Origin of the sequence: Jeotgalibacillus terrae, from assembly GCF_016908195.1 — a bacterium.
GTDB classification, from domain to species: domain Bacteria; phylum Bacillota; class Bacilli; order Bacillales; family Jeotgalibacillaceae; genus Jeotgalibacillus; species Jeotgalibacillus terrae.
Window position 1 is genome coordinate 57672 of record NZ_JAFBDK010000004.1, and the last position, 57671, is coordinate 115342.

General features: G+C 41.0%; 54 protein-coding genes and 1 other annotated feature (2 of these 55 cut by a window edge). Of the genes, 43 read left to right on the forward strand and 11 right to left on the reverse strand.

The genetic code is table 11. The features are described 5' to 3' along the window. The 4 genes from JOD21_RS04730 to ptsP all read left to right on the forward strand — a co-directional run. On the forward strand, nucleotides 1–827 hold the 3' portion of the coding sequence (locus JOD21_RS04730) for a DUF58 domain-containing protein (RefSeq protein ID WP_204728525.1). The gene continues 337 nt to the left of window position 1, outside the view; 827 of the gene's 1164 nt are visible here — the last part of the coding sequence; its start codon lies beyond the left edge, outside the window; its stop codon occupies nucleotides 825–827. Beyond that, nucleotides 800–1972, forward strand: coding sequence for a hypothetical protein (locus JOD21_RS04735; RefSeq protein WP_204728526.1), 1173 nt, complete (start codon nucleotides 800–802; stop codon nucleotides 1970–1972). Before JOD21_RS04730 ends, JOD21_RS04735 begins: the two co-directional genes overlap by 28 nt. Before the next feature lie 192 nt (nucleotides 1973–2164). After that, nucleotides 2165–2428 (forward strand): phosphocarrier protein HPr, encoded by a 264-nt coding sequence (locus tag JOD21_RS04740; RefSeq protein ID WP_039808554.1) that lies wholly within the window; start codon nucleotides 2165–2167, stop codon nucleotides 2426–2428. Between the two features lie 2 nt (nucleotides 2429–2430). Beyond that, nucleotides 2431–4149: a phosphoenolpyruvate--protein phosphotransferase gene (ptsP, locus tag JOD21_RS04745; protein ID WP_204728527.1), complete on the forward strand. Its 1719-nt coding sequence runs from the start codon at nucleotides 2431–2433 to the stop codon at nucleotides 4147–4149. 125 nt (nucleotides 4150–4274) lie between these two features. On the opposite strand, the gene JOD21_RS04750 is transcribed toward ptsP, so the two are convergent. Then, a complete protein-coding gene (locus JOD21_RS04750) occupies nucleotides 4275–4931 on the reverse strand; it encodes a GNAT family N-acetyltransferase (RefSeq protein ID WP_204728528.1) in 657 nt (218 codons plus the stop codon). An 82-nt stretch (nucleotides 4932–5013) separates the two neighbouring features. On the opposite strand from JOD21_RS04750, the gene JOD21_RS04755 reads away from it, so the two are divergent. Continuing rightward, nucleotides 5014–5886: an NAD(P)-dependent oxidoreductase gene (locus JOD21_RS04755; protein WP_380269093.1), complete on the forward strand. Its 873-nt coding sequence runs from the start codon at nucleotides 5014–5016 to the stop codon at nucleotides 5884–5886. 38 nt (nucleotides 5887–5924) lie between these two features. Here JOD21_RS04755 and JOD21_RS04760 read toward each other — a convergent pair whose 3' ends face one another. Further along, nucleotides 5925–7070: an aminotransferase class I/II-fold pyridoxal phosphate-dependent enzyme gene (locus tag JOD21_RS04760; RefSeq protein WP_204728530.1), complete on the reverse strand. Its 1146-nt coding sequence runs from the start codon at nucleotides 7068–7070 to the stop codon at nucleotides 5925–5927. Nucleotides 7071–7215: 145 nt separating this feature from the next. On the opposite strand from JOD21_RS04760, the gene corA reads away from it, so the two are divergent. The 4 genes from corA to JOD21_RS04780 all read left to right on the forward strand — a co-directional run bounded on the left by corA (nucleotide 7216) and on the right by JOD21_RS04780 (nucleotide 11341). Further along, entirely contained in the window at nucleotides 7216–8217 is a 1002-nt protein-coding gene (corA, locus tag JOD21_RS04765; RefSeq protein WP_204728531.1) for a magnesium/cobalt transporter CorA, read from the forward strand. A 227-nt stretch (nucleotides 8218–8444) separates the two neighbouring features. Beyond that, entirely contained in the window at nucleotides 8445–9749 is a 1305-nt protein-coding gene (locus tag JOD21_RS04770; RefSeq protein ID WP_380269059.1) for an MFS transporter, read from the forward strand. A 110-nt stretch (nucleotides 9750–9859) separates the two neighbouring features. Continuing rightward, the gene (locus JOD21_RS04775) at nucleotides 9860–10309 is read left to right on the forward strand and encodes a TlpA family protein disulfide reductase (protein WP_204728533.1); all 450 of its coding nucleotides are present in this window, start codon (nucleotides 9860–9862) and stop codon (nucleotides 10307–10309) included. A 126-nt stretch (nucleotides 10310–10435) separates the two neighbouring features. Then, nucleotides 10436–11341, forward strand: a complete 906-nt coding sequence (locus tag JOD21_RS04780) for a chemotaxis protein (protein WP_204728534.1) — start codon at nucleotides 10436–10438, stop codon at nucleotides 11339–11341. A 100-nt stretch (nucleotides 11342–11441) separates the two neighbouring features. Here the strand turns inward: JOD21_RS04780 and JOD21_RS04785 are convergent, their stop codons facing one another. Continuing rightward, on the reverse strand, nucleotides 11442–11882 hold the full coding sequence (locus tag JOD21_RS04785; RefSeq protein WP_204728535.1) for a YkyB family protein: 441 nt from the start codon (nucleotides 11880–11882) through the stop codon (nucleotides 11442–11444). Between the two features lie 80 nt (nucleotides 11883–11962). Between JOD21_RS04785 and ppx the strand changes: the two genes are divergently transcribed. The 6 genes from ppx (at nucleotide 11963) to JOD21_RS04815 (ending at nucleotide 19509) form a co-directional block, all read left to right on the forward strand. Then, the gene (gene ppx / locus JOD21_RS04790) at nucleotides 11963–13504 is read left to right on the forward strand and encodes an exopolyphosphatase (RefSeq protein ID WP_204728536.1); all 1542 of its coding nucleotides are present in this window, start codon (nucleotides 11963–11965) and stop codon (nucleotides 13502–13504) included. An 11-nt stretch (nucleotides 13505–13515) separates the two neighbouring features. Further along, on the forward strand, nucleotides 13516–15597 hold the full coding sequence (locus JOD21_RS04795) for an RNA degradosome polyphosphate kinase (protein ID WP_204728537.1): 2082 nt from the start codon (nucleotides 13516–13518) through the stop codon (nucleotides 15595–15597). A gap of 113 nt (nucleotides 15598–15710) precedes the next feature. Then, a complete protein-coding gene (locus JOD21_RS04800; RefSeq protein WP_204728538.1) occupies nucleotides 15711–17795 on the forward strand; it encodes a sensor domain-containing protein in 2085 nt (694 codons plus the stop codon). Between the two features lie 85 nt (nucleotides 17796–17880). After that, entirely contained in the window at nucleotides 17881–18105 is a 225-nt protein-coding gene (locus tag JOD21_RS04805) for a hypothetical protein (RefSeq protein WP_204728539.1), read from the forward strand. Nucleotides 18106–18259: 154 nt separating this feature from the next. Further along, nucleotides 18260–19018, forward strand: a complete 759-nt coding sequence (gene fadH, locus JOD21_RS04810; protein ID WP_204728540.1) for a 2,4-dienoyl-CoA reductase — start codon at nucleotides 18260–18262, stop codon at nucleotides 19016–19018. A 278-nt stretch (nucleotides 19019–19296) separates the two neighbouring features. Beyond that, entirely contained in the window at nucleotides 19297–19509 is a 213-nt protein-coding gene (locus tag JOD21_RS04815) for a hypothetical protein (RefSeq protein ID WP_204728541.1), read from the forward strand. A 58-nt stretch (nucleotides 19510–19567) separates the two neighbouring features. On the opposite strand, the gene JOD21_RS04820 is transcribed toward JOD21_RS04815, so the two are convergent. Further along, nucleotides 19568–19813: a glutaredoxin domain-containing protein gene (locus JOD21_RS04820; RefSeq protein WP_204728542.1), complete on the reverse strand. Its 246-nt coding sequence runs from the start codon at nucleotides 19811–19813 to the stop codon at nucleotides 19568–19570. A gap of 265 nt (nucleotides 19814–20078) precedes the next feature. Here JOD21_RS04820 and JOD21_RS04825 point away from each other — a divergent pair, with 265 nt between their 5' ends. The 6 genes from JOD21_RS04825 to JOD21_RS04850 all read left to right on the forward strand — a co-directional run bounded on the left by JOD21_RS04825 (nucleotide 20079) and on the right by JOD21_RS04850 (nucleotide 25296). Then, entirely contained in the window at nucleotides 20079–20333 is a 255-nt protein-coding gene (locus JOD21_RS04825) for a YkuJ family protein (RefSeq protein ID WP_041122244.1), read from the forward strand. Between the two features lie 125 nt (nucleotides 20334–20458). Then, nucleotides 20459–20908 (forward strand): cyclic-di-AMP-binding protein CbpB, encoded by a 450-nt coding sequence (gene cbpB, locus JOD21_RS04830; RefSeq protein ID WP_204728543.1) that lies wholly within the window; start codon nucleotides 20459–20461, stop codon nucleotides 20906–20908. 18 nt (nucleotides 20909–20926) lie between these two features. Next, a complete protein-coding gene (locus JOD21_RS04835) occupies nucleotides 20927–22420 on the forward strand; it encodes an MDR family MFS transporter (protein WP_204728544.1) in 1494 nt (497 codons plus the stop codon). An 8-nt stretch (nucleotides 22421–22428) separates the two neighbouring features. Next, the gene (locus JOD21_RS04840) at nucleotides 22429–23295 is read left to right on the forward strand and encodes a LysR family transcriptional regulator (protein ID WP_204728545.1); all 867 of its coding nucleotides are present in this window, start codon (nucleotides 22429–22431) and stop codon (nucleotides 23293–23295) included. 97 nt (nucleotides 23296–23392) lie between these two features. After that, complete coding sequence (gene dapD, locus JOD21_RS04845) at nucleotides 23393–24106, forward strand: 2,3,4,5-tetrahydropyridine-2,6-dicarboxylate N-acetyltransferase (protein ID WP_204728546.1); 714 nt, start codon at nucleotides 23393–23395, stop codon at nucleotides 24104–24106. Nucleotides 24107–24180: 74 nt separating this feature from the next. After that, nucleotides 24181–25296, forward strand: coding sequence for an N-acetyldiaminopimelate deacetylase (locus JOD21_RS04850; RefSeq protein WP_204728547.1), 1116 nt, complete (start codon nucleotides 24181–24183; stop codon nucleotides 25294–25296). Between the two features lie 243 nt (nucleotides 25297–25539). On the opposite strand, the gene JOD21_RS04855 is transcribed toward JOD21_RS04850, so the two are convergent. Continuing rightward, complete coding sequence (locus tag JOD21_RS04855; protein ID WP_380269091.1) at nucleotides 25540–26394, reverse strand: mechanosensitive ion channel family protein; 855 nt, start codon at nucleotides 26392–26394, stop codon at nucleotides 25540–25542. A 237-nt stretch (nucleotides 26395–26631) separates the two neighbouring features. Here JOD21_RS04855 and JOD21_RS04860 point away from each other — a divergent pair, with 237 nt between their 5' ends. The 6 genes from JOD21_RS04860 to JOD21_RS04885 all read left to right on the forward strand — a co-directional run bounded on the left by JOD21_RS04860 (nucleotide 26632) and on the right by JOD21_RS04885 (nucleotide 34455). Further along, nucleotides 26632–27174, forward strand: coding sequence for a peroxiredoxin (locus JOD21_RS04860; RefSeq protein ID WP_204728548.1), 543 nt, complete (start codon nucleotides 26632–26634; stop codon nucleotides 27172–27174). Nucleotides 27175–27353: 179 nt separating this feature from the next. Next, nucleotides 27354–29108, forward strand: coding sequence for an ABC transporter ATP-binding protein (locus JOD21_RS04865; protein ID WP_204728549.1), 1755 nt, complete (start codon nucleotides 27354–27356; stop codon nucleotides 29106–29108). A 4-nt stretch (nucleotides 29109–29112) separates the two neighbouring features. Then, entirely contained in the window at nucleotides 29113–30936 is a 1824-nt protein-coding gene (locus JOD21_RS04870) for an ABC transporter ATP-binding protein (RefSeq protein WP_204728550.1), read from the forward strand. 337 nt (nucleotides 30937–31273) lie between these two features. Continuing rightward, entirely contained in the window at nucleotides 31274–32614 is a 1341-nt protein-coding gene (locus JOD21_RS04875; RefSeq protein WP_204728551.1) for a cytochrome ubiquinol oxidase subunit I, read from the forward strand. Between the two features lie 104 nt (nucleotides 32615–32718). Further along, nucleotides 32719–33732 carry a cytochrome d ubiquinol oxidase subunit II gene (locus JOD21_RS04880; RefSeq protein ID WP_204728552.1) on the forward strand — a complete coding sequence of 338 codons (1014 nt, stop codon included), beginning with the start codon at nucleotides 32719–32721 and terminating at the stop codon, nucleotides 33730–33732. Between the two features lie 63 nt (nucleotides 33733–33795). Beyond that, nucleotides 33796–34455, forward strand: coding sequence for an NAD-binding protein (locus tag JOD21_RS04885; RefSeq protein ID WP_204728553.1), 660 nt, complete (start codon nucleotides 33796–33798; stop codon nucleotides 34453–34455). Nucleotides 34456–34485: 30 nt separating this feature from the next. Here the strand turns inward: JOD21_RS04885 and rnjA are convergent, their stop codons facing one another. The 3 genes from rnjA to def form a co-directional block, all read right to left on the reverse strand. Beyond that, nucleotides 34486–36153 (reverse strand): ribonuclease J1, encoded by a 1668-nt coding sequence (gene rnjA / locus JOD21_RS04890; protein WP_204728554.1) that lies wholly within the window; start codon nucleotides 36151–36153, stop codon nucleotides 34486–34488. A 3-nt stretch (nucleotides 36154–36156) separates the two neighbouring features. Then, nucleotides 36157–36366 carry a DNA-dependent RNA polymerase subunit epsilon gene (locus tag JOD21_RS04895; RefSeq protein ID WP_041122256.1) on the reverse strand — a complete coding sequence of 70 codons (210 nt, stop codon included), beginning with the start codon at nucleotides 36364–36366 and terminating at the stop codon, nucleotides 36157–36159. Between the two features lie 333 nt (nucleotides 36367–36699). Continuing rightward, nucleotides 36700–37254: a peptide deformylase gene (gene def / locus JOD21_RS04900; RefSeq protein ID WP_204728555.1), complete on the reverse strand. Its 555-nt coding sequence runs from the start codon at nucleotides 37252–37254 to the stop codon at nucleotides 36700–36702. A 218-nt stretch (nucleotides 37255–37472) separates the two neighbouring features. Here def and JOD21_RS04905 point away from each other — a divergent pair, with 218 nt between their 5' ends. The 6 genes from JOD21_RS04905 to JOD21_RS04930 all read left to right on the forward strand — a co-directional run bounded on the left by JOD21_RS04905 (nucleotide 37473) and on the right by JOD21_RS04930 (nucleotide 44454). Further along, nucleotides 37473–38123, forward strand: a complete 651-nt coding sequence (locus tag JOD21_RS04905) for a YkyA family protein (protein ID WP_204728556.1) — start codon at nucleotides 37473–37475, stop codon at nucleotides 38121–38123. 419 nt (nucleotides 38124–38542) lie between these two features. After that, nucleotides 38543–39655 (forward strand): pyruvate dehydrogenase (acetyl-transferring) E1 component subunit alpha, encoded by a 1113-nt coding sequence (pdhA, locus tag JOD21_RS04910; RefSeq protein WP_204728557.1) that lies wholly within the window; start codon nucleotides 38543–38545, stop codon nucleotides 39653–39655. 3 nt (nucleotides 39656–39658) lie between these two features. Continuing rightward, complete coding sequence (locus JOD21_RS04915) at nucleotides 39659–40636, forward strand: alpha-ketoacid dehydrogenase subunit beta (RefSeq protein ID WP_041122259.1); 978 nt, start codon at nucleotides 39659–39661, stop codon at nucleotides 40634–40636. Between the two features lie 84 nt (nucleotides 40637–40720). Beyond that, the gene (locus JOD21_RS04920) at nucleotides 40721–42061 is read left to right on the forward strand and encodes a dihydrolipoamide acetyltransferase family protein (RefSeq protein ID WP_204728558.1); all 1341 of its coding nucleotides are present in this window, start codon (nucleotides 40721–40723) and stop codon (nucleotides 42059–42061) included. Nucleotides 42062–42065: 4 nt separating this feature from the next. Continuing rightward, nucleotides 42066–43475 (forward strand): dihydrolipoyl dehydrogenase, encoded by a 1410-nt coding sequence (gene lpdA, locus JOD21_RS04925; RefSeq protein ID WP_204728559.1) that lies wholly within the window; start codon nucleotides 42066–42068, stop codon nucleotides 43473–43475. 121 nt (nucleotides 43476–43596) lie between these two features. Continuing rightward, complete coding sequence (locus JOD21_RS04930; RefSeq protein ID WP_204728560.1) at nucleotides 43597–44454, forward strand: polysaccharide deacetylase family protein; 858 nt, start codon at nucleotides 43597–43599, stop codon at nucleotides 44452–44454. A 311-nt stretch (nucleotides 44455–44765) separates the two neighbouring features. On the opposite strand, the gene JOD21_RS04935 is transcribed toward JOD21_RS04930, so the two are convergent. Beyond that, the gene (locus JOD21_RS04935) at nucleotides 44766–46286 is read right to left on the reverse strand and encodes an aminotransferase class I/II-fold pyridoxal phosphate-dependent enzyme (protein WP_275579567.1); all 1521 of its coding nucleotides are present in this window, start codon (nucleotides 46284–46286) and stop codon (nucleotides 44766–44768) included. A 116-nt stretch (nucleotides 46287–46402) separates the two neighbouring features. Between JOD21_RS04935 and JOD21_RS04940 the strand changes: the two genes are divergently transcribed. Continuing rightward, nucleotides 46403–46678 carry a UPF0223 family protein gene (locus tag JOD21_RS04940; RefSeq protein ID WP_204728561.1) on the forward strand — a complete coding sequence of 92 codons (276 nt, stop codon included), beginning with the start codon at nucleotides 46403–46405 and terminating at the stop codon, nucleotides 46676–46678. Between the two features lie 32 nt (nucleotides 46679–46710). On the opposite strand, the gene JOD21_RS04945 is transcribed toward JOD21_RS04940, so the two are convergent. Next, nucleotides 46711–47349: a YktB family protein gene (locus JOD21_RS04945; protein ID WP_204728562.1), complete on the reverse strand. Its 639-nt coding sequence runs from the start codon at nucleotides 47347–47349 to the stop codon at nucleotides 46711–46713. A gap of 183 nt (nucleotides 47350–47532) precedes the next feature. Between JOD21_RS04945 and JOD21_RS04950 the strand changes: the two genes are divergently transcribed. Further along, entirely contained in the window at nucleotides 47533–47733 is a 201-nt protein-coding gene (locus JOD21_RS04950; protein ID WP_041122265.1) for a hypothetical protein, read from the forward strand. Between the two features lie 143 nt (nucleotides 47734–47876). Next, entirely contained in the window at nucleotides 47877–48668 is a 792-nt protein-coding gene (locus tag JOD21_RS04955) for an inositol monophosphatase family protein (protein ID WP_204728563.1), read from the forward strand. 65 nt (nucleotides 48669–48733) lie between these two features. Here JOD21_RS04955 and JOD21_RS04960 read toward each other — a convergent pair whose 3' ends face one another. Next, nucleotides 48734–48916, reverse strand: a complete 183-nt coding sequence (locus JOD21_RS04960; protein WP_204728564.1) for a DUF5325 family protein — start codon at nucleotides 48914–48916, stop codon at nucleotides 48734–48736. A gap of 111 nt (nucleotides 48917–49027) precedes the next feature. Between JOD21_RS04960 and typA the strand changes: the two genes are divergently transcribed. The 7 genes from typA to JOD21_RS04995 all read left to right on the forward strand — a co-directional run. After that, entirely contained in the window at nucleotides 49028–50872 is a 1845-nt protein-coding gene (gene typA, locus JOD21_RS04965; RefSeq protein ID WP_204728565.1) for a translational GTPase TypA, read from the forward strand. Between the two features lie 22 nt (nucleotides 50873–50894). After that, entirely contained in the window at nucleotides 50895–51206 is a 312-nt protein-coding gene (locus tag JOD21_RS04970) for a YlaH-like family protein (RefSeq protein WP_204728566.1), read from the forward strand. Between the two features lie 475 nt (nucleotides 51207–51681). Then, complete coding sequence (ilvE, locus tag JOD21_RS04975; RefSeq protein WP_204728567.1) at nucleotides 51682–52581, forward strand: branched-chain-amino-acid transaminase; 900 nt, start codon at nucleotides 51682–51684, stop codon at nucleotides 52579–52581. Between the two features lie 41 nt (nucleotides 52582–52622). Next, nucleotides 52623–52853, forward strand: a binding site (T-box leader). A gap of 81 nt (nucleotides 52854–52934) precedes the next feature. Further along, nucleotides 52935–54671 (forward strand): acetolactate synthase large subunit, encoded by a 1737-nt coding sequence (gene ilvB, locus JOD21_RS04980; protein ID WP_204728568.1) that lies wholly within the window; start codon nucleotides 52935–52937, stop codon nucleotides 54669–54671. Next, nucleotides 54671–55183, forward strand: a complete 513-nt coding sequence (gene ilvN / locus JOD21_RS04985) for an acetolactate synthase small subunit (protein WP_041122272.1) — start codon at nucleotides 54671–54673, stop codon at nucleotides 55181–55183. The genes ilvB and ilvN overlap by 1 nt, the downstream gene beginning before the upstream one ends. A 102-nt stretch (nucleotides 55184–55285) precedes the next feature. Continuing rightward, nucleotides 55286–56314 carry a ketol-acid reductoisomerase gene (gene ilvC / locus JOD21_RS04990; protein WP_204728569.1) on the forward strand — a complete coding sequence of 343 codons (1029 nt, stop codon included), beginning with the start codon at nucleotides 55286–55288 and terminating at the stop codon, nucleotides 56312–56314. Then, nucleotides 56301–57671, forward strand: the 5' portion of a protein-coding gene (locus JOD21_RS04995) for a 2-isopropylmalate synthase (protein WP_204728570.1). It continues 171 nt past the right edge of the window; 1371 of the gene's 1542 nt are visible here — the first part of the coding sequence; it begins with the start codon at nucleotides 56301–56303; its stop codon lies beyond the right edge, outside the window. Before ilvC ends, JOD21_RS04995 begins: the two co-directional genes overlap by 14 nt.

Below are 57671 nucleotides of genomic sequence, written 5' to 3' on the forward strand. Positions count from 1 at the left end.
GACAGACGATTCAGTGGACTGGACAATTATCGATGGAGAAGTATGAAGAGGTAAGAGTGTCTATTCCAATCAAAGCGGTTAAACGCGGTAAATTCAAAATGGTCTCCTGTCAGCTGCATATACCGCATTTATTCGGTTATGGCTATAAGCTGATGCAATACAAGGGACATTTCATGCAGGAAAAAAGAATTTATCCTGAAACTGAACATGTTAAATTCTCATCTTATACTCCAGCGGTTCGTCCGGGGGAAAGTATGGCAAGTTTCTCTTTATATGAAGACCTTACAATGCGGGCAGGTACAAGAGAATACAGAGCAGGGGATACGATGCAACGGATCAATTGGGCTGCCTACGCAAAAACCGGTCAGCTGCAGACAAACATTTATGAACCTGTAATTGAAGAGAAGTATATGATTATACTGAATGTGACTTATAAACACGCTAAAAATATTCATTTTGAAAAGTTGATTAAACAGGCGGCTTTTATGATTACAGATGCACATCGGCTTAACCGCACGATTGGATTATGTATTAACGTAAGAACGAAAGAAGCACCGAATTTTTATTATATTGCACCTGATAAGGGGATCAGTCACAGTAGAAAATGTCTTGAAATGTTAAGTATTTTATCTATTGGTGATGTGACGATGCCGGTTAATCCGATGATTAATCAGCTGTCGCTTATGCAGACAGGTGTGACAGATTACATTTATATCGGCGACACCAGTTCCTCTGAAAGGCTTTCTTCTCTAAACGGCAGAGTGTGGATTGCAGGTGAGCAGGAAGGAGGGGCAGTGCGATGGAAGCAACAGTTAACCGGTCAGTAAGATCATCTATTTCCTTGTTATTTGATACGATGTTTCCAGTGTTAATCCTTACTGCTTTTGCAGAAAATGGACTTTTTCCGATTCACTACACATCCATTGGCACTGGGGTCATATCAGCCTGTCTGATTTTTCTAAGCTCAAATAGAAAAATTCAGGTCCGTATTTTTACACTCGCTTTAACAGTCTTTTTGATTTTATCCGTTGTGGCGGGAGGTTGGCCTGTCATTCTGATCGTTTGTCAGGGATTATATTTTTTTTGGAGAATGATGAAAAGATCAGATAGCAGCGAGTTATCCCAAATAACTGTCATTCAGCTGATTCTATTCATACTGGTATTTGTTTCTATGTTCTCTTTCCAGCTGACTTATGGAGTATACCCGGCTAATTTACTGATTATCTATCTTGCAGCCGGAATCTTTCTTTACAGTGCAGCTCCTTATTTCAGTACATATGCCAGTAAAAACGGGTTGTTACTGTTTTCAAAGTTCGCCGGCATTTTTTTAACGCTGGGTGTAGTGATCTATCTTCTGACAGAACCTTTCAAAAGGTTGCTGTTTGCAACTGGAGATCTCGCTGTAGCGGGCATCATCAGGCTTCTTTATATGACCGGGGCAGATATTGAAATACCAGAAGCACAAATGCAGGAAAAAGAAATATCCACTGAAGAAGACGTGTTTAAACCCAATCCACTTGGCAAAAGAGAAATAGAAGAAACCATTGGTGTAAATACACTTGAACTGATTCTTTTGATTGCAGTTACCGTGTTAGCGGTGGGGGTGGCATGGCTGCTGTTCAGAAAGTTCAGACATCAGCCCCTATTGTCAGGGTCCGCTGACAATGACGTTACGATAGAAAGAAGACAAATGAAAAAAGACCGTCCTGAAAAAATAACTGTACCGAACCACCAGATCAGAAAAGAAATATTAAAGCTTGAACAAAAAGCCAGGAAAAATGAAGCAGGCAGGTTAAAATCCGAAACAGTAAGGGAATGGTTCAATAGACTGAAGGTTCAGGACTATGATTATTATGCTGCTATCTATGAAAAAGTCAGATACAATGATCAGGATGTTCTGTCAGAAGAGCAGAAAGCTTTTGAACAATTTGTTAAACATTTTGAGAAGAGGATTAATAAAAATCAGCAATGATCTGATTCTTAAAATGATTAAGCACTGCAAATTCGTTGTGCTTGAGCCATTCTCATGCTATTCTTATGATTTAAAGAGGATAAAAAGATGTCACTAATAAGTAAAGGAATTTTTGTTGACTGTCAGGACGGAATTCGTTAACTTATTAAAGTGATGTTGTAAATACAAGTGTAGAAAAGGAGAAGATTAATCATGACACAAAAAACTTTTACAGTAACAGCAGAAACAGGTATCCACGCACGTCCGGCTACAATTCTGGTTCAAAATGCAAGCAAGTTTGATTCTGATATCCAGCTTGAGTATAAAGGGAAGAAAGTAAACCTTAAATCAATCATGGGTGTTATGTCACTTGGTGTGGGTAAAGATGCTGAAATTACAATCTACGCTGATGGAAGCGATGAAGAAGAAGCGCTGGCAAGTCTTGAAGAAACTCTTAAAAATGAAGGTCTTGCATAAGGATGTCTTCAGTTTTAAAAGGTATAGCAGCATCAAGCGGGATTGCGATTGCTAAAGCTTACCGTCTTGTAGAGCCGGACCTTTCGTTTGAACAGACGAAAGTTGAACATGCAGACCAAGAAGTACAGCGCTTCCAGGATGCTCTTCAGACGTCAAAAAACGAGTTAGAAGTCATTCGTGACCGTGCAAGAACAGAATTGGGAGAAGACAAGGCTCAAATTTTTGAGGCACATCTTCTCGTATTAAGTGATCCTGAATTGATCTCACCTATTGAAGATAAGATCAATCAGGAACAGGTTAACGCTGAGGCAGCATTGAAAGAAACAGCGGATATGTTTGTTACAATGTTTGAACAAATGGATAACGAGTACATGAAAGAGCGTGCTGCTGATATCCGTGATGTGACAAAACGTGTACTTTCACACCTGCTTGGCGTAAAAGTACTTAATCCAAGCATGATCTCAGAAGAAGTTGTGGTCATTGCTGAGGATCTTACACCGTCGGACACAGCACAGCTGAACCGTGAATTTGTTAAAGGTTTCACAACAAATATCGGTGGACGTACTTCCCATTCAGCAATCATGGCCCGCTCTATGGAAATTCCGGCAGTAGTTGGAACAAAAGAAGCGACTGTGACGATTGAAAACGGTGATATGGTCATTGTTGACGGGCTTAATGGTGAAGTTCATGTTAATCCGACTGATGAACTGATCACTCAGTATGAAAAGAAAGCTGCTGATTTTGCTGACCAAAAAGCAGAATGGGCAAAGCTTGTAGATGAGAAAACTGTAACGGCAGATGGTCGCCACGTAGAGCTTGCTGCAAATATTGGAACACCGGGAGATCTTGAAGGTGTGACAAATAACGGCGGTGAGGCGATTGGACTTTACCGTACAGAGTTTCTTTACATGGGCCGTACTGAGCTTCCGTCTGAAGATGAACAGTTCGAGTCATATAAAGCAGTATTAGAAGGCATGAAAGGCAAGCCTGTTGTCGTTCGAACGCTTGATATTGGCGGAGACAAAGAGCTTCCTTATCTGAACCTTCCTGAAGAGATGAACCCATTTCTGGGTTTCCGTGCAATCAGACTATGCCTTGAGGAAACTGATCTGTTCCGTACACAGCTTCGTGCACTGCTGCGTGCAAGTACGTACGGTAACTTAAAAGTAATGTTCCCGATGATTTCAAACCTCGATGAATTCAGATCTGCCAAATCACTTCTTCTTGAGGTGAAAGAAGAGCTGATTCAAGAAGGTGTAGAAGTTTCAGATTCCATAGAAGTCGGCATTATGGTTGAAATTCCTTCAACAGCAGTATTGGCAGATCAGTTTGCCAAAGAAGTGGATTTCTTCAGTATTGGAACGAACGATCTGATCCAATATACAATGGCAGCTGACCGTATGAATGAGAGAGTATCATATCTGTATCAGCCATATAATCCTGCTATTTTGCGCCTGATTAAAATGGTGATTGATGCTTCTCATAAAGAAGGAAAGTGGACTGGTATGTGCGGTGAAATGGCCGGTGATGAAATTGCGATTCCAATTCTTCTTGGACTTGGACTTGATGAATTTTCAATGAGCGCAACTTCTATTCTGCCTGCACGTACTCAAATCAAGCAGCTTTCAGATAATAAAATGAAAGCTTTGGCTGAGCATGTTCTGACACTTGGGACAAATGATGAAGTCATTGAAGCTGTAAAAAAAGAAATTAATTTGTAATATATTTGTTATTAAAATCGGGATTAAATGAATGAACAGGGGGAAGTATATTAGTAGTACAAGCATACTTTTTCATTCTGATTTCCCTTTTTTGAACCGGATTCCCCCCATAATCCGGTTCTTTTTTATGTCTTAAAAGGGTTTTTCCACGTCATCAGTACTGCACAATCAGCTGAGTCTTCATCTTCAAGGTAATTTCTCATCAATTTCTCCGGCATCCGTCCAGCCTTCATTAAAAATGTAACGACCGGATCTGTAAGTTCACCACTCACTATTTTTTTGTAATATTCCTCCGGTGTCATGTCATCCCTGAACTCCTTGTAGCCAGGCATTCTGCTGCCACCCGCAAGTTTTTCAATTCCAAGAAAGACAACCGTTTCATACATCGCTCTCATGAGTTCTTTTCCAAGACCAAGTCCCCTGTAATCAGGGTTTATACAAATATCAACGATGTAAAGCACACCACCGTCCGGTTCGTGATTTGTGATATAACCATCAGAGGTAATTTGCTCCCATGTGTGCTGCTCTCCTGAATAGTTTGTTCTGAGTGCAGTGATTGAACCGGCAATCTGACCATTCACCAGGATACAGAGTGCACCTTCAGGAAACCTAGTAATGTGTTCATTCAACTGATGATGATTCCATAAAAGATCTGAAGGAAATGGTGGAGGAAACGCTTTTCTCTGCAGCTCAATTAACTGTTCGAAATCTCCTTCATGATAGTTTCTAACCGTTATGCTATACCTTTCTTCATTCTTGAAAATAAAAAGATCTTTTTTCATAACAGCCTCCTTTTTGCTAATCTTATCAACAGGAGGTAACGTTTGCAATTTTCAAAAAGTACGTCACAATCAAAAGAAAGGAGTGATTGATTTGAATATCGGGTTTATCGGGACAGGTGTAATGGGAAAGTCGATTGTTACACACTTACAAAAGGAGCATACAGTTCACCTTTATACGCGTACGAAGGAAAAAGCAGAGACGTTGCTTAACAATGGGGCAGTTTGGGAAATATCACCTGCTGCAGTAGCCGAAAAATGTTCAATTATTTTTTCTATGGTTGGCTATCCGGAAGATGTAGCTGGTATATATCAGGGAGATGAAGGTGTCTTCAGGACAGCCTCTGAAGGATCAATCTGTATTGACCTGACTACGTCAAAGCCTGAGCTTGCTGAAAAGCTCTATCAGGAAGGGAAATCAAGAGGCATACATATGATTGATGCACCCGTTTCCGGTGGAGACACCGGAGCGAAAGAGGGTATCTTATCGATCATGGCTGGCGGGGATGAAGAAGTTTTTGAAAAAATCGTTCCTATTTTACAGACTTTTGGTGCAAATATTGTCTATCATGGCGAACCCGGAAGCGGCCAGCATGCGAAAATGAGTAATCAGATTGTGATCGGTTCAACGATGACCGGTGTTTGCGAGGCATTAACGTATGCAATCAAAGCCGGACTCGATCCTGAAAAAGTGCTCGCGAGCATATCGAAGGGAGCAGCAGGCAGCTGGAGTCTGAGTCATCTGGCTCCTCGTATGTTACAAGGGGATTTTGAGCCTGGATTTTTTATTCATCATTTTATTAAAGACTTAAAAATTGCGCTTGAAGAGGCAAACAGAATGGGATTATCTCTGCCAGGACTTGAACTGGCATTACACTCGTACGAGCAGGCAAAAGCTGAAGGGTTAGAAGAAAAGGGTACACAGGCACTATATAAAGTATATGAAAAACAGATTTAGTGCCTGTGCGGGCCGGGATAAAGTGATCCCGGCTTTTATTAATGTTTCAATACGTGATTTAAGTAGTGTTCGATTCTGTTAAATGCTTCGGTCAGCTGAGCTTCAGAGCAGGCATATGAAATTCTGACATGCCCTTCGCCTTCTGCCCCAAATGCTTTTCCTGGTACAACGCCCACTTTTGCATGCTTTGCAAGGTTGAGTGCGAACTGTTCTGAAGTTTCATCAACAGGGATACCTGCAAAGAAATAAAATGCTCCATCCGGCTTAACAACATCAAACCCCAAATCAAGTAAACGTTTCTCAGTGAGTGCCCTTCTTTTCTTATATGCATCTTTCATAGGCAGCGCATCATCTTTTCCAGATGTATAAGCTGCCAGTGCAGCGTGCTGTGAAATAGAGGAAGCGCATGACACAGTATACTGGTGCACTTTCAGGCATTGTTCAGCAATCGCTGATGGAGCCATAAGTACGCCGATGCGCCATCCTGTCATTGAATGTGATTTTGAAAGACCGCTAATGATAATTGTTCGATCCCGTGCGAGCGTACCAATCGATGTATGAATGGTGTCATAGGTGAGCTCACTGTATATTTCATCAGCAATGATCATGAGATTATACTTTTCTGCAAGTAAAGCGATTTCCTGCAGCTCTTTATGGTTCAGGCTCACACCGGTTGGATTAGATGGATACGGCAGTATGATCGCCGAGGATTTTTCACTGATAAACGGTTCAATTAATCCTGCATTTAATTTAAATTCGTTATGTGTTGTATCTATATATACCGGGGCTGCCCCGCATTGTTGTATGACAGGTGCATAACCGGGATAAACGGGAGCGGGGAGAATAACTTCCTGACCAGGTGATAAGATTGTTCTAAGCGCTGTATCAATTGCCTGAGAGGCCCCGTTTGTCACAATGATTTCATCCTCGGGACGGTAATGTAATCCGTACTTTTCATGCATATACCCGGAGATTGCTGTTCTCAGCTCCGGGATGCCTGCGTTATGAGTATAACTTGTAAAATTCTGATCGATTGCCTTCTTAGCAGCTGCTTTAATATGCTCCGGAGTAGGGAAATCTGGTTGTCCGATTGTAAGTGAAATCATTCCTTCAATATGCTGAATCTGATTAAAAAACTTCCGGATGCCTGAGATTTCAATATTTTTTACTGCTTCGTTTATCATATATTCACGTCCTTCAGGTATTAGCTTATGACAGCTATTGTACCTTAAAAAGCGGTGCGATTGAAATTTGTAATCAGTATGTTGATTAAACAGTAGCATTTCAGGATAAATAACAGTTATGAAAGAGACAAAGGAGGTGACTCATATGATCAGAGTGATGGGAATGACGACCGGGGGACAGATTCAGGAGTTTGATTCAATAAAAAATGCGAGGAAAGCTAACCTTCACTGGATGTGGACAGATTTTTCAAATCCCTCTGAGCGTGAAGGAAAGGAACTTTCAAGAGCTTTTTCTTTTCACCCGCTTGCAATTGAAGACTGTGTGGAAAAAGGGTACCAGCGTCCAAAGTTTGATAGCTATCATCAATATATATTTCTGGTACTTCACCATTTAACGAAAGATACATATGAAGCTGAGGAAATTGATGTATTCGTAAATGAAAAAATGATCGTTACCTGGCATTACGAACAGCTGAAAATGGTTGATGGGATCTGGCAAAGGATGCTCTCAGGCGAAGCTGCACGTGAAGAGCAGAATCCGATAGGTCTGCTACATTCAATACTAGATATCACAGTAGACGAGTATTTTCCTCACGTGTATGGTATTGAGGATGTGTTGAACAGTATCGAAGAACGAACAGACGAAAATTCGTCTCATGATCTGATGGACAGACTATTTGATGTGAGGCACGATATGCAGAAGCTGAGAAGGTCGTTAGTTCCGACAAGGGATTTACTCTACCGACTTTTAAACGGAACAAATGTAGGGCTCACAAGAGATCAGCAGCTATACTTTTCAGATGTCTATGACCATGTCATCAAACTGACTGAAATGCTCGATTCCTACCGTGAATTTTCATCAGATATTCGTGATAACTATATCTCTGTCAGTTCAGATAAAATGAATAATATTATGATGACGCTGACCGTTATTACAACGATCTTTATGCCACTGTCATTTTTAGCCGGTCTTTATGGGATGAACTTTGTCTATATACCGGAACTTGAATTCGAGTACGGATACTTTGTCCTGCTTGGCGTAATGGCAATAATCGCTATTGTCATGTTTATCATCTTCCGTAAAGTCGGCTGGCTACAATTCTCCAGATCAAAGAAAAAGAAAAGACGCCGGATCTTTAAAAGATAATTAACCTGAAGCAGTGAGGCGCATGTAGTGAACCTATTACGCAGGCTGAGACAATTTTGTCTCAGCCTTTATTTTATGGCGCTGTTACAAATGGCTAACAGCTTTGCTAAAACGACATAGACCTTTAACAAAGCCTATATTATATTAATTTCCTGTAAATTCTATTCAGATTAAAGGGTTTTAACAAACGTTTATGGAAAGAGTGGGAAAGAAATGGAGGAATGAATATGAACCGGACGGACCATACACCCCGCTCAGGAATGAAGCTCTTCTTTACGCTGCCGATTTTATCCTGGGCACTTTATGACTTTGCCAATACAATTTTTTCTTCAAATATTAATACGGTGTTTTTCCCATTTTATCTGGATGCACAACTTGGGGGAAGCGCCGAAATGGAGCAGGTAGCGAGTACTTTTATCTCTTATGCGAATGCATTTGCAAGTTTTTTACTCGTCATTTTTTCCCCGTTGTACGGTGTCTGGATAGACCGTACAGGGCAGAAGAAAAAGTATATAGTCTGGCTTGCATCTCTATCTATAGCCGCTACTTTTCTGATGGGCATATTCGCTGTCACAACCATGCAGGGAGAGTGGCTGAATCTGCCAGTCAATTTATTTTTTGTTATTATCGCTTTTATTGTTGCAAAATTTTTCTTTAACAGCAGTCTTGTTTTTTACGATACAATGCTGAGTGATTTAGGGACAAAAGAAGAGATACCTCTGATTTCAGGGTTTGGTGTAGCGGTTGGCTATCTTGGAACAATTGTCGGACTCTCAGTCTATCTTTTTGTTCAGGAAGGAAATCCTGAGCAGGCTTTTATCCCGACAGCCGTCATGTACTTACTATTCTCTCTGCCATTATTTTTCTTTTTAAAAGATACACCTGCCAAGAAAACGGAGAAAGAACATTTTCTCACGGGTTATAAAGAGATTTATCGCACTTTTAAAGACATGCGCAATTATAAGAATACATTTACATTTATGCTTTCATATTTCTTTTTAAATGACGCGATTGCTACGACTATTGCCATCATGGCAATATATGCAACTGCGGTGGTCGGTTTTACGAGCGGGCAGTTTATTATTCTTTATCTCGGTTCAACGATATTTGCCATTATAGGATCATTTATATTCGGTTATATTACTAAAAAGACGGGTGCGAAAATTGGTGTGATGCTCGTATCAATTATATTAGTCACGGCACTGACCGTTGCGGCACTTGCTACAGAACAGTGGATGTTCTGGATAGCAGGCGCGCTGATCGGTGTTGCACTCGGCTCGATGTGGGTTACTTCACGTACATTAATTATTGACTTGACGCCTTATGAAAAAAGAGGTCAATTTTTTGGGTTATTTGCTTTTTCAGGGAAAGTGTCTTCTATTATCGGGCCAGCAGTATACGGTACGATTACGCTGAACATGAGGGAGTACGGGGAGCTTGCAAGCAGAGTCGCACTGTCCTCACTTATTGTTATGGCAGTGATCGGAATGATTCTGCTGATAAAAGTGAAGCAGCCTGTTGCTGAGACTTGACTCACGGTGTTGTCATTTCTATAATGGAAATTGTGTTTTTTTATAATTATTTTAATGAAGGATGAAACCCGTACTGCGATGGGTTCAGTTAGATGCAGGAGGAATTGTACATGAAACTAAGAGCACCAATGCCTGAACTCGATGGCGCTGTAACATGGTTAAACGGTGAAGTAAGCAGAGAAGATCTTGTAGGTGAAAAACCGACACTGATACATTTCTGGTCAGTGAGCTGTCATTTATGTAAGGAAGCAATGCCTGACATAAATGAATTGCGTGATGAATATGAAGATAACCTGAACGTTGTTGCTGTTCATATGCCAAGATCTGAGGATGATCTTGATATGGATGTGATCGCACAGGTGGCAAAGGGACACGATATCTCTCAGCCGATATATGTAGACAGTGAACACAAGCTGACAGAAGCATTCGAAAACCAGTATGTGCCTGCTTACTATGTTTTTGATAAAGAAGGTCAGCTCAGACACTTCCAGGCAGGCGGCAGCGGCATGAAAATGCTGCGTAAGCGATTGAACAGAGTACTCGATACAGAAGAAAAGTAATTGCATATTCAATAACAGCTTCCTTCACCCGATATAAGAGGTGAGGGAAGCTTTTTTATTACAATTTATTATAATCAAATATTTCCTTTGTAGGTGATGTAATTTGATGTCTAAGGAGAGAGAAAAATGGCAGATCAAAATGGAATCTTGCTTGAGAGTGGTACAAACGAACTTGAAATCGTTGAATTTGAAGTGAATGGAAGTAAATATGGTATCAATGTAATTAAAGTAAAGGAAATCATCCAGCCGGCAGCGGTCATCCCGATTCCGCATTCACACCCTTACATAAACGGAATTATTCAGCTGAGGGGGGAAGTGCTTCCAGTCATTGATATGAGACAGGTGCTTGGCAGGCAGCCGGAAGGAAAGAGCGCCCAGGAAAAATATATTGTGTCGGAATTTAATCAGCAAAAAGTTGTTTTTCACGTTGATAACGTATCTATGATTCACAGAGTATCATGGGACCAGATTGAAAAACCGTCAGATATGTATCAAAACACTGATACAAAAGTCATTGGCGTTATTAAACGCAATGATGAGATGCTTCTGCTTCTTGACTTTGAGAGTATTATCCTTGAAATTAATCCTGAATCAGGGATTAACGTTGGCATGGTAAAGAAGCTTGGTAAAAGAGAAAGATCTGTAAAAAAACTTGTTGTAGCTGAAGATTCTCCTCTTTTACGTCAATTACTGTCTGATACGCTAAAAGAAGCAGGTTATGATGATGCTGAGTTCTTTGAAAATGGTAAAGATGCGCTTAACTATCTGGAATCATTAGCTGATTCAGATGTGCCGGTTGAACAAAAAGTACAGCTGGTGATCACTGATATCGAAATGCCTCAGATGGACGGACATCACCTGACAAAAAGAATAAAAGAACATCAAATACTTGGCAAACTGCCCGTTGTGATTTTTTCTTCTTTGATTACAGATGATCTTAAACATAAAGGGAATAAAGTTGGTGCTGATGATCAGATCAGTAAGCCAGAAATCAATCAGCTGATAAATTCAATTGACAGACTGATTATCTGATTCATTCTGTCAGATTCCTCACAAAAAACCGGCGCAGTGTTAAAACATTTAACTGCGCCGGTTTTTTACATATAAAATGAAGGAAAGATATAACTAACAGCTATTCTCCAAGCCGTTTGAAGACTGGACGCTGATATTGCTGTCTCTGAGAAGGCTTCTTTTCAGAATCTGACTTCAATCCTGTGTATGATTGTAAGATAGATTTGGCTTCTCGCAGGTTCATTCTTGTTTTAGGGTTTCTGACGCTGTCTGAAAGCTTGCCGAGATGCGGAAGATCTTTGAAGTCATTTTTCTGGGGAGGTATATGGAACATATAGCTGCCGCATTCAACAAGTAAGTCAGAACGTTGCTGGCTTAGTCCCGGGTTTCTGGAATACTGAAGTCCAATTTTTTTTGCTGTTCCTTCTTTAAGCATTTTTTCAATCGCTGCTTTTTTTATCTGATACAGAAATTTTGAATCCGGAGCTGTTTTAGCATGTTTATTAACTGTGAAAATGGCCTGTGCAATTTTCTCCGGGGAATGTTCTGCGGGTTCGTTCATATTGTCACGCACCTTTTCTATTATTTGGACAAGTATACCGCAACTGATGGGAAATATAAAGATGGAGAGTGATTTTAAGGATGAAGAATAAAACTGCAGTGATCGATATCGGTTCAAACACAATCCGGCTCGTTCTTTATGAATATGATCCGGAAAAAGGAATGAAGGAAGTTGAAAATATTAAAACAGTAGCCCGATTAAAATCTTACCTTGATAAAGATCAGAGGCTCACAGAAGAAGGGGCAGTTATTCTTGAAGAAGCGCTGCTCGCATTTAAGGAGATCATATCCTTTCATGATGTAAAAGATATACGTGCTGCAGCTACTGCAGCTGTGCGTCAGGCAGTTAATAGTGATGAAATTGTGCAGCATATGAAAGAGAAAACCGGGATCAGTATTAAAATCCTGTCTGAAGAAGAGGAAGCTTATTTTGGATATCTTGCTGTAGTTCATTCAACACCGGTCATGTCAGCAGTAACAATTGATATTGGTGGAGGAAGTACTGAGGTTACCTACTATGAACACAAACAGCTGCTGCATTCTCACAGCTTCCCATTTGGCGCTGTGTCATTAAAGAATGATTTCATGTCAGGGGATCAGCTGACGAAAGCTGAAAGGAAAAAGCTGATTCAATTTATCAGAGACTCTTTTAAAAGCCTTGACTGGCTTGCAGACAGAAATGTTCCCATCGTTGCAATTGGAGGAAGTGCGCGTAATATTGCCCAGATTCATCAGCAGAATAATCATTATCCGATTGCGGGCGTTCATCAGTACTGGATGACTGAAAAAGACCTTGAACAGGTGAATGATCAGCTGGTCAATATGGATAAAGATGAGCTTGAGAAGCTGGATGGTTTATCAAGCGACCGGACAGATATTATTGCTCCGGCGTCGCAGGTTTTCTGTGAGCTGTATGAAATTGTTGATGCAACCGGCTTTATGTTCAGCAGAAAAGGTTTGCGGGACGGTATTGTCTTTAAGGAGCTGATGAAAAAGTATGCTGCTCCTCTTGATAAAGATAGAGTATTTGCAGCCAGTATGAATGAACTGGCATTTGATTATGCGATTGAAAGGCCGGAAGCTGAGCATATGATCTCTCTCGCAACGGAAATCTACACACATTTAGGTGCACTCGGTGAGCTTGAAATAACTGAAAAAGGACTTCAGCTGATTAAAAGAGCGGCATTTTTGTATTATCTCGGTGATTACATTGATTCTGATTCAAGCAGTCAGCACACTTTTTATATTATTGCGAACCGGTCGATAGATGGCGTATTGCATAAAGACCGTATTGCACTGGCTCTTGTAGCCTCTTTCAAAAGCAAGTCGATGCTGCAGCAGTTTTTAGAACCCTTTGACGGATGGTTCAGTGATGAAGAGATTCAGGAAATAAGATGTATTGGGGCGATCGTTAAGCTCTCATACAGCCTGAATGGATCAAAGAGAAATCTGATCAGCCAGCTTGAGATCAGGAAAAAAGGTGATGAACTGCAACTGAGTGTTTTTGCAGAGGGGCGGACACTCGCTGAAGAGTATCAGGCCGGAAAGCAAAAAAAACATCTGGAAAAAACACTTAAGAAATCAATCAGGCTCCAATTTATCCCGATTACACAGGAAGTATAGGAGAGATCAGTATGGGACATTCAGATAAAAAATTCAGTAAGCCGGAATATTATAATAATCGTGAACTCAGCTGGCTCGCATTCAATCAGAGAGTGCTTGAAGAGTCCTCTGATTTAACCAACCCTCTGCTTGAACGGCTGAAGTTTCTTGCGATATTCAGTTCAAATCTTGATGAATTCTATATGGTGCGTGTTGCTGGTTTGAAAGATCAGGTGAAGGCGAATTTTACAAAGCCTGAAAATAAAGCGGGTCTGACACCAAAACAGCAGCTCAGCGCGATATCTGATCATACTCACCGCCTTGTAAAACAGCAGTACGAAGCCTTGACCAGCCTACAGAGTAAATTAAAGGGTGAGGATGTTGAGTTCAAAGAGATCGACACACTTACTTCAAAACAACACAATTTTATTGAGCACTTTTTTAAAGAGCAGGTGTTTCCTGTATTAACGCCGCTTGCTGTTGATGCTTACCGCCCTTTTCCTATACTGCTTAATAAAAGCCTTAATATAATCGTAGAATTATCAGGAAAACATGAGGATCAGAAAGTGGCCATTGTACAGGTGCCATCAGTGCTGCCAAGGTATATCAGGCTGCCTTCAGTAACAGGGCATGAATATGTCTTACTTGAACAGGTAATCAGACACTTTCTTAACCGGCTGTTTGTTGGATACAAGGTGACATCCAGTCTGCTGTTCAGAATTACAAGAAATGCCGATTTAACGATACATGAAGAAGGTGCACGGGATCTTTTACTTGAAATCGAGAAGGAATTAAAGAAAAGGAAATGGGGCGCAGCTGTCAGGCTCGAAATTGAAGATACTGACGCTTATGATAAATTTCTGCCTATGCTGATGAATGAGCTTGAAGTGGAAGAGATTGACCTGTATACCATTACGGGGCCGCTGGATCTTACTTTTTTATTCAGTTTTACTTCCATACTATCGAAGGATAAGGATCATCTTGTATTCCAATCCTTTATTCCACAGCCCCCTGCAGACCTTCAGCCGGGAGAAAGTTTATATGAAAAAGCGCTGAGACAGGATTTGTTTTTTCATCACCCGTATGAATCATTTAATCCGATTGTAGATTTTGTAGATGAGGCAGCTGATGACCCTGATGTATTAGCGATTAAGCAGACACTCTACAGAGTGAGTGGAGGTTCCCCGATTATACGTGCGCTGAAAAAAGCAGCTGAAAACGGCAAGCAGGTGACTGTTTTAGTAGAACTGAAAGCAAGGTTTGATGAAGAGAATAATGTGCAGTGGGCAAAAGAGCTTGAAATGGCCGGCTGCCATGTGATTTATGGCATGACATTCCTGAAAACCCACAGCAAAATCACATTGGTTGTCAGAAAAAAGAATAATAAAATTGAAAGGTTTGTTCATCTCGGGACTGGAAACTATAATGATCAGACTGCAAAAATCTATACAGATATGGGTATGATTACAACGAAAAGAAAATTCGGTACTGATGCCACAAACTTTTTTAATTATCTGAGTGGTTATACCGAGAAACCATCCTATCACCACCTGATCGTTGCACCATATTCTATCCGGGATTCCTTTATTACACTGATCGATAAAGAAATTGCTATTCATAAAAAGCATAAAAATGGTCATATTATTGCCAAAATGAATTCACTGACTGATAAGCCTCTGATCATGAAATTTTATGAAGCCTCTGCAGCAGGTGTGAAAGTGGATCTGATTATCCGGGGGATCTGCTGCCTGCGTCCGGGAATAGAAGGTGTAAGTGAAAATATTCATGTCAGAAGTATTGTAGGACGCTTTCTCGAACACAGCAGAATTTATTATTTCTATCACAATGGAGAAGAAAAGTGTATGCTCTCTTCTGCAGATATGATGACCCGTAATATGGATAAAAGGATAGAGCTATTATTTCCAGTAACTGAAGCATCTCATAAAAATAGGATTAAAAATATTCTCGATCTTCAGCTTTCAGATAATATGAAAGCAAGGGTGCAAAATAGCGAAGGCGTATATTCACATGTTGAGAAAAAAGATCAGCGGCAGATTAATACGCAGGCAATTTGCCTTGAAGAGGCATATAGAATCAGTGAAGGGGAAGAGTAGTGAGTATATATAACTAATGTAAAGTAATCCTAAAGTTTCATAAAGTGATTGACATAAAAATTAAAGTTTGGAATGATTAAAGCAGCTCGATTGATAATTGGAAGGATGGACTTATGGATACTCCCAGACAAAGGATTGATGAAGGCGGGCATGATTTTCCTGAAGAAATACTTGATATGCTCAATATCATCATTACACAACACATTACGGATGCTGTTTTTATCATGGAAGAAGAAAGAAAAGATTATATATACAGATACACAAATCAGGCAGCATTAAACCTGATTGGAAAGAAAGCTGAAGATGTGATCAGTCAGTCAATTAAAGCGGTCATGAAAGATTCTTCCGGCAGGCTCATTGAGATGTACAGAAACGCCGGTGCGACAGAGCAGGATGTACGGTACAAAGATTCTATTCAGTCAGATAAAGGAAGCAGGTATTATGAAACAAACCTTACACCGATAGCTGATGCACGGAATCAAAAAAAGTATATTGTAGCGATTGTCCGTGATGTCACCGAACAGGAAGATGAGCAAATGAAGCTTAAATACCTTCAAGAGCATTATCACTCTATCATCCAGCATAATCTGGATGCAGTGATTACACTTTCTGATCAGGGTGTCATCAAAGCGGTAAACAAAGCTGCAACAAATACATTCTCTATCCCTGAAGACAAAATGCTTAACCAGCATGTACACACACTTTTCTCACCATCCACATCTTCAAATGTGATGAATGGAATTGACAAGGCACTTAAAAACGGACCACATGAATTTCACTTTGTACCAGCAGTGACACTAGAAGGCGATGCGATCGTCGTACACACAAAATTTGTTCCAATCATTACAAATGGCAAATCGCAGGGTGTGTATTTAATTGTCAGAGATGCAACGAGTGAAAAAGAAACAAAGGAAAAAATTAATTTTCTTTATCTTCACGACAGGCTGACCGGTCTATATAACCGGCAGGCCCTTAATAATCATATTGGTGAATTATCTGCAGTCTCAAAAGAGTCACATGCACTGATGTGTCTCGATCTTGATAATTTCAAAAAGTTGAATAAGACACTCGGCTTTAATGCAGGGGACGAGCTTTTAAAGAAAGTTGCAGCACGGCTGAAGACACTTCTACCTGAAAAAGATTATCTATACCGGCTGAATGCGGATGAATTCGTATTTTTCCTGCACAATATCACACAAGGCCAAATGAAAGAGTTTGCTGAAGATATTGTGAATGTATTTCAGCAGCCCTATGAAATTAATCAGCAGGAATATTTTGTTTCTGCGAGTATCGGGATCAGTGTATTTCCATATGATGGCGTACAGAGTGACGTGCTAATTAATCATGCCGCACAGGCGCTGCACACTGTTAAAAAGGCGGGGGGAGTCAGGTATGGTTTTTACCATAATAAAATGACACAGGCCTTTCCTGACAAAATGATTATGGAGACACATCTCCGCAGAGCAATTGAACTAAATGAACTGAGTCTTCATTATCAGCCGCAGGTAGACTTGCAAAATGGTGAAATTTCAAGTGTTGAAGCACTGCTGAGATGGAATAACCGTAAATTTGGGGCAGTGCCTCCTTCAGAATTTATTCCAATTGCTGAAGAAAACGGTCTGATACACTCTGTAGGAGCGTGGGTGATCGATCAGGCATGTCTTCAGCTTCAGGAATGGTCTCGTCAGGGGATTTCCAATATCAGAATTGCAGTCAATATATCCCCGCAGCAATTTTCACAGGTGGATTTTGATGAAACGATCTTAAAATCACTTAGGAAATATAATGTGCAGCCTGGTCTGCTTGAAATTGAAATCACTGAGAGTGCAATGAGTAATATGAATGCCACTTTAACAATGCTGAAAAAGCTTAAAAAAATCGGCGTGAAAATTTCAGTGGATGACTTTGGAACCGGATATTCATCATTGAATTATCTGAGACTGTTCCCGATTGATATTTTGAAAATTGATCAGTCATTTGTAAGAGAAATTCAGTCAGAGTGTAAAGATGCTGCCATCACTAAAACCATTATCCATCTGGCTCACAGTCTCGGCCTCGAAGTTGTTGCTGAAGGCGTGGAGGAAATGGCACAGGTATCATTTTTACGGAAAGAACATTGTCAGAAAGGTCAGGGATATTTCTTCAGTAAACCACTGCCTTCAAGGGAAATGGAACTTAAGCTCCTGAGCATAAGCTGATTGATAGATTGACATTCTTCTGTTAGTAGTATACTGTAAAGCTGTTGTGCAGAATTTAAGTATTTTACTAAAGGAGCTTTTTCAATTGAAAAAAGGGCTGACATTAAATATTTTACGTATTCCAGTAGAAGCTGGTGTTATTACAGCGTTTATAGAAGGTTTTAATGAAGATCAGGCAAAAGGAACAGTTTACGCTGAACTAAACAGTGAACACGTTGCTGCGACCGGTTTTAATAAGAAAAAAACGATTGTACGTGCAATTGCAAAACTTCATCAGAAAAATTCTATCCATCAGGATCATCACCAGTAAACTGACCAGGCCACTCGGCTCGGTCAGTTTTTTTTTAGCTCTGTTAACGTCTAATGTTGTTTTAACACAGCTTTAACTTTAAATAAATTGAATTTTATAAATGATTAATAGTATAATGAATGAATAGTCATTCATTATATTGGAGGGGATTCAGATGGGAAAGGTGTATATCGTTACAGGCGGATCAAACGGAATGGGGAAATTTATGTCGAAAAGGCTGGCTGATGACGGTCATTCTGTACTAATCACAGGCAGGGATGAAGAAAAATTGAAAGCAGCTGTCGAAGAAATCGGTACCGGGGATAACGTTGCGTATTTTCAAATGGATGTAAGAGAATATGAAATGGCTGAACAGATGATTCAATCTGCTGTTAAAAAATTTGGAACAGTTGATGGGCTGATTAATAACGCAGCGGGCAATTTTATCTGTCCAATCGAAAAAATGTCGCCGAATGCATGGCGTTCAGTCATTGATATTGTACTGAATGGTACATTCAACTGCACAAAAGCAGCGGGTGATTACTGGATCGAGCATGATATTAAAGGAACGATTATTAATATGGTGGCTACCTATGCCTGGAATGCAGGAGCCGGAGTAGCACATTCAGCAGCGGCTAAGGCAGGGGTATTATCACTGACAAGAACCGTGGCCGTTGAATGGGGACATAAATACGGCATCAGGGCAAACGCAATTGCACCTGGTCCGATTGAACGTACAGGGGGTGCAGAAAAATTATTTGAATCTGAAGAAGCAGCGAAAAGGACAGTTCAGAGCGTACCGCTGAAGAGACTAGGCAAACCGGAAGAAATCGCTGGCCTTGCTGCTTTTATGCTATCTGATGAAGCAGCTTATATGAACGGTGAATGCGTCACACTTGATGGGGGTCAATGGCTTAACGCGTTTCCTTTCTAAAAGGCTATGTTAAAGCCCGTTATTGTTTTAGCACAGCTGGTGATTGGAGCGGAAGGGGGACGACTCCAGCAGGATAAGCGTGACAGGTGAGACCCCGCAGACGCGAAGCGTCGAGGAGGTCAGATTGAACCGGAGCCAAAAGACGGCTCATGCGGAAAGCGTTCCCCCTGAAGCGGAAATCAACAGCCAACTTTAACAGAGCTTTCTATAAAGGTATCATGCATAATTGCTGCTACATATGACCACGCTAAGGTAAAGACTCAGAAGGTGGGAACCATATGACTGCAGCCATCACACTTATCGCAGTTACACTGGTCTGTCTGATTGGACTGGCCGTCACATTGCAGGCAGGTAATAAAAAAAGTGAAAAGGATGAGGTTTCACAACAGGTAAAACGTCATCCTTTATTATTTAACCCGGTTATCATCATCTATAGTCTGGCAGGAGTCGCAGGAATAGCCATCATTCTTTACTTTATGATGGTGTCGTGACAGCCCACTGAGTACTATTACAGAAAAGAGGCTGAAGACAATTGTCTCCAGCCTCTTATTAATCACAGGATATATTTAATTTTTCAGCCAGAGATTCAAGGTTGAAGCCGCGAACGACTTCACTGTCATTGATCAGTACCGTCGGGGTCGAATATGATTCCAGTGTGTCTATCATATATTGTCTTGAAGATGTATCCTCTTTAATATTTATCTCACTGAATTCAACTTGATTTGCTTTAAAAAAACGTTTAACAATTTCACACGGCGGACACTGTGGCTGAGTGTACAAAATTACTTTTTGCACGCTGCTCACTTCCTTTAAACAATATTCATTTGTTAATAGTTTCGCGTAAATCAGCAGATGTGTCAAAGGATTTGCAAGTGTTCCTGTATGTTCTTTAATTTGAGCTGTCATGAGTTGAGAATGTGTGTTATAGTATTCTTTGTTTTGTAACAGCTGATAAAGGGAATGAGGATGAAGGTGATTTCACCAAATGATTCTTTGTTAACTGCCATTCCCGGTTAAATGTTATAATGAAATGATCAACAAACAGAAGGGAGAATACCACATGTCTCAACTGATGGGTATTATTCAAAGACTAAAAACATTGCAGGAGCAGGATCAGTCAGGTGATGTTCCTTCCCGCTTTTTCGAACTGAACGGTAAAAGAGTATGCCAGGTGAAATATTTTGGCACAAATGATACGTTCGAGCTTGAAGTGTATGACAAAGATCAGAAACCGCAAAAATATCCTTTCGACAACATTGATATGACAGCGATTGAAATCTATGAACTGCTTCAGGAAGAAAATAATAACCAGTAAACATGAAGAACCGGTGCTCCCGGTTTTTTTTTGGATTTTTTTAAAACAGGAGACAGACATAGAGAGCTTATCTTTGATTATGTTATGATGGGGACAGAGAGATTTTGTAAAAAGGGGTTTAACTCATGCTAACAATTGAACATAAAGAATTTCTTGAAACACCAATCATTCAATATATTATTCCTTCAGATAAAATTGCCCACGTCCAGGAGATGAACACTGCAGAACATGCACTTCTTGTATTGACTAAAAGCGGATATTCCTCCATACCCGTACTGGATTCTTCGTATCACCTGAAAGGTCTGATCAGTGTTCAGATGATCACTGATTCAATGCTTGGACTTGAAGAAATTGAATTCAGCAGACTGAATGAAAAAAAAGTAAAAGATATTATGCGTGCTGATATTCCATCTCTGAAACAGACTGACCAGTTTCAGTTCGCACTAAACCTGCTTGTGGATCACCCGTTTGTATGCGTTATGAGTCCTGAAGGTTATTTTGAAGGGCTGTTAACACGAAGAGTGATGTTAAAACAGTTACAGAGGCATATACACAAACAAATTCAGCGTTCTTAACGTCAAGGGAGTTTCTATATGAATGAGTCTAATCAGCGGCCGGGACAAAATAAATACCGTCCATTTATATTAGCTGCTGTTATGCTGGCAATGTTTGTTGGTGCAATTGAAGCAACCATTGTGTCAACCGCCATGCCCGCAATCACAGCAGACCTTGGTGGTTTCCAGCTTTATAGCTGGGTTTTTTCTTCATATTTACTAATGAGTACGGTTACAGTATTACTTTATGGAAAGCTGTCTGACCTGTTTGGCAGAAAACCGGTACTTACATTAGGGATGTCGTTATTTTTAGTCGGATCAATATTATGCGGATTTGCTGAATCAATGGAGTGGCTGATCGCCTTCAGATTTATTCAGGGCCTTGGAGCGGGGGCTGTGATGCCAATCGCTTCAACGATTGTTGGTGATATCTATTCTAAAGAAGAACGTGCGAAGATTCAGGGATACCTCTCTAGTGTATGGGGGATCTCAGCTGTTATGGGACCTGCAATCGGCGGACTGCTGGTAGAGACTATCGGCTGGCAATACGTATTCTGGATTAATATCCCGCTTGGCGTTCTTTCTCTTACAGTTCTCTGGATGTTTCTTAAAGAGGACGTTGAGAAGAATACATCACCCATTGATTATAAAGGAGCAGCACTGCTATCAGTCGCACTGACAGTTTTACTATATCTGCTCGTAGAAGGCGGTATTTCTATTCCATGGCTATCTTCTACTGCGCTAATCATGATTATTGCAGCGGGACTGCTGCTGTATCTTTTCGTCAGACATGAGCTGAAAGCTCCTGACCCGATGATGCCATTTTCAATCTGGAAAAACCGTGCGATATTTATTGCTAATATTGTGTCACTTACCACAGGCGTATTATTGATAGGTATATCGAGTTACCTGCCTGCTTTTGTAACCGGTGTGATGGAAGAAAGCGCAAGTATCGCTGGATTTACACTGACTGCAATGTCAATCGGCTGGCCGATTGCAGCGACTGTTGCAGGAAGATTACTGATTAAAATCGGTTATTATAAAACGAGTCTTCTTGGCGGAATCTCTTTGATCGCTGGAACTTTACTGTTTGTCCTGATGGAACCGGGGTATGGTCCGGTATGGCCTGCAGTATCCTCATTTTTTGTTGGTGTAGGCATGGGGCTTACAACGACATCGTTTATAGTATCCATTCAAAGTGCAGTTCCATGGAAATTAAGAGGTGCTGCAACGGCAGCAAATATGTTTATGAGAAATCTGGGCAGTACAGTAGGAGTTGCGCTGCTTGGAGGGATCCTGAATGCTTCAATCAGATCTTCTTTTGAAGATAGTAAAAATACCGAAGTCCAGTCATTAGGTGTTGATGCTGTAAACAGTCTGCTTGAAGCGGAACAGAGAAGCCGCCTCGAGCCTGACGTACTTGAGCAATTGCAGTCTGCTATGACGAGCGGTTTAAATATCGTTTATTTCATTGTATTTGCATTTGCTTTAATCAGCTTATTTTTTATTCTGTTTCTGCCAAGGAAGGAATAGGGTGAACTATGAATCATTCTGATTACCATATGCTCGATATACTTGCTGAAGAAATGAATATGAGAAAAGCAGCTGAAAGGCTGTTTGTTTCCCAGCCTGCTTTATCACAACGGCTGCAGTCAATTGAAAAAGAATGGCAAAAACCATTATTTATAAGGTCTAAAAAAGGATTAACACTTACACCTGCCGGAGAAATGATTGTGGATATGGCACGGGAAATGATCAAAAAGGAAGAAGCAGTCAGAGAACAGATTCTCGCACTTGATACAAAAGTGTACGGAACGCTGAAGATCGCCTGCGCTTCTATTGTGGGACAGAACTGGCTGCCAAAAGTATTAAAAGACTTTGTAGAAACGAATGCGCACGCAAGAATTTCATTAATGACAGGATGGAGCAGTGAAATTCTGCAGGCTGTATACAATGGCGACGTGCATATAGGCATTATAAGGGGAACACCAGACTGGAAAGGGCCTAAGATGCATTTATTTCAGGACCAGCTGTATCTTGTGGATAAAGAAATAAAGCGTGTAGAAGACCTTCACTTAACAAACAGGCCTTTCATTCAGTTCAAAAGTGATTCAACTTATTATCAGGAAATTCAGGAGTGGTGGGGCAGACAGTTTCAGATCTCTCCACGCCAGAATATCGTTGTGGATCAAATCGAAACCTGTAAACAGATGGCACTGAATGGAATCGGGTATGCCATCCTTCCCTCCATTACATTGTCAGGTAATGAAGATGTGTTTTGTACACCTCTTCATACAGAAGAGCACACTTTAAAAAGAGACACATGGCTGATCGGCTATCAGGCAGCATTTGAACTTCCTCAGGTTGAAGCATTTATCGAGTCTGTAAAAAAGTATCTGACAGTATGATTTGAAATTTTCTAATATTGAACACTTGTATTGTGGTGCGGTGGTCTGATAAAGTAAAAGTCAGCTGAATGCTTAAATGATTGAGAGGGGATTTTAAATGAATACAATGGATGCAAATGAAATTATTTCCTATATTCAAAATGCGAAAAAAGCAACGCCTGTAAAAGTATATGTGAAAGGTACAGATCTTCATAAGATCAACTTTGGTGATGCTTCACAGACATTTTTATCTGAGGGATCAGGTGTGGTATTTGGAGAATGGGCAGATATCCAGCCGGCGCTTGAAGCACATACTGACCAGGTTTGGGATTACGTTGTGGAAAACGACCGCAGAAATTCTGCCATTCCGATGCTTGACCTGAAAAATATCAAGGCCCGAATTGAACCGGGGGCGATTATCCGTGATCAGGTTGAAATAGGGGATAATGCAGTGATCATGATGGGTGCTTCAATAAATATCGGCTCTGTTATCGGATCGGGTACAATGATCGATATGAACGTTGTGCTTGGAGGACGTGCTACTGTAGGTAAGAACTGTCATATTGGTGCGGGTGCAGTACTTGCGGGTGTAATTGAGCCACCTTCAGCAAAACCTGTAGTAATTGAAGATGATGTTGTCATTGGTGCAAACGCTGTTGTTTTAGAAGGTGTAACGGTTGGGAAGGGTGCAGTTGTAGCTGCTGGTGCAATTGTTATTGAAGACGTTGAACCTTACACTGTTGTTGCAGGAACACCGGCTAAATTACTAAAGAAAATTGATGAAAAGACAAAGTCTAAAACAGAAATCAAGCAGGAACTTCGTCAGCTGTAATAGCTGCTTTTAAAAAACGCAGATGACAATCTGCGTTTTTTTCATGAACTGAATAACAGGGAAGGTGTTTGTGAATGAACAAGTTTATCGAGATTAGAAGGGATCTTCATAAAATCCCTGAAGTTGGATACCAGGAATATAAAACCCAAAGCTATTTACTTCAGTATATCGACACGCTGCCACAGGAAAATCTATCAGTTAAAACATGGGAAACCGGGATTTTTGTGTTGGTTAATGGAAAAGGGAACAATCCGAAAACATTGGCTTACAGAACAGATATCGACGGCCTCCCGATTGCTGAACAGACAGGCCTGTCGTTTTCCTCTGAGCATCAAGGATTCATGCATGCATGCGGTCATGATTTTCACATGAGCATTGCACTTGGAGTGCTGACAGCATTAGCATCTCAGCCCATTGACCATCATGTGCTGTTCATTTTCCAGCCGGCAGAAGAAGGGCCGGGCGGTGCAGCACGCATGCTTCAGTCAGATGAGATGAAAGCCTGGATGCCTGATGAGATCATGGGCCTTCATATCGCTCCTGAATATCAGGCAGGAGTACTTGCAGTTAAAAAAGGTCTTTTATTTGCAAACACATCTGAATTGAAAATTGTTCTAACCGGTAAGGGTGGACACGCGGCATATCCGCATAAAACAAAAGATATGATCGTAGCAGGTGCTCATTTGATCACACAGCTGCAGTCAATCGTCTCACGGTCAATTGACCCGTTAAACAGTGCAGTGGTTACTGTTGGAAAACTTGAAGCTGGAACAATAGGAAATATTATTGCAGAAACTGCCGAGCTGAATGGAACAATGAGGAGTCTGGATCCTGAAGTGATGGAGACGTTAAAAACAAGGGTGAAGGCAATCTCTAATGGAATCGCACTTGCATTTGACTGTGAAGTAAAGGTTGAATTCAACCAGCCCTATTACATGGTCTATAATGATCATCAGCTTACTGAAGATTTTATGTCTTTTGCTTCGGGGTATAATGGTATTGACTGTATTGAGTGCGAAAAAGCAATGACAGGAGAAGATTTCGGTTATTTCCTTAAAGAAATTCCCGGCTTCATGTTTTGGCTCGGTGTCGGTTCTGAGTACGGACTGCATCATGCAAAACTGAATCCTGATGAGAAAGCAATAGAACCAGCGATCACATTCATTACGGATTACTTAAGAAGCAAATGAAAAGAGGCTGGGACATTATAAAAATTGTCTCAGCCTCTAATTGTTTCACTGCGCTTCAGGCGGAAGCTTTCCGGACGGTGGACCGTTTTGTGGTCCGATATGGCCTCCTCGCCTTCGGCTGTGGGGTCTCAGCTGTCCCGCTAATCGTCCCGGAGTCACCGCCTTACGCTCCGTTCCACTAAGATTTATTTCAATAAAAAGTAATTCAAACAACAAATATCATCTTTTTGTCTCAGGCTCTTTTTAACTTTCTTTGTGTACGTAAACCTGGTGAGGAAATGGAATCTCAATACCGTTACGGTCGAGTGCTTCTTTCATTGCTTTTCTAAGCTCTCTTTCAACGCCCCACTGCTCCATATTTGCAGTCTTTCCAATAACACGGATTACTACATCTGAAGAGCCTAGCTCCTGAACGCCTACTACATTGGGTCCTTCTACAATATTGCTGTTAGCTGCAGCAACTTCATCACATACATCCTGCAATACTCTAATCGCTTTATCTATATCGTCATCATAAGAAATCCCAATATCAATCATTGCACGCATATTACCGCGGGAGTGGTTACTCATGCTTGTAATTTCACGGTTAGGCACGAAGTGAAGTGTTCCGTCAAAGCCACGGATTTTAGTTTGTCTCAGGCCAACCTCTTCACATATACCAGAAAAGCTGCCGGTCGTTATGTAATCTCCAACATCAATTTGCTTTTCAAGCAGAATGAAAAATCCGGTTACTACATCACTGACAAGTCCCTGAGCACCAAAGCCGATTGCCAGACCGACAATTCCAGCTCCTGCAATCAGAGCTGTAACATCAATATTTACAACCTGAAGGATTGTTACAATTAATATAAAGATGAGTGCATAGCCGAAAACATTCTTGGTTAGACTCTCTAACGTACGGGCTCTTCCAACTGAGATATTTTCTTTATGCTCATATTTTGTAAAGACCCGGGATAATACACGGTTTCCGATTGCTTTTGCGATCATAAAAATAATGAGTATGCCGATTATTTTCAGTGCCGCAATTCCAATTGCAATAAATAATGCTCCCCACTCGTATTCAGCAAGTCGTACGCTTAGAGCATTAAAATTTAAAATCAGTTCCAATGACTGTCATCCTTTCTGCTTATCACAATGTTTTATATCGTCCTACTATACCCTTATATCAAAAGGGAAAACATGAATCAAGGAATCCGGGGGATTTTATGCTTCATTAAAATCAATTCTGTTTTAAATTGACTAATGTTTTTGTGTATATTATTATGGAAATCGTGAGTTTATTGAGAAATGAATTGATACATTCTCATGCTGAATTTTTATCTGGAGGGATTTTTGATGGCAGAACGTATGGTAGGCAAGCAGGCGCCACGCTTTGAAATGGACGCAGTACTTGCTGACAAGGAATTTGGAAAAGTAAGTCTTGAACAGAACATGAAAGAAGATAAATGGACAGTATTATTCTTCTATCCAATGGACTTCACTTTTGTATGTCCAACAGAAATCACTGCAATGTCAGACCGTTACGACGAATTTGAAGACCTTGATGCTGAAATCATCGGGGTTTCTACTGATACAATCCACACACACCTTGCATGGATCAACACAGAACGCAAAGACAACGGTCTTGGTGATCTGAACTATCCACTTGCAGCGGATACTAATCACCAGGTATCACGTGAATACGGCGTACTGATTGAAGATGAAGGGATTGCACTTCGCGGACTTTATATCATCTCTCCTGAAGGCGAGTTGATGTATCAGACAGTATTCCACAACAACATCGGCCGTGATGTAGACGAAACACTGCGCGTACTGCAGGCACTTCAGACTGGCGGACTATGTCCGGCAAACTGGAAGCCAGGACAAAAAACATTATAAAATAACATGATCAAAGATCAGCCTGCGGGCTGATCTTTTTTTATGACTGCAGCGTTACACTCATTAGTGAATAGTGGGAAATGAGAAAAAATTCAAATAAAGGTGGAAAATTATTTCGAAAACCGATATATTTAATAGGTGTCTATATAATAGAAGAAACAAAAGAGGAGGGATACGCGATGGATGTTTTTAAGAAGTTAAAAGAATTTTACTGGCCTCATAAGCGGTACTTTATACTTTCGATCATATTTTTATTTGTCATGACACTGATTACAATTGTCTATCCGATTATATTACAGATCACAATTGATGACGTCGTCGGTCAGGGAAGATACGGACTGATCCCTTATCTTGCTTTTGGGTTTATTGGGATTATGGCGATCAAAGGAATCGCAACATTTATCTCTCAATATAATGGAGACCTGTTTGGTATTATTGCCGTCTATGATTTGCGCGAGCGGCTTTATGACAAGCTTCAGAGTCTGCCATTCCAATATTATGATAATGCAAAAACAGGCGATATCATGTCCCGTCTGACAGCTGATGTGGAAGGATTCCGTTTCTTCCTATCATTTGGATTTGCGGAATTAATCAGACTTGTCCTGTTACTTATTGTGACAACAGGAGTCATGCTTTACTATTCTGTTCCACTGACGATTGTGACAATGCTGTCCATTCCGTTTCTTGCGGTTGCTGTGTTCAAGTTCGATAAAAAAGTTCACCCTGCATTCAGAGGTGTCAGAAAATCATTTGGAAAACTCAATACAAATGTACAGGAAAATATCAGTGGCATTAACACAGTGAAATCTCTTTCAAGAGAAGAGCATCAGATCGATAAGTTCAATAGTTCAAACCAGGACTATAAAGAAAAGTACTTATTTACATCAGATGTATGGGCTAAGTATTTCCCGTTAATGGAGTTTCTGGGGAATGTCAGTGTCGTCATGCTACTTGGTTATGGTGGGTATCTGGTTGTCAATGATAGCCTGACAGCCGGTGAACTGACAGCCTTTTACAGTCTGGTCGGTTTTATTATCTGGCCGATTATGAACCTTGGCTTCACGATTAACCAGTTTTCACAGTCAAAGGCTTCAGGAGAACGACTACTTGAAATCCTTGAAGCGGAAGAAACAATAATTGAAAAGCCTGATGCTATTGAAATGACAAGATCTGAAGGTGTAGTTGAATTTAAAAATGTAACGTTACGCTATACAGAAGATGATGAAAAAGCAATTAACAATATTTCTTTTAAAGCTGAAAGCGGAAAAACAATCGGCTTAATTGGTGCAACAGGGTCCGGTAAAACGAGCGTGACTCAGCTAATGACAAGATTTTATGAGCCGACTGAAGGATCTGTCATGATCGATGGCAGGGAAGTCAGTGATTACACGATCAGATCTCTCCGAAAGAATGTAGGATTTGTACTGCAGGAATCATTCCTGTTTTCTTCTACTATTAAAGCGAATATTGCATTTGGAAGACCTGAGGCAACGATGGATGAAATTATTTCAGCAGCTAAAAAAGCTGAAGCACATGATTTTATTATGGAAATGCCGGATGGCTACGATACGATGCTTGGGGAAAGAGGACTAGGTCTATCCGGAGGTCAAAAGCAGAGAATTGCGATTTCCAGAGCGATCTGCCTTGATCCAAGTATACTGATTTTAGATGATGCAACGAGTGCTGTAGATATGCAGACTGAATTCAACATTCAAAAAGCGTTAAAAGAAGTAATGGAAGGCCGGACTACATTTATCATTGCGCACCGGATTTCTTCATTGAAACATGCAGATGAAATTTTTGTATTTGAGAACGGTGAGATTACACACCGCGGTACACATGAAGAGCTGATAAAGCTTGAAGGACAGTACAAAAGAATCTACGACATCCAATATAAAGATCAAAAAACACTGTCTGCAACAGGGATGAGGTGAAAGAATGAGCAGTGAAGCGCAAAAGAGAATTCAAAACAGATTTAAGTATTCAACAGACCAGGTCATTGAAAAACCATTTAACTGGACGCAGCTGTGGAGATTGTTCAGATACCTGAAACCATATTCAAAAAAGCTGCTGCCGTTATCGATCATCATGGTATTGATTACAACAGCGATCAGGCTGGTCATACCGATTTTGATTGGTATGTATGTCATTGATGAAGCAATTGCAGGAAAAGACGGTAACCTGCTCATGCAGCTTGTAGGAGTGATTGCCGGGCTATATATTGTGAACTATGTTGCGAACGTGTTCAGAATCAAGTGGATGAATATATTAGGTCAGAGTGTGATTTATGATCTGAGAAAACATTTATTTACTCACGTTCAGTGGCTCAGTAACAGGTTTTTTGATAAACGCTCAGCCGGTTCAATTCTGGTGAGAATCATGAATGACATTAATTCACTTCAGGAACTGTTCACAAACGGTGTCATTAATCTTCTGATGGATATTCTGATGCTGATGGGAATTTTTGTTGTCTTATTTACGATCAGTCCTGAACTGGCAACTGCGGTTATGGTTGTACTGCCGGCTATGTTCCTGATCTCAACAAAACTCCGTAAAAAGATCAGAAGATCATGGCAGACAGTCCGCCTGAAGCAGTCAAAACTGAACTCTCATTTAAATGAAAGTCTTCAGGGGATGAGAATTACACAGTCTTTTACACAGGAAAAAGAGAATGCTCAATATTTTGAAGGCGTGAACAACGAAACATTCGAGAGCTGGCGGGATGCCACGAAAAAGAATGCGACATTCAGACCGCTTGTAGAAATGACAAATGCAGTTGGTTCAGCTATTTTAATCTGGTACGGTGCTACGCTTATTCAGGGGGGAAGCCTTGAAATCGGGGAATTTGTTACCTTTGCATTCCTGATCGGGATGTTCTGGGAGCCGATCTCAAGACTCGGTATGGTGTACAATCAGCTTCTGATGGGAATGGCGTCTTCTGAGAGAATCTTTGAATTTCTTGATGAGCAGCCGAATGTAGCTGAAAAGAAAGATGCGATCGAACTTGAGCAGATTAAAGGTGATGTTAAATTTGACATGGTTGATTTCGCTTACTCCGGTGACAGAAAAGCATTAGACGGCATCAATCTGGATATTAAGGCCGGCGAAACCATTGCACTGGTCGGTCATACTGGATCAGGTAAGACAACGATCGCAAACATGATCACGCGCTTTTACGATCCGACTGCAGGGTCGATTAAAATGGATGGACATGATCTGCGTGACGTGTCACTGAGAAGTCTCAGATCGCAAATATCAATTGTTCTTCAGGATACATTCATTTTCTCAGGAACAATTAAAGATAACATCCGTTTTGGCTTCCCGCATGCTTCTGATGAACAGCTGATCGAAGCAGCAAAAGCAGTTGGTGCTCACGGTTTCATAGAAAAGCTTCCAAAGGGATATGATACTGAAGTGGAAGAGAGAGGTAATATTCTTTCGGTAGGAGAGCGTCAACTGATTTCTTTTGCCAGAGCTTTACTTGCCGATCCGAGAATCATCATCCTTGATGAAGCTACTGCGTCAATTGATACGGAGACGGAAGTGGTGATTCAGAAGGCACTGAATACTTTACTTGAAGGCAGAACAGCCGTCATTATTGCACACCGTCTTTCAACGATCCGTGATGCAGACAGAATATATGTACTAGATCATGGACACCTGATGGAAAGTGGAAATCATGATGAGTTAATGAAACATAAAGGAATTTATCAGGGACTTGTGCATTCACAATTTACAATGCAGCAAAATCATGCAGGATAAGCATTGTGGCCGGAACGTTTATGTTCCGGTCTTTTTTCTGCGCTTGAATTAACTATTCATCCATAAACGCCACTTATAATAACAATTTTCCGTTCACATTAAATGTCATAAATTTATTATTTAATACTTTCTTGTCTTTCCTGACAGTTAAAAATATACTGAGCATCCTCATTTGAAAAAACAAAATATAGAGGATATACTGAGGATACACCCTTTGTGAAGGATGTCACAAATTGTTCATGTTCAACATATCACATACGCCTTTATTATTGTAAAATGTTTGGTGAACAGTGGTATAGTAAATTTACTAGTATGAAGCTTTTTTAGGAGGGGAATCATGTTGGAACTCGATGGCGTAATGCTCAGTCGGCTGTTAACAGCTTCGACTCTCATATTCCACGTTATATTTGCAACAATTGGTGTAGGTATCCCGGTCATGATTGCGATTGCTGAGTTCATTGGACTTAAAAAAAATGACCCTCATTACTTACTGCTTGCAAGAAGATGGGCAAGAGGATTTACGATTACAGTTGCAGTCGGGGTTGTAACAGGTACAGCAATTGGTCTGCAATTATCACTTCTGTGGCCAAGCTTTATGCAGGTGGCAGGTCAGGTCATTGCACTGCCATTATTTATGGAAACTTTTGCTTTCTTCTTTGAAGCAATCTTTTTGGGTATTTACCTGTATACATGGGACAGATTCAAAAACCGCTGGTTACACTGGCTGTTAAATATACCGATCGTGATCGGAGCATCTTTATCAGCGTTTTTCATCACAACGGTAAACGCCTTTATGAATACGCCACAGGGCTTTGATATCATTGATGGGGAAACAGTTAATATCAGTCCGCTGGCTGCTATGTTCAATCCTGCAACGCCTACAAAGGTGTTCCACGTCATTACATCAAGTTATATGACATCGGCACTGATCTTAGCTGCTATCACGGCTTTTATTATTCTGGCGAAAAAAGGAACAGATTATCATAAGAAAGCGCTAAGGCTTACAATGACAGCTGCGCTGATTTTCTCAGCAGGTACTGCACTTGCAGGGGATCTGTCAGCAAAGTTCCTTGCTAAAGAGCAGCCTGAAAAGCTTGCTGCTGCTGAGTGGCACTTTGAAACTGAATCAAATGCTGACCTTATCATTTTCGGAACAATAGATGAGAATAATGAAATCAGCAATGAGATAAGAATTCCCGGTATGCTGAGTTTTCTGGCAGGTAATTCATTTGATACCGAAGTAATTGGTCTGGATGAATTTCCTGAAGAAGAACGCCCTCCGTTATGGGTGCATTATATGTTTGATATGATGGTCGGAATCGGGATGTACTCTTTATTCATAGCTGGACTGTTTGTTATGTTCATGTTCATCAAACGGTTCAATGAATGGAATAAGTTACTCCTGATGGGGATCGTTGCGAGTGGCCCACTTGCTATGCTCGCGATTGAATTCGGCTGGATCTATGCAGAAGTTGGCCGTCAGCCATGGATTTTAAGAGGCATTATGACAGTTGATGAAGCAGCCACAACCTCCGGATCAGTCGGGATTGCTTTCGGTCTCTTCCTGGCACTCTACGCAGTACTTGGATTCTTCTGCGTGAAAGTGCTCTTGAGAATGTTCAAAAATAGACCGCCTGAAGCAGAACTCGAAAAGCGCTTCCCTGGAGGCAGTCTGTAAGACAGATAATGAAATACAATGAGCAGGCAGCATGGTGAAAGTTTTTCCCTGATGCCTGCTTTAAAGTGAATATAAAATAATGCCAAGGGGGAGGAATGACTGCTATGAGCTTAGAGATTATTGGAATTACAGTTTTGTGGCTGTTTTTATACGGTTACTTAATCGTTGCATCGATTGATTTCGGAGCGGGCTTTTTTGCTTATTATGCAAGAGTGTCTAAAAAAGAACATATTATGAGTAAGCTGATCAGCAGATATCTGTCACCGGTCTGGGAAGTAACGAATGTATTTTTCGTATTCTTCTTTGTTGGTCTGGTCGGTTTTTTTCCTGATACAGCCTACTATTATGGAACTGCCCTTTTGTTACCGGGTTCAGTTGCAATTATTTTAATTGCAATCAGAGGTTCATTTTATGCATTCGGTAATTATGGTTCTAAAGACAGCACGTTATACTTATTCTTATATGGTGCGACCGGTCTTTTAATTCCAGCTTCACTATCAACAGCATTGACGATTTCTGAAGGTGGATATTTAAGAGAGGATGAAACTGGCGTTACATTTCTAGCAGGTGAATTGTTCACAAGTCCATATTCATGGAGTGTGGTATTTCTTGCAATTGTCTCTGTATTATATATCAGTGCGAGCTTTTTAACTTATTATGCAGATCGTGCAGAAGATTATGATTCCAGGGCGATTATGAGAAAGTTTGCACTGTTTTGGGGTGCTCCCACTATTATCGCAAGTTTAATGGTATTTGCCGGACTGCGTTCACATAATGGGGAGCACTTTGAAAGAGCGCTTGATCTATGGTGGATGTTTGGCTTGTCACTGGTATTCTTCCTGATAGCAGGCTACCTGATTTTCAAGAAAAAGAACTATGGAACAGCATTCCTCATGGTTATGCTTCAATTTTTCTTTGCATTCTTTGGTTATGGAGCTTCTCACTTACCGTACATTCTTTATCCGTTTATCACGGTAGAAGGCAGCGTTGTGAATGAAACGATGGGTATAGCTCTGGTTACTGTGTTTATATTGGGGCTGTGCCTGCTGATTCCATCTCTATACCTGCTCATGAGACTCTTCCTCTTTGATGCAGATTATGTAAAAGGGAAAAAATAAACTCTTTTTCTGAATTTTCCTGTGCTAAAATGAAAGTAAGTACACGATAGTGGGGGAAGCAACGTGAAAAAAGAATTTGTGGTAATTGGACTTGGACGCTTTGGCGGCAGTATTGTCCGCGAATTAGTTGAACAGGGTATGGAAGTTATGGCGATTGATAAATTTGAGGATAAGGTGGATGAATTCTCTCAGATTGCGACACACGCAGTGATGGCGGATTCAACAGATGAAGCAGCATTAAGAAGCCTTGGAATCAGGAACTTTGATCATGTCATTGTCGCAATAGGAGATGACATTCAGGCCAGTATCCTCACGACGCTGATGCTAAAAGAAATCGGCGTAAAGAAAATCACAGTAAAAGCACAAAATGACTATCACGAAAAAGTACTGGAACGGATCGGGGCAGATAAGGTTGTTCACCCTGAGAGAGATATGGGAAAAAGAATTGCTCATAACATCGTTTCAAACAATGTGCTGGATTATCTGGAACTATCAGATGAGCATTCAATCGTGGAGATTGCAGCAAACAATCTGCTGATCGGAAACTCGATCATAGAACTCGATATTCGTGCAAAATACGGTATTAATATTGTAGCCATTAAAAGAGGGGATGATATCATCGTGTCCCCGCAGGCTAATGATGTGATACAAAAAGGAGACATCCTGATTGTTATCGGGGCGGATAATGACATTAATCGTTTTGAAAAACGTGTAATGCAGTAAAAAAAGCTGAGACAATTGTCTCAGCTTTTTTTATACCTCCATAATAATCGGAAGGATCATTGGGCGGCGTTTCGTTTTTTCATATAAAAACGGCTCAAGTGTATCAGTAATTTCATTTTTAATCTCTGACCACTGGCTTGTCTTATTTGCAAGAACTTTGTTCAGGTGCTTATAAAGAAGGTGCTGTGCCTGATTGATCAGTTCCCCGGATTCTCTCATATAAACAAAACCTCTGGAGATCAGATCAGGACCTGAAGCAATCTTATGATCATTCAGATTCAGACTGACAACTACAACAACAAGTCCTTCTTCTGAGAGGACGCGACGGTCTCTGAGTACGATATTGCCTATATCACCAATACCGCTGCCATCAATATAGACATTGCCGGAAGGAATTTTCCCTGCAATCGCGGCTTCGTTACTGCCCAGTGCCAGAACATCACCGTTTTCCATAAGGAAGCAATTCTCTTCAGGAACGCCACAGTCTACAGCGAGACTTGCGTGCATTTTCTGCATTCTGTATTCACCGTGGATCGGCATAAAAAATTTCGGTTTTATCAAACGAAGCATCAGCTTCTGTTCTTCCTGGGATCCGTGTCCTGAAGTATGGATATTATTCAATGGTCCGTGGATCACGTTAGCTCCTGCACGGTATAACAGGTTAATTGTACGGTTTACACTGATTGTATTACCCGGAATTGGTGAAGATGAGAATACCACAGTGTCACCAGGGATAATCTGAATCTGACGGTGAGTACCATTCGCAATTCTTGAAAGGGCAGCCATCGGTTCACCCTGACTTCCCGTACATAAAATGACCACTTTATCTGCAGGCATTCTGTTCAGCGTATGTGCGTCAATAAAAGTATCTTTAGGTGCATTGATATAGCCTAATTCGTGTCCGATATTAATGGCATTGTCCATGCTTCTTCCAAATACTGCAACTTTACGTCCGTATTTAACAGCTGATTCAACGACCTGCTGCAGACGGTAAATATTAGAGGCGAAGGTCGCAAAAATGATACGTCCATTTACAGTCTGGAAAATATCATCGATGCTCTCACCGACCTTACGTTCAGATAAAGTAAAGTTTGGCACTTCACTGTTCGTACTGTCCGAAAGAAGTGCAAGCACACCTTCTTTACCGATCTCAGCCATCTTAGTCAGATTTGCCGGATCACCAACAGGGGTAAAGTCAAACTTAAAATCGCCTGTGTGTACAATATTGCCTGGGGGAGTCTTCACAACAACTCCGAATGAATCAGGAATACTGTGGGTAGTGCGGAAAAAGCTGACGGCTGTCTTACGGAATTTGATTACGTCATCTTCATCTATTGTATGAAGTCGGGTGGATCTTAAAAGACCGTGTTCTTCAAGCTTGTTTTTCAAAAGGCCAAGTGCAAGCTTTCCACCGTATACCGGTACATTAACCTGACGGAGCAGATAAGGAATTCCGCCAATATGGTCTTCATGGCCGTGAGTAATAAATAAACCTTTAATTTTATCCAGGTTTTTCTCAAGGTATGTGTAATCAGGAATTACATAATCAATTCCAAGAAGTTCATCTTCAGGGAATTTAATGCCGGCATCGATCAGAATAATTTCATCCTGAAACTGAACGCCATAAGTGTTTTTACCGATTTCTCCAAGACCGCCGAGGGCAAACACAGCAGTCTGGTCATTTTTAACAAATTTCATTTATTAAAACTGTTCCAGCTGGTAGTTTTGGTGATTTTGCTCGTATTCTAAATATTTGCCCTCTAGCTTTTGTACAAATTCAATGTTAAAACCATGTCCGCTGAGCTTTTTACGAACTTCTTCTTCAGTTTCAGCTTCGATATACATTGCTTTCGTTTTTTCACGTACTGGTACCTCTGACGCTACTTCCTGGTAATAGACTTTAAAAATCATGTGAATCTCTCCTCCATATCATTACTAAAAAAGCGCAGTCATAGCGCTTTAATTATCGTGTTTGGTCCCCTGATCGGGGGTTTATAAATAATTATGATCATTTATAAGCAAATTTATAATTCCCTGTTAAATAAAGAACAGCCCTCCTGATTGTGAAGGGCTTACAGGGGCTCAGGCAATCATCTTTTTACGCAGCATGTCTCTCCACTGTCGTGCAAGCTTTTTCTTAAGCTTCTTCAACATGGCGGATCACTCCTTATCATTATCATAACGCGGAATGAGCGATCTGTAAAGATAAGGTTCTTGACATATAAGATGAAAAACGTTATTGATTTATCTTTCTAGTGGGATAGCTCCATCAGGTTCTTTAAAAGGATCGTTTGAATCTATATGGTCATAAAACATAATTCCGTTCAGATGATCAATTTCATGTTGTGCTGCTACAGCCGCAAGTCCTTTAAGGCGGAATTTAAGTTCTGCATCATCCGGACCGATGCCCCGGATTGTTACCCGTGCATAACGAGGCACATACCCCGGAATATTTTCATCTACAGACAGACAACCTTCACCGGAAGTAAGGTAAGTTTTATCAACCGAATGACTGATTATTTTAGGATTGGCCATACTAAAGCTGTAAGACTTACCGTTATCATCCTGTATATGAAGCGCGAATATCTGTTTAGAAACATTAATTTGCGGAGCCGCCAGTCCGATTCCGGGGCGCAGCTGATATTCATCGGCGGTCTCCGGATCCTGGCTGTTCTTAATATATTCAAGCAGTGAAGACATCACATTCTTATCTTCATCACTTAGAGGGAGGCTGACTTTTTCAGCTTTTTCTCTAAGTACAGGATGGCCATCACGAACAATATCTTTCATCGTAATCATTTTACTTTCCTCCCGAACAAATTCATTATAAGCATTATCATATCAGATATAATGGTTGAAAAAAATTACTAACTCTGAAATCTGACATGATACGATCACATTAGACAACTTTCATTCAATATATATCATTAACCCGAGATAAATGGGTAAAAAAGATTGAAGTTTGCCGTAATCACAGATATGATATTAAGTGTTATTATTCAAGGGGGTTACATTAAGTGAAAACATACATAGCAGGCGCTTTTTGTTTTTCGGCTATTCTGCTTTCCGGGTGTGTATTCGGGACACCTGCAGAAGAAGAAATCAGCGAAAAACTGGAAGCTGCTGTAGCAGAAGAAGAAGGATATGTGAGTGCGCAGAATGATCTGCGTGACCTGGAAACAGAAGAACAGCAATTATATGATGAGATTATGGCTCTCAGTATGGAAGAGTTTGAACAGATTAACTCGTTGGCTGATGAAGCATTAAGTAATCTTGATGCACGGGAAGAAAAACTTAATGAAGAAAGAGAAGCAATCAGCAGTTCTGAAGAAGCGTTCGGTGAAGTGGAAAGTCTGGTATCAGATATAGATTCAGAAGAACTTCAGCAGCATGTGGAAACGATGATCGAAACGATGAATAACAGATACACATCACATGATGAATTAACAACGGCATATGAAGATGGACTTCAGCTGAATCGTGAGCTTTATGAAATGCTTAAAAATGAAGATCTTAAACTTGAAGAGCTTGAGCAGCAGGTCACAAAGGTAAACGATCAGAATGCTGTGATTATAGAAGCAAATACTGAGTTTAACGATTTAACAAATGAGTATAATGATCTTAAGGCCGAATTTTATAATATGGCAGAACTGAATACTGAAGAGTAGACAATTGTCTGCTCTTTTTTTAATTGGCTGCCAAACTCCGTACTAGTCTCCCTCTGTGCCAGACCTGCATTTAACTTGAGCGGAACCTACTTTTGAATTTAAATCAGCCTTATAACAGTTCGGTTTTTATAGCGTTAATATAGTACAGATACGTATGAAATTAATACAGTTTCATGATTCTGTGTAAAAAAATGACTGAAATAAAACCGTCAAAACTTTATGATTGACGTTATATCAGCTGTCATGTAGAATTTATTTCGTAAACTGTATTAATGTTTTTAAATATTTTATTGATACAGATAAAAAGAATTTAGCACTTTAGGTTTTTTACCACTGGATTTGTGGAAAAATATAAAGTAATTGTGTTCTGAAGAAGAATACGAACGAATTTGACAAAACCGAAAGGATAGGTGGATTACATGGCTTCTAAAAAGAAGACACCATTCGATGCTGTAAAAGTATTAGAACAGATCGAAGACAAGTTTGAAATGTTCCAGATTCTTGACGAAGAAGGAAAAGTAGTGAATGAAGATGCAATGCCGGACCTGAGTGATGAGCAGCTTCAGGAATTAATGAGCCGTATGGTTTATACACGTATTCTTGACCAGCGTTCAATTTCTTTAAACCGTCAGGGACGCTTAGGATTTTATGCGCCGACTGCAGGACAGGAAGCATCTCAGATCGCTTCACACTATGCACTTGAAAAAGAAGATTGGGTAGTGCCGGGTTACCGTGATGTGCCTCAGATTATCTGGCATGGCCTTCCGCTTGCACAGGCATTCTTATTCTCAAGAGGTCACTTCAAGGGGAATCATTCTCCAGAGGGTGTTAATGTACTTCCACCGCAAATCATTATCGGTGCTCAATATGTTCAGACTGCAGGTATTGCGCTTGGACTTAAAAAGCGTGGTAAAGATTCTGTAGCGATTACTTACACTGGCGACGGTGGATCTTCACAGGGTGATTTCTATGAAGGAATCAACTTCGCAGGTTCATATAATGCGCCTGCAATCTTTGTTGTACAGAATAACCAGTTTGCGATTTCAACACCTCGTGATAAGCAGACAAAAGGTAAAACAATTGCACAGAAAGCTGTATCTGCAGGAATCCCTGGGATCCTTGTAGACGGTATGGATCCACTGGCTGTATATGCAGCTACAAAAGAAGCGCGTGACCGTGCTGTAGCAGGAGAAGGTCCTTCATTGATTGAAACACTTTGCTACCGTTATGGTCCTCATACAATGGCTGGTGATGACCCGACCCGCTATCGTACGGATGATATGGATACAGAGTGGGAAAAGAAAGATCCACTAGTACGTTTCCGTAAGTTCCTTGAAGAAAAAGGACTATGGAGTGAAGAAAAAGAAAATGAAGTAATCGAAAAAGCTAAAGAGGAAATTAAAGCTGCAATTAAAGAGGCTGATGATACTCCTAAGCAAAAGGTTACTGATCTTATGGAAATCATGTACGAAGAAATGCCTAATAATCTGAACGAGCAATATGAAATTTATAAAGAGAAGGAGTCGAAGTAAGCCATGGCACAAATGACAATGATTCAGGCAATTACAGATGCACTCCGGACAGAACTTAAAAATGATGAAAATGTTCTTGTGTTCGGTGAAGACGTTGGTAATAACGGAGGCGTATTCCGTGCAACTGAAGGTCTGCAAAAAGAATTTGGTGAAGATCGCGTTTTTGATACGCCACTTGCAGAATCAGGTATCGGCGGTCTTGCGATTGGTTTAGCTCTTGAAGGGTACCGTCCAGTACCGGAAATTCAATTCTTCGGCTTCGTATTTGAAGTAATGGACTCAGTCAGCGGCCAGATGGCACGTATGAGATACCGCAGCGGTGGTAAATACAGTTCACCGATCACAATCCGTTCTCCATTTGGCGGTGGTGTTCATACGCCTGAACTGCACGCAGACTCTCTTGAAGGCCTGATGGCCCAACAGCCTGGACTGAAGGTTGTTATTCCTTCAACACCAACTGATGCTAAAGGTCTTCTGATCTCAGCAATCCGTGATAACGATCCGGTTATATTCCTTGAGCACATGAAACTTTACCGTTCATTCCGTGAAGATGTACCTGAAGAAGAGTACACAATCGAAATCGGTAAAGCAGATGTAAAGCGTGAAGGAACTGATCTTACAATCGTAACTTACGGTGCAATGGTGCACGAATCACTTAAAGCTGCTGACCAGCTTGAGAAAGACGGTCATTCTGTAGAAGTGATTGACCTTCGTACAATTCAGCCGCTTGATATCGAAACAATTATTAAGTCAGTTGAGAAGACAAACCGTGCAATCGTTGTTCAGGAAGCTCAAAAGCAGGCTGGAATCGCAGCAAGCGTTGTAGCTGAAATCAATGACCGCGCAATCCTTAGCCTTGAAGCACCAGTGCTGCGTGTGGCAGCTGCTGATACTGTATTCCCATTCTCTCAAGCGGAATCAGTATGGCTTCCAAATGCTAAAGATGTAGTGGAAACAGCTAAAAAAGTACTTGAATTTTAATCTGTAAAACGGAGAATTTTCTCCGTTTTACCTTTTCATAAAAGTATGTAACAAAGAAAATTCCTAACCAGGAGGGTGAAAACATTGTCATTCGAATTTAAACTACCTGATATCGGTGAAGGTATTCACGAAGGTGAAATTGTAAAGTGGTTTATCAGTGTTGGAGATAAAGTAGAAGAAGACGACGTGCTTTGTGAGGTTCAAAACGATAAAGCTGTTGTAGAAATTCCATCTCCTGTTGCAGGAACAGTTGAAGAAATTCTTGTTGATGAAGGTACAGTAGCTGTAGTAGGTGATACGTTAATTAAGCTTGATGCACCGGGCTATGAAAACCTTCAATTTAAAGGTTCTGACAGCAGTGACAGTAAGAAAGAAGAAGCTAAGGAAGAACCGAAAGAAGAGCCTAAAGAAGAAAAGCAGGAAGCAGCTGAAGCAACTGATGACAGCGCTGAAGAATCAGCAGATGCTAAGCCTCAGGAAGACGTAGATCCTGACCGCCGCGTGATCGCTATGCCTTCAGTTCGTAAATATGCCCGTGACAACGATGTAGACATCCGTTACGTATCCGGTTCAGGCAAAAACGGCCGTGTATCAAAAGAAGATATCGATGCATATCTGAAAGGTGATACAGCTGATGCTAAATCAGAAAGCACTGAACAATCTTCTGATCAGAAAGAAGAAAAGTCAGCGCCTAAAGCTTCTGCTCCGGCTCCGGAGGGTGAATTCCCTGAAACACGCGAGAAGATGAGTGGAATGAGAAAAGCAATTGCTAAAGCAATGGTTAACTCTAAGCACACTGCCCCACACGTAACGCTGATGGATGAAGTGGACGTAGAGAAACTTGTTGCTCACCGTAAGAAGTTTAAGGAAATTGCACTTGAGAAGGATATTAAGCTTACATTCCTTCCTTACGTAGTGAAAGCTCTTGTATCTGCTCTTCGTGAGTATCCTGTTCTGAATACAATGCTTGACGACGAAGCACAGGAAATTGTCCAGAAGCACTATTACAACATTGGTATTGCAGCTGACACAGAAAAAGGACTTGTAGTACCAGTAGTTAAGCATGCTGACCGTAAGTCTGTATTCGGTATTTCTGATGAAATTAATCAGCTTGCAGGAAAAGCACGTGACGGTAAACTTTCAGGCGATGAAATGAAAGGTGCTTCATGCACAATCACAAATATCGGTTCAGCGGGCGGCCAGTGGTTTACACCTGTAATTAACCACCCTGAAGTTGCAATTCTGGGAATTGGCCGTATCGCAGAAAAGCCGGTAGTAAAAAATGGTGAAATTGTAGCAGCTCCTGTGTTAGCATTATCATTGAGCTTCGATCACCGTATGATTGATGGTGCTACAGCACAAAATGCGTTAAACCACATCAAACGTTTATTGAACGATCCAGAACTTTTACTAATGGAGGCGTAAAACAATGGTAGTAGGAGATTTCCCAATCGAAACAGATACTCTCGTCATCGGATCAGGTCCCGGGGGATATGTAGCTGCAATCCGTGCAGCGCAACTCGGACAAAAGGTTACAATTGTTGAGAAAGAAAACCTGGGCGGAGTCTGCCTGAACGTAGGCTGCATCCCATCTAAAGCTATGATCTCAATCGGTCATCGTTATGAACATGCAAAAGGCTCTGAAGATATGGGTATTGTTGCTGAAAGTGTAAAAATTAATTTTGATAAAGCCCAGGAATGGAAAGCCGGAGTAGTGAAAAAGCTTACTGGCGGTGTTGAAGGGCTTCTTAAAGGTAATAAAGTAGAAATCGTTCGCGGTGAAGCATACTTTGTTGACAGTGAAACGGTTAAAGTAATGGATGAAAAGAATTCTCAAACTTACAAGTTTAAGAACGCAATCGTGGCGACAGGTTCCCGTCCGATTGAAATTCCATCATTTAAGTTCTCTAAGCGCGTACTTGATTCAACAGGCGCACTTGCACTTAAAGAGATTCCTAAAAAGCTTGTTGTTATCGGTGGAGGATACATTGGTACAGAGCTTGGAACAGCATATGCAAATATGGGATCAGAAGTAACAATTCTTGAAGGTGCTGACGATATCCTTGGTGGATTCGAAAAGCAGATGACTTCAGTTGTTAAAAAAGGTCTGAAGAAAAAAGGCGTTGATGTCATTACAAAAGCAATGGCTAAAGGCGTTGAAGAATCTGAAGACGGTGTAAAAGTATCTTATGAAGCTAAAGGCGAAGAAGTTTCTATTGATGCTGACTATGTGCTTGTTACAGTAGGCCGTCGTCCAAACACAGATGAAATTGGTCTTGATCAGGTTGGAATTGAGATGACTGATAAAGGCATCATCAAGACTGACAAGCAGTGCCGCACAAGTGTGGAAAATATTTATGCAATTGGTGACATTGTTGACGGACCACCACTTGCACACAAGGCATCTTACGAAGGAAAAATCGCTGCTGAAGTAATCGGCGGAGAGAAATCTGAAGTAGATTACCTTGCAATTCCTGCAGTTTGCTTCACAGATCCTGAACTGGCAACAGTTGGTTACAATGAAGCACAGGCTAAAGAGGAAGGAATTGAAGTGAATGCTTCTAAATTCCCATTCGGAGCTAATGGACGTGCGCTTGCTCTTAACCAAACTGAAGGTTTTGTAAAGCTTGTAACACGTAAAGAAGACGGATTGATCATTGGTGCTCAGATTGCCGGAGACGGTGCTTCTGATATGATCGCCGAGCTTGGTCTTGCAATTGAAGCAGGAATGACTGCTGAAGATGTTGCTATGACGATCCATGCTCACCCGACGCTTGGTGAAATTTCAATGGAAGCTGCAGAAGTGGCCCTTGGAACACCAATTCATATCGTAAAATAATCCCTTAAGAGCTGTGCTTAGATGCACAGCTCTTTTTAAAATTGTCATAGTTTAAATCTGTATCCTGATCCGGCATATGTTACAATCACTTCATACATATATTGAAAGGTGAGGTTATTCTTTGAAGATTTATGCACCAGCGGCTATATCAGCAGTTCTATTACTTGCTGCATGCAGCTCAGATGAAGCAGTTCAACCTGAAGATCAAAATCAGGAAGCAGTAGCTGCAGAAGATAATACGGAAGAAACAACTCAGGAGGAGACGGATGTGCCTGAAGAGACTGAAGATGTAGAAGAGGCTGACCCAGAGGAACAGGAAGAAGCCCCTGAAGAAACAATTGAAACGCTGTATGAAATCAATGAAGCCAACTGGTCAGTTACGCCAATTAGTGATGCACCAGAAAATGTAGTGCTTCTCACAATTGATGATGCACCAGACCAGCATGCTGTGGAGATGGCTCAAAAACTTCATGAAGCTGATGCGCCGGCAATCTTTTTCGTAAACGGTCATTTTCTTGATACACCCGAAGAAGAAGAGATGCTGAAAGAAATTCACGAACTTGGGTTCCCGATTGGCAATCATACATACAGTCACCCAAATTTGCGTGATCTCACTGAAGAAGAGCAGCGTGAAGAAATCATTTCCTTAAGTGACCGTGTAGAAGAAATCATAGGAGAACGCCCGAAATTTTTCAGAGCCCCATTCGGAGCGAATACAGATTTTTCTGAAGCGCTCGTAAAAGAAGAGGGAATGGTCCTCATGAACTGGACCTACGGATATGACTGGGAAGCCGACTACCAAAATGCTGAAGCATTGACTGATATTATGGTTAATACTGAATATCTGTCTTCAGGAGCAAATCTGCTGATGCATGACCGTACATGGACGAACGAGGCAATACTGGGTATTGTTGAAGGTCTGAGAGCAAAAGACTTCACAATGGTTGATCCTAAAACAATTAAAGGATATCTGGAATAATCAGAGTGGCGCTTATGCGTCACTTTTTTGTTATCTGATAAAATAAACTGAAATTTCGTCTAATAAAAAGGGATTGTATTTTTTATCCTTTAAGGTTAAAATAAAACGGAAGCGCTTACAAGCATATGGGGATGGGAGTAAGCTGATCGGATGAGCAATTATATAAACTCGTCATGAATAATGAGGGAAGAAAAAAGCTGATGCGAAATGCATCAGCTTTTTACATTTTGTCTTTGTTCATTCTGGCTGTTGATTTCCGCTGCAATCACCAGCTGTGCTAAAACAACATTTGTCATTAACAAAGCCTGTATTTATCTGATTGCGCGGTGTTCTTTGATGACACGAAGCTTAGTCAATGTTTCATCCTGTGGACCCTGCACAGGAAGACCTGCTTCTATATTTTCATGAATATACCTCAGGTTATCATCTGTAATGATTTCACCCGGAATAAAGATCGGAATACCCGGTGGATAAACCATAATAAATTCTGCGCATACTCTCCCAACTGTTTCATCAAGTGGAAGCAGCTCAGTATCTGCATAAAATGCTTCCCGTGGTGTTACAGCTAACAGTGGAATATCCGGTAAAATAACTTCAGGTACCGCTTTTTTGCTGTCATGTCTGAACTCTTTGGAAAGTGCATGAATTGCTTTTACAAGAATATCAGCTTCATATTGCGTATCACCAGGCGTTACAATACACAGAATGTTATACAAATCAGACAGTTCAACTTCGAGGTTGTAGTGCTCTCTCAGCCATACTTCAGCCTGATAACCTGTAATGCCAAGTTCTTTTATAGATACAATAATTTTGGTTGGATCGTAATCAAATGTAGCAGGCGTACCTAAAATTTCACTGCCGATACATTTGATCTGTTCGATTTCTCCAAGGCGCTTTCTAATATCTTCAGCCAAGTTTATCGACTGGGTAATCAGTTCCTTCCCTTCGATCGCCAATCTTCTTCTGGCGGTGTCAAGAGAAGCCAGAAGCGGGTAAGAAGTCGATGTTGTCGTCAGCATGCTGAGAATTGACTGAACGCGCTTAGGGGAAACAAGCCCTTCTTTAACATTTAAAACGGAACTCTGTGTCATAGAACCACCCAGCTTGTGCACACTTGTTGCAGCCATGTCAGCACCAGCCTGCATAGCAGAAGCGGGAAGTCTGTCATGGAAATGAATATGCACGCCGTGTGCTTCATCTACCAAAACAGGAACCTGATGGCCATGTGCAATCTTTACAATTTCCTTCAGATCAGCAGCAATTCCGAAATAGGTAGGGTTAATAACGAGTACACCTTTTGCATCAGGATGCTGTTCAAGCGCGTGAGCAACAGATATAGGTGTTATACCATGAGAGATACCCAGCTCTTTATCAACCTCGGGGTGAATAAAGATAGGGATTGCTCCACAGAAAACGATTGCAGACATTACTGATTTATGAACATTTCTTGGTACGATTATTTTCTCGCCCGGCCCACAGACGCTCATAACCATTGTCATAATTGCACCGCTTGTCCCCTGGACCGAGAAGTAGGTATGATCTGCACCAAATGCTTTGGCTGCAAGATCCTGGGCATCTTTAATAAGTGACTTTGGTTGATGAAGATCATCGAGTGGTGCGATATTAATTAAGTCTATCGATAATATATTTTCACCCGCGAACGCTCTGAATTCAGGATCCATTCCAGCCCCTTTTTTATGGCCTGGAATATGGAATTGAACGGGATTTCGCTCTGCGTGTTTCTTTAAGCCAGTGAATAATGGTGTGTCATGCTGAGTTAAAGTATGGTCTTTTCTCTCTACATTAAGCAGAGATGAAGGTGTATTGGACAATTGAAAATTCACCTCATTAACGGTATTGTTATCTAAAGAAGGATAACAGAAGAATTATAGCATTTCACCACATAAAAAGAAATATAAGAGTATGTGTCAGAAAGGAAGTTTATTTTATGGAATACCAATACCCATTGTCAATGGACTGGTCAACTGAGGAAATTATTGACGCAGTTAAATTTTATGAAGCAGTAGAAAAAGCTTATGAAAAATCAATTGAGAGAGAAGAATTTATGAACTATTATAAGCGGTTTAAAGAAATAGTCCCTGGTAAAGCCGAAGAGAAGACAATTGATAAAGAGTTTCAGGAAATGAGCGGCTATTCGATTTTCCGGACCCAGAAGAAGGCAAGAGAAAGTGCACCTGGCGATAAAATTTCCATGACTAAATAAAAAATGGTAAGTGCATGCGCACTTACCATTTTTTATACAGCCTGCTGAACGCGGGTTCCGAGCTTGTATAATGGCAGCAGCTCTTTCCAGGTCTTTAAAATCAACTGAATCAGCTCTTCTTTGGACAAAGTGGCAGCTTCAGATGCTTCTATTCTTCTGCCTGCAAGAAATTCTGCTTTCTTCACATTTTCAAATCTTTCAAGTGCATGTAACACATCGCCTTCATTCATTTCACTGAATTTTTTTGCATCTTTCTTTGTATGATCAATGCTGATATAACCATCTTCAGGCAGTATCTTCATCATATCATCGAGATTTTCAATCATTGTTTTCGCGATATTTTCCTTCTCAGGTAATTCGTAAATGAATGCCGTCCAGATAAACAAATGATCATCCCAGAGACCGAACTGGAAATGGGGCATCTTTTTATACCCTCTTTTACTCGGTGCAGCAGCCATCCAGGTATCGTTTGGCGGATTCACCGAACGTCTGGCATGCCTTGCGATATGAAGATGCATTTCTTCATCAGTCAAGTCTGACAGTGCAGGAACTACCTGATCCCCGATCTCCTGAAATTTTGGTTGAATATGAGAACGGATTCCTTCCATCCGCTCATCCAACCCGTCAATATTGAATACTTCAAAATCTTTTTCACTGAAATAGCCAGTCATGAACAACCCTCCGTTGTGTTTTAAAACAGTTTAATCAGTTTGAGCTCTGCTTAAATTGGCTATAATACATATAACAGGCCGCCTGAAACTTAATTTATTCTAGCACAGATGAAGTTTGTGAATAAACTGATTTGAATTGAATAAACTGCTTTAAACACAATATTTTGAGAGGAGTGGAAGGGTATGAAGCAGGTCATCCAGGTAACCAGAAAAAGAGATTATATACAGGAAAGACTCGCAGTGCTCAGAATGGAGCTTGATTATGAGCTTGCAGTATTATTTGAAGCGATGGAACTTGAAAATAAAACTGAGATCGACAGTGTAAAAGAAAGGCTTTCATTAATCCGGCATGAAATGAATGAATTAGGTGGTTTCTCAAAATGAATAGGTTTTTTCAATGTTTTTATCAGCAACGCTAAGACGAACGCTTAACCAATGAGCGTTCGTCTTAGCGTTGCTTTACAGTTGATTATAAAAAAAGAATCTAATACAGTTTAAATATGTTGTCTCATATAGGAGGAAGTTTTATGAAGGAGAATTGGAATGATATTGATCAATTCGCTAAAAATTCAATAAAAGGTGCAGGAAGTAAGATAATTGATTCATTTGACGAAGTGTTAAAGATTCAGACAAAAAGCAATGTAAATGATCTGGTCACTAATATGGATAAAGAGATTGAAAAATATTTTGTTGAGAAAATAAAAGATCGTTATCCTTCCCACAGAGTACTTGGTGAAGAAGGTTTTGGGGATCAGGTAGAAGACACAGATGGAACAGTCTGGATTATTGACCCGATTGATGGCACGATGAACTTTGTCCATCAGCAGAGAAATTTTGCGATTTCAATCGGGATCTTTCATGAGGGGATAGGTATACTCGGATATATCTATGATGTTGTAGCGGATGAATTGTATCATGCATACAGGGGACACGGTGCATACCTTAATGAAGAAAGGCTTTCTCAATTGAAAGAAGTTCCGGTTGAAGAAGCCATACTGTCGATCAATGCTACCTGGCTGATACCGAATAAAAAGATTGATCATGAACAGTTCGCGTCACTGGTCAAAAGAGTCCGCGGGACAAGGTCTTATGGTTCTGCTGCAATCGAACTGGCTTACATTGCAGCCGGACGTCTGGATGGTTATCTGACAATGAGGCTTTCTCCTTGGGATTTTGCAGGAGGAAAAGTATTAATTGAAGAAGTGGGGGGCACGATTACTGACCTTAAAGGAAACAACCTTTCCCTGGTCGAAAACTCTCCCGTATTCGCTGGAAACCCGGCAGTCCACAGCGAAGTACTGAAAAAATATTTAAAATAGTAGATTGTCCTATGAATCAGAGTTTATAAAAAGGCTGAGGCAGCATTTGCCTCAGCTTTTTTACATTAACTTTCTGCCTGCTCACGAAACTTCTTCTTTGTTTTGAAACCCATACCAAACACCGCAATGACAGCAATAATAGATATAATTGCACCAATCGCACTTCGCTCTGCAATAGCGATTCCGATACCCGACATCGCTATGACCGCAGCAAAAGCAAAAAGGATAAATACCGTGTTATTTTTCATCGTCATCCTCCTCTATACAGTCATTTTACATAATTCATTTCTATAATTCCACCTATTGTGATACAATAGTACAGTTAGAAAAGATTAGAACGTAAAAACAGGAGTGAAATAATGACGAATCTTAGGCAAGACTTACGAAACATTGCAATTATTGCTCACGTTGACCATGGGAAAACAACTTTAGTAGACCAGCTATTGAAACAATCAGGTATCTTTCGATCAAATGAGCATGTAGATGAACGTGCAATGGATTCGAACGATATTGAAAGAGAGCGCGGTATTACCATCCTTGCGAAAAACACTGCGATTCAATATAAAGATACACGTATTAACATTCTCGATACACCTGGACACGCAGACTTTGGTGGAGAAGTAGAACGTATTATGAAAATGGTTGATGGTGTTCTTCTTGTTGTCGATGCATATGAAGGCTGTATGCCACAGACACGCTTTGTACTGAAAAAGGCACTTGAACAGAATCTGACACCAATCGTTGTTGTAAACAAAATTGACCGTGACGCTGCCCGTCCTGCAGAAGTAATTGATGAAGTGCTTGAACTTTTCATCGAACTTGATGCGAACGAAGATCAGCTTGAATTCCCGGTCGTTTATGCTTCAGCAATTAACGGAACAGCAAGTCTTGATCCTGAACAGCAGGATGAGACGATGGAGTGTCTGTATGATTCAGTTGTAGAGAACATTCCTGCGCCGGTTGATAACAGTGCTGATCCGCTTCAGTTCCAGATCGCTCTTCTTGATTACAACGATTATGTTGGCCGTATCGGAATTGGCCGTGTGTTCAGAGGAACGATTGAGGTGGGACAACAGGTTTCCTTAATGAAACTTGATGGCAGTGTGAAAAACTTCCGTGTTACAAAAATATTCGGTTTCTTTGGCCTTAAGCGTGAAGAAATCCAGTCAGCAAAAGCTGGAGATCTGATTGCAGTATCCGGAATGGAGGATATCAACGTAGGGGAAACAGTTACACCTGTAGACCATCAGGAAGCACTTCCTGTACTGCGTATCGATGAGCCGACATTACAGATGACATTCTCTGTCAACAACAGTCCATTTGCTGGACGTGAAGGTAAGTTTGTTACTGCACGTAAAATCGAAGAGCGTCTGGAAGCACAGCTTGAAACAGACGTAAGTCTTCGTGTTGATCAGACTGATTCGCCTGATGCATGGGTTGTATCAGGTCGTGGTGAACTTCACCTTTCAATCCTGATTGAAAACATGAGACGTGAAGGATATGAACTGCAGGTTTCTAAACCTCAGGTAATCGTACGAGAAATTGATGGTGTTCGCTGTGAACCGGTTGAGCGCGTTCAGATTGATGTACCTGAAGATAACACTGGTTCAATTATTGAATCAATGGGTGCAAGAAAAGGCGAAATGCTTGATATGGTGAATAACGGTAATGGTCAAGTCCGCCTTGTATTTATGATTCCTGCACGTGGTCTAATTGGATATACAACTGAGTTTATGACAATTACACGTGGTTTTGGTATCATTAACCACTCATTTGACAGCTACCAGCCAATGCAGCCGGGCCGTGTCGGTGGACGCCGTGCCGGAGTACTTGTATCTATGGATAAAGGACAGGCATCACAGTATGCAATCCTGGGCGTAGAAGATCGCGGTACGATCTTTATTGAACCTGGTACTGAAGTATATGAAGGGATGGTTGTTGGAGAGCATACGCGTGAAAATGATCTGACCGTCAATGTAACGAAAATTAAAGCAGCTAATAATATCCGTTCTGCTAACAAAGAGCAGACGACTACACTTAAAAAAGCGAGACTGATGACGCTTGAGGAATCTCTTGAGTACCTGAATGATGATGAGCTTTGTGAGATCACTCCTGAGACAATCAGAATCCGCAAAAAGATTCTTGATAAAAACGAACGTGAGCGTGCTCAGAAAAAGCAAAAATACGCTGAAGCAGGCAAATAATTAAGAGGAGCTGACAACCTCCATGGTGAATGTAGAAGACCGCTTATCATTTTTTCCTGCGCTGTACAGAGTTGAAGCTAACCCTGATGCAGGAATGTGGTATCTTTACCTCACGATTATATTATTGTCAATTGTCGTCTATAAGCTTGGCTTTGCAAAAAAGCTGCCGCCGCTTAAATCTGCAATGATCTATCTGTTTCTGATTTTAGGATGTACAGTTCTTACGTTTCTGGCAGTCTTTTTACCAGTCACAGAAGGATTGATCATTGCAGCACTTATCCTGATCATCTATAAGATCAGGCTGAGACGTGAGCAGGCTAAAGGCACAATTTAATACAATTTGTAAGGAATGGCGTGAAAACCTCCCTTATCTTAGAAAAAGGCACCTGATTCCAGGTGTCTTTTTCTTGTTATCAAAATGCTTATCCTGCATACGGTTTTTAAACAGGTATGCGGTTTTATCACCGAATAATGAATAATGATGTATATAAATACTTATAAATGTATATAATTTAAAACATCCAAAAAAGATGGATACATCTATAATTTTCTGTTTTCTAAGCTGTCAAGACACCTTTGTAAAGCCTTTTCGTTCAAAAACACCTCACATGAGCATGTAAAAATAAAAAAATTTTCATCCTGCAAAAAAATGCATAGTATCAATGATGTAAACGATTACATTTTATTTAAAAATTCTAATTTGTCTAAAAATTTAATTTTCAGCTGTTGACGGACTTGTATATCCGCGTTATGATTGTCAACAATTCAAGCCTACGGGCCACGATAAAGCGATGGAAGGAGTGAATAAGGTGAGTGAACAATTAATTTTTTTAGATGGAGAATTTGTTTCAAAACAAGATGCTAAGATCTCTGTTTATGATCATGGTTTCTTATACGGTGATGGGGTGTTTGAAGGTATTCGTTCCTATAATGGAAATGTGTTTCGACTTGAAGAGCACCTTGTAAGGCTGTATGACTCTGCAAAATCAATTCTGCTTGAAATCCCTTATACCAAAGAGGAGATGCAGCAGATTATTATTGAGACACTGCAGAAGAACAACTTGAAAGACGGCTATATCCGATTAGTTGTATCACGTGGTGTTGGCAACCTTGGACTTGATCCATTTACATGTAAAAGACCAAGTGTGATTGTCATCGCTGAATCCTTAGCACTGTTTCCGAAAAAGCTTTATGAAACTGGCATTGAAATTGTAACAGTTGCCAGCAGAAGAAACCGCTCAGATGTATTGAGTCCGAAAGTAAAATCACTGAACTACTTAAATAACATCTTAGTGAAAATTGAAGCTGGTCTCGCAGGTGTACCTGAAGCATTAATGCTGAATGACCAGGGTTACGTAGCAGAAGGTTCTGCTGACAATATCTTTATTGTCAGAGGAAATAAGATCCTGACGCCTCCCGGTTATGTCGGGGCACTTGAAGGGATTACAAGAAACGCAATTATTGAACTGGCAAGAGATAAAGGCTACGAGATGGAAGAAGCAGTATTTACAAGACATGATGTGTATGTAGCAGATGAAGTTTTCCTGACAGGTACTGCAGCTGAAGTCATTGCAGTCGTAAAAGTGGACGGACGTGTGGTAGGTGAAGGCGTTCCTGGAAATATAACAAATGATTTACTTGAATCTTTCAGAGAATTAGTCATTAAAGACGGTGTTAAGGTATATAATTCAGCATTAAATGCAGGCTAACTTTTTTAACGCTTAACTTTCGTGAGTTAAAGCAATTATACGTTAAATCATTGATGAGGTTAAAGTACGCAGCAAAGGGCTTTTACAGAGAGCCGGGATTGGTGGAACCCGGTATTGCCAGTTGTGTATGACATCCCCTCGGAGTGGAACACTGAAATTTTGCAGTAGGTGTTCACGGACATTTGTTCGTTATCAAAGAACAGGTTATCTGTTCATGAGGCAGCTTTTGCTGCGAAGTAGGGTGGTACCATGAAAAGTCTTTCATCCCTATACAAAGGATCACGTGTCTATTTGTATGGGTTTGAAAGGCTTTTTCATTTGTTTAAAAAAGGATTTAAAGGAGGCATGTTTCAATGAGTGTGCAAGTAAATACGAAACAGGCAGAAGCACTTGGCGGTGATGTACAGAAGCAGGCAGTTCAGGGAGCGGATATATTTATTCAATCTCTTCAAAACGAAGGTGTAGAAATGATTTTTGGGTATCCGGGTGGCGCAGTGCTCCCGATCTATGACGCATTGTATAAAAACCCTATCCCACATATTCTTGCCAGACATGAGCAGGGAGCGATCCATGCAGCTGAAGGGTATGCAAGAGTTTCAGGTAAGACAGGCGTTGTAATCGCAACATCCGGTCCAGGTGCTACTAACCTGGTAACAGGTATTGCTGATGCCATGATGGATTCACTGCCGCTCGTTGTGTTTACAGGCCAGGTGGCAAGTGCAGTAATTGGAACTGATGCTTTTCAGGAAGCAGATATTGTGGGCATTACACAACCGATCACAAAGCATAACTATCAGGTGAAAGACGTAAATGATTTGCCAAGAATTATTCATGAAGCATTTCATATCGCATCTACCGGACGACCGGGACCAGTACTCGTTGACATCCCGAAAAACGTATCAAATGAAGTGTTTACAATGGCTGAGGTAAAGCAGACTGAAGTGAATCTGCCGGGTTATCAGCCGACGACCACACCGAATTTTCTGCAGATTCAGAAAGTGGCTCAGGCAATTCAAAAGGCTGAAAAACCGCTCGTACTTGCGGGAGCAGGTGTACTTCATGCCAAAGCATCAGAAGAGCTGACTACCTTTATAGAACAAACCGGACTACCGGTTACCAATACACTGCTGGGTCTAGGTACGATCCACGGTGAGCACGAACAATTTCTGGGTATGGCTGGCATGCATGGCACATATGCCGCGAACATGGCAATATGTGAATGTGACCTGCTAATCAACTTCGGTGCGAGGTTTGATGATCGCTTAACCGGAAACCTTGAACACTTTGCACCGAATGCTCAAGTTATTCATATCGATATTGACCCGGCGGAAATAGGCAAAAATGTCCCGACTGATATTCCAATCGTTGCAGATGCAAAAGAAGCGCTGCAGGCACTGTTGAAACTCGGTATCAAAACAGATGGCATTGAACAATGGTCGAACCATCTCAACAGCATGAAGGAAGAATATCCGCTTCATTATAAGAGAGAAGAAGAAGGCATTCTCCCGCAGGAAGCAATTGAATTGCTTCACAAGCATACTGGCGGAGATGCAATCGTAACGACTGATGTAGGACAGCATCAGATGTGGGCAGCACAATACTATAAGTTCAATCACCCGGATCACTGGGTTACATCAGGCGGACTTGGGACAATGGGCTTCGGTTTCCCGGCAGCTATTGGTGCACAGCTTGCAAAACCGAAAGAAACGGTCATTGCCATCACAGGAGATGGCGGCTTCCAGATGACACTGCAGGAACTATCACTATTGCAGGAAAGTCAGATTCCTGTAAAAGTTGTAATCTTAAATAATCAGTGTCTCGGGATGGTAAGACAGTGGCAGCAAACGTTCTATCAGGAAAGATACTCACAGTCACTTATGCCATCACAGCCTGATTTTGTAAAGCTCGCTGAAGCTTATGATCTTGAAGGTTACAAAGTAACCAGTCTGGATGAAGCAGATGAAGTATTTGAAAAAGCGATGAATTCAAATAAGCCAGTCCTGATCGACTGCAGGGTAAAACAGATTGAGAATGTATACCCGATGGTTGCACCAGGAAAAGGGCTGCATGAAATGTTAGGGGTGAAATGATGAAACGTGTGATCACAACAACAGTTATTAATCAAAGTGGCGTGCTGAACCGGGTCACCGGATTACTCATGAAAAGGCAGTTTAACATTGAAAGTATTACTGTCGGACACACTGAACAGCCTGGCATTTCAAAAATGACTTTCGTTGTTCATGTGGAAGATCAGAGAAAGCTTGAACAACTGCTGAAACAACTGCAGAAACAAATTGACGTATTAAAAGTAAATGATATCTCTGATAAGGCGATTGTAACGAGAGAGCTTGCACTGATTAAAGTGCTCTCACCGCCTGCAGTCAGAAGTGAAATCACAAGTATTATCGAGCCTTTCCGGGCAACTGTGATCGACATGAGTAAAAATGTGATCACAGTTCAGGTTACCGGAGACCCTGAAAAGGTTGAGGCCTTTATTGATCTGGTCAGACCCTATGGAATTAAGGAAATGACAAGAACAGGCGCAACAGCCTTCGTCAGGGAAAATCAGAAAACACCATCACAGCAATTATCAATTTTATAAAACATTTTAAAATAACAGCGTATAACCTCAGTTGAACCTCCATGGAGGAGGTCAGCGTGATATAAAAACTAAAAACTCATACAAACACTGGAGGAATTTATTATGGTAAAAGTTTATTACAATCAGGACATCAACAGCTCACTAGAAGGTAAGAAAGTTGCAGTAATCGGATATGGCTCTCAAGGTCATGCACACGCTCAGAACCTGAAAGAAACAGGCCACGACGTAGTAGTAGGTGTCAGAAAAGGGAAGTCATGGGATCAGGCAGCTGAAGACGGCCTTGAAGTGAAAACTGTAAGAGATGCAGCAGAAGAAGCAGACATCATCATGGTATTGCTGCCGGATGAGAGACAGACACAGGTATATGAAGAAGAAATCAAACCGGGACTGCGTGCAGGTAAGTCACTCGTCTTCGCACATGGATTTAACGTACATTTTAACCAAATCGTACCACCAGCTGATGTAGACGTATTCCTGGTTGCACCAAAAGGCCCGGGACACCTTGTCCGCAGAACATTTGAATCAGGTGCAGGTGTACCGGCACTATTCGCAGTCTATCAGGATCAGTCAGGTCACGCTGCAGAAACTGCACTCGCTTACGCTAAAGGAATTGGAAGCGCACGAGCAGGCGTACTGGAAACAACATTTAAAGAAGAAACTGAAACAGATCTATTCGGAGAACAGGCAGTACTTTGCGGAGGACTTACTTCATTAGTAAAAGCAGGATTTGAAACACTTGTGGAAGCAGGCTATCAGCCGGAACTGGCATACTTCGAATGTCTGCACGAGCTGAAGCTGATCGTGGACTTAATGTATGAAGATGGAATGAGCGGAATGAGATATTCAATTTCTGACACTGCACAGTGGGGAGACTTCGTATCAGGACCACGTGTTGTAGATGCAGATACGAAAAAACGCATGAAAGATATCCTGACAGATATCCAGGACGGTAAGTTTGCTAAAGGATGGCTGCTTGAGAATCAGCTGAACCGCCCTGAATTCACAGCAATTGCAAATCGCGAGAACGAACATCAGATCGAAAAGGTGGGTCGAGAGCTGCGCAGCATGATGCCATTTGTTAAAGCAGGAAAAGAAAAACAGAAGGAAGTGGTTGCGAGTGCGAAAAATTGATGTTTTTGATACAACGCTGAGAGACGGTGAACAGTCAGCAGGAATTAATCTGAATACAGCCGAAAAACTTGAAATTGCCAGACAGCTTGAGCGGTTCAATGCTGATGTGATTGAAGCAGGATTTCCTGCTTCATCACAGGGTGATTTTGAAGCAGTGAAAAAAATCGCTCAGACGGTCAAAGGCTCAATTGTTACAGGACTTGCAAGGTCAATAAAAAGTGATATTGATACTTCCTGGGAAGCGCTGAAATACGGTGAACAGCCGCACATTCATATTTTTCTGGCTACATCACCAATCCATATGACACACAAATTAAAGAAAACACCTGATCAGGTAGTCGATATTGCAGTAGAATCAGTGAAATATGCGAAAAAGAATTTCCCGCTCGTGCAATGGTCAGCTGAGGATGCTTTCAGATCAGATCCGGATTTCCTGGTCCGAGTGGTCAAAGAAGTCATTAAAGCCGGTGCAACGACAATCAACCTGCCTGATACAGTTGGATATGCGACTCCTTCAGAGTACGGTGCCATGTTCAGGCATTTGAAAGAAAACGTACCCGGTATTGATCGTGTGAAACTGTCAGCCCACTGTCATAATGATCTTGGCATGGCGGTTGCAAACACGATTGCAGCGATTGAAAACGGTGCGGATCAGGTTGAAGGGACAATCAACGGCCTTGGTGAACGTGCAGGGAATGCAGCGCTTGAAGAACTGGCTGTAGCCCTTCATATCAGGAAAGATAAATTCACCTTTGGAACTGATGTGAAGCTTGACGAAATCAAGCGCACGAGCCAGCTTGTCAGTCAGCTGACAGGAATGGCGATCCAGGCGAACAAAGCAGTAGTTGGTAAAAATGCCTTTGCTCATGAGTCAGGCATTCATCAGGACGGCATGCTGAAAGAGCGTACGACATATGAGATTATCACACCTGAATTAATCGGTGAAAATTCAACTCAGATTGTACTAGGCAAGCATTCAGGAAGACATGCATTTAAAGATAAAGCCATTGCACTAGGTTTTGAACTGAGTGATGAAAAAATCACGGAAGCATTCAAAGCGTTCAAAGCACTGGCTGATAAGAAAAAAGAGATTTCAGAAGACGATCTGTATGTGCTCCTTACAGACCAGCAGATTCAGGAAGAAGAAGTACCTGTCTATGAATTAAAGTCAGTGCAGGTTCAATACGGTAATGGAAGTATTCCGACAGCTTCTGTATCAGTCATCTCACCTGATGGCGACCTGCTGCAGGAAGCATCCACAGGCTCAGGGAGTGTAGAAGCAATTTGCAATACGCTTGAACGCTTAGTACAAGGAAAAGTCCATCTACTCGATTACCGCGTTACTTCTATTGGTAAG

Excerpts from the sequence above, each read along its gene's own strand:
- JOD21_RS04950 (WP_041122265.1), top strand. The coding sequence starts at position 47,533 with ATGAAGCAGGTCATCCAGGTAACCAGAAAAAGAGATTATATACAGGAA.
- dapD (WP_204728546.1), top strand. The coding sequence starts at position 23,393 with ATGAATACAATGGATGCAAATGAAATTATTTCCTATATTCAAAATGCG.
- ptsP (WP_204728527.1), top strand. The coding sequence starts at position 2,431 with ATGTCTTCAGTTTTAAAAGGTATAGCAGCATCAAGCGGGATTGCGATT.
- rnjA (WP_204728554.1), bottom strand. The coding sequence starts at position 36,153 with ATGAAATTTGTTAAAAATGACCAGACTGCTGTGTTTGCCCTCGGCGGT.
- JOD21_RS04865 (WP_204728549.1), top strand. The coding sequence starts at position 27,354 with ATGGATGTTTTTAAGAAGTTAAAAGAATTTTACTGGCCTCATAAGCGG.
- JOD21_RS04940 (WP_204728561.1), top strand. The coding sequence starts at position 46,403 with ATGGAATACCAATACCCATTGTCAATGGACTGGTCAACTGAGGAAATT.
- JOD21_RS04785 (WP_204728535.1), bottom strand. The coding sequence starts at position 11,882 with ATGAACGAACCCGCAGAACATTCCCCGGAGAAAATTGCACAGGCCATT.
- JOD21_RS04825 (WP_041122244.1), top strand. The coding sequence starts at position 20,079 with ATGTCTCAACTGATGGGTATTATTCAAAGACTAAAAACATTGCAGGAG.
- JOD21_RS04795 (WP_204728537.1), top strand. The coding sequence starts at position 13,516 with ATGGGACATTCAGATAAAAAATTCAGTAAGCCGGAATATTATAATAAT.
- corA (WP_204728531.1), top strand. The coding sequence starts at position 7,216 with ATGATCAGAGTGATGGGAATGACGACCGGGGGACAGATTCAGGAGTTT.
- JOD21_RS04750 (WP_204728528.1), bottom strand. The coding sequence starts at position 4,931 with ATGAAAAAAGATCTTTTTATTTTCAAGAATGAAGAAAGGTATAGCATA.
- JOD21_RS04875 (WP_204728551.1), top strand. The coding sequence starts at position 31,274 with ATGTTGGAACTCGATGGCGTAATGCTCAGTCGGCTGTTAACAGCTTCG.
- ppx (WP_204728536.1), top strand. The coding sequence starts at position 11,963 with ATGAAGAATAAAACTGCAGTGATCGATATCGGTTCAAACACAATCCGG.
- JOD21_RS04835 (WP_204728544.1), top strand. The coding sequence starts at position 20,927 with ATGAATGAGTCTAATCAGCGGCCGGGACAAAATAAATACCGTCCATTT.
- ilvC (WP_204728569.1), top strand. The coding sequence starts at position 55,286 with ATGGTAAAAGTTTATTACAATCAGGACATCAACAGCTCACTAGAAGGT.
- JOD21_RS04970 (WP_204728566.1), top strand. The coding sequence starts at position 50,895 with ATGGTGAATGTAGAAGACCGCTTATCATTTTTTCCTGCGCTGTACAGA.
- JOD21_RS04955 (WP_204728563.1), top strand. The coding sequence starts at position 47,877 with ATGAAGGAGAATTGGAATGATATTGATCAATTCGCTAAAAATTCAATA.
- pdhA (WP_204728557.1), top strand. The coding sequence starts at position 38,543 with ATGGCTTCTAAAAAGAAGACACCATTCGATGCTGTAAAAGTATTAGAA.
- JOD21_RS04945 (WP_204728562.1), bottom strand. The coding sequence starts at position 47,349 with ATGACTGGCTATTTCAGTGAAAAAGATTTTGAAGTATTCAATATTGAC.
- JOD21_RS04850 (WP_204728547.1), top strand. The coding sequence starts at position 24,181 with ATGAACAAGTTTATCGAGATTAGAAGGGATCTTCATAAAATCCCTGAA.
- JOD21_RS04800 (WP_204728538.1), top strand. The coding sequence starts at position 15,711 with ATGGATACTCCCAGACAAAGGATTGATGAAGGCGGGCATGATTTTCCT.
- JOD21_RS04740 (WP_039808554.1), top strand. The coding sequence starts at position 2,165 with ATGACACAAAAAACTTTTACAGTAACAGCAGAAACAGGTATCCACGCA.
- JOD21_RS04960 (WP_204728564.1), bottom strand. The coding sequence starts at position 48,916 with ATGAAAAATAACACGGTATTTATCCTTTTTGCTTTTGCTGCGGTCATA.
- JOD21_RS04760 (WP_204728530.1), bottom strand. The coding sequence starts at position 7,070 with ATGATAAACGAAGCAGTAAAAAATATTGAAATCTCAGGCATCCGGAAG.
- lpdA (WP_204728559.1), top strand. The coding sequence starts at position 42,066 with ATGGTAGTAGGAGATTTCCCAATCGAAACAGATACTCTCGTCATCGGA.
- def (WP_204728555.1), bottom strand. The coding sequence starts at position 37,254 with ATGATTACGATGAAAGATATTGTTCGTGATGGCCATCCTGTACTTAGA.
- fadH (WP_204728540.1), top strand. The coding sequence starts at position 18,260 with ATGGGAAAGGTGTATATCGTTACAGGCGGATCAAACGGAATGGGGAAA.
- JOD21_RS04870 (WP_204728550.1), top strand. The coding sequence starts at position 29,113 with ATGAGCAGTGAAGCGCAAAAGAGAATTCAAAACAGATTTAAGTATTCA.
- JOD21_RS04915 (WP_041122259.1), top strand. The coding sequence starts at position 39,659 with ATGGCACAAATGACAATGATTCAGGCAATTACAGATGCACTCCGGACA.
- typA (WP_204728565.1), top strand. The coding sequence starts at position 49,028 with ATGACGAATCTTAGGCAAGACTTACGAAACATTGCAATTATTGCTCAC.
- JOD21_RS04815 (WP_204728541.1), top strand. The coding sequence starts at position 19,297 with ATGACTGCAGCCATCACACTTATCGCAGTTACACTGGTCTGTCTGATT.
- JOD21_RS04840 (WP_204728545.1), top strand. The coding sequence starts at position 22,429 with ATGAATCATTCTGATTACCATATGCTCGATATACTTGCTGAAGAAATG.
- ilvB (WP_204728568.1), top strand. The coding sequence starts at position 52,935 with ATGAGTGTGCAAGTAAATACGAAACAGGCAGAAGCACTTGGCGGTGAT.
- JOD21_RS04775 (WP_204728533.1), top strand. The coding sequence starts at position 9,860 with ATGAAACTAAGAGCACCAATGCCTGAACTCGATGGCGCTGTAACATGG.
- JOD21_RS04770 (WP_380269059.1), top strand. The coding sequence starts at position 8,445 with ATGAACCGGACGGACCATACACCCCGCTCAGGAATGAAGCTCTTCTTT.
- JOD21_RS04735 (WP_204728526.1), top strand. The coding sequence starts at position 800 with ATGGAAGCAACAGTTAACCGGTCAGTAAGATCATCTATTTCCTTGTTA.
- ilvN (WP_041122272.1), top strand. The coding sequence starts at position 54,671 with ATGAAACGTGTGATCACAACAACAGTTATTAATCAAAGTGGCGTGCTG.
- JOD21_RS04860 (WP_204728548.1), top strand. The coding sequence starts at position 26,632 with ATGGCAGAACGTATGGTAGGCAAGCAGGCGCCACGCTTTGAAATGGAC.
- JOD21_RS04780 (WP_204728534.1), top strand. The coding sequence starts at position 10,436 with ATGGCAGATCAAAATGGAATCTTGCTTGAGAGTGGTACAAACGAACTT.
- JOD21_RS04895 (WP_041122256.1), bottom strand. The coding sequence starts at position 36,366 with ATGATTTTTAAAGTCTATTACCAGGAAGTAGCGTCAGAGGTACCAGTA.
- JOD21_RS04880 (WP_204728552.1), top strand. The coding sequence starts at position 32,719 with ATGAGCTTAGAGATTATTGGAATTACAGTTTTGTGGCTGTTTTTATAC.
- cbpB (WP_204728543.1), top strand. The coding sequence starts at position 20,459 with ATGCTAACAATTGAACATAAAGAATTTCTTGAAACACCAATCATTCAA.